At 63.3% G+C, this 57,671-nt stretch carries 49 protein-coding genes (1 of these 49 running past the window's edge); 9 read left to right on the top strand and 40 right to left on the bottom strand.

The features are described from left to right. Together VG320_RS06785 and hemE are read right to left on the bottom strand one after the other, a co-directional pair. Positions 1 to 1,328 carry the 5' portion of a primosomal protein N' gene (locus VG320_RS06785; RefSeq protein WP_327199363.1) on the bottom strand. Its footprint begins 931 nt before the window's first position, so 1,328 of the gene's 2,259 nt are visible here — the first part of the coding sequence; it begins with the start codon at positions 1,326 to 1,328; the stop codon falls past the left edge of the window. Between the two features lie 438 nt (positions 1,329 to 1,766). After that, positions 1,767 to 2,855, bottom strand: coding sequence for a uroporphyrinogen decarboxylase (gene hemE / locus VG320_RS06780; protein ID WP_327199362.1), 1,089 nt, complete (start codon positions 2,853 to 2,855; stop codon positions 1,767 to 1,769). A gap of 232 nt (positions 2,856 to 3,087) precedes the next feature. On the opposite strand from hemE, the gene VG320_RS06775 reads away from it, so the two are divergent. Further along, a complete protein-coding gene (locus tag VG320_RS06775; protein WP_327199361.1) occupies positions 3,088 to 3,888 on the top strand; it encodes a transporter substrate-binding domain-containing protein in 801 nt (266 codons plus the stop codon). An 814-nt stretch (positions 3,889 to 4,702) separates the two neighbouring features. On the opposite strand, the gene VG320_RS06770 is transcribed toward VG320_RS06775, so the two are convergent. From VG320_RS06770 to VG320_RS06640, 27 genes are all read right to left on the bottom strand, one after another. Beyond that, positions 4,703 to 6,454, bottom strand: a complete 1,752-nt coding sequence (locus tag VG320_RS06770) for an AMP-binding protein (protein ID WP_327199360.1) — start codon at positions 6,452 to 6,454, stop codon at positions 4,703 to 4,705. Between the two features lie 306 nt (positions 6,455 to 6,760). Further along, the gene (locus VG320_RS06765) at positions 6,761 to 7,186 is read right to left on the bottom strand and encodes a F0F1 ATP synthase subunit epsilon (protein WP_327199359.1); all 426 of its coding nucleotides are present in this window, start codon (positions 7,184 to 7,186) and stop codon (positions 6,761 to 6,763) included. 79 nt (positions 7,187 to 7,265) lie between these two features. After that, positions 7,266 to 8,660 carry a F0F1 ATP synthase subunit beta gene (atpD, locus tag VG320_RS06760; protein WP_327199358.1) on the bottom strand — a complete coding sequence of 465 codons (1,395 nt, stop codon included), beginning with the start codon at positions 8,658 to 8,660 and terminating at the stop codon, positions 7,266 to 7,268. Positions 8,661 to 8,746: 86 nt separating this feature from the next. Next, complete coding sequence (gene atpG / locus VG320_RS06755; RefSeq protein WP_327199357.1) at positions 8,747 to 9,631, bottom strand: F0F1 ATP synthase subunit gamma; 885 nt, start codon at positions 9,629 to 9,631, stop codon at positions 8,747 to 8,749. A gap of 86 nt (positions 9,632 to 9,717) precedes the next feature. Next, positions 9,718 to 11,259 carry a F0F1 ATP synthase subunit alpha gene (atpA, locus tag VG320_RS06750; protein WP_327199356.1) on the bottom strand — a complete coding sequence of 514 codons (1,542 nt, stop codon included), beginning with the start codon at positions 11,257 to 11,259 and terminating at the stop codon, positions 9,718 to 9,720. A gap of 66 nt (positions 11,260 to 11,325) precedes the next feature. Continuing rightward, positions 11,326 to 11,865, bottom strand: a complete 540-nt coding sequence (locus VG320_RS06745) for a F0F1 ATP synthase subunit delta (RefSeq protein ID WP_327199355.1) — start codon at positions 11,863 to 11,865, stop codon at positions 11,326 to 11,328. A 2-nt stretch (positions 11,866 to 11,867) separates the two neighbouring features. Further along, on the bottom strand, positions 11,868 to 12,338 hold the full coding sequence (locus tag VG320_RS06740; RefSeq protein ID WP_327199354.1) for a F0F1 ATP synthase subunit B: 471 nt from the start codon (positions 12,336 to 12,338) through the stop codon (positions 11,868 to 11,870). Between the two features lie 136 nt (positions 12,339 to 12,474). Continuing rightward, on the bottom strand, positions 12,475 to 12,753 hold the full coding sequence (gene atpE / locus VG320_RS06735; RefSeq protein WP_027815999.1) for a F0F1 ATP synthase subunit C: 279 nt from the start codon (positions 12,751 to 12,753) through the stop codon (positions 12,475 to 12,477). A gap of 74 nt (positions 12,754 to 12,827) precedes the next feature. Continuing rightward, a complete protein-coding gene (atpB, locus tag VG320_RS06730) occupies positions 12,828 to 13,679 on the bottom strand; it encodes a F0F1 ATP synthase subunit A (RefSeq protein ID WP_327199353.1) in 852 nt (283 codons plus the stop codon). Between the two features lie 196 nt (positions 13,680 to 13,875). Further along, positions 13,876 to 14,478 carry an ATP synthase subunit I gene (locus tag VG320_RS06725; RefSeq protein ID WP_414695986.1) on the bottom strand — a complete coding sequence of 201 codons (603 nt, stop codon included), beginning with the start codon at positions 14,476 to 14,478 and terminating at the stop codon, positions 13,876 to 13,878. 297 nt (positions 14,479 to 14,775) lie between these two features. Then, on the bottom strand, positions 14,776 to 15,903 hold the full coding sequence (locus tag VG320_RS06720; protein ID WP_327199351.1) for an SLC13 family permease: 1,128 nt from the start codon (positions 15,901 to 15,903) through the stop codon (positions 14,776 to 14,778). Positions 15,904 to 15,953: 50 nt separating this feature from the next. Then, positions 15,954 to 16,841: a ParB/RepB/Spo0J family partition protein gene (locus VG320_RS06715; RefSeq protein WP_327199350.1), complete on the bottom strand. Its 888-nt coding sequence runs from the start codon at positions 16,839 to 16,841 to the stop codon at positions 15,954 to 15,956. Between the two features lie 19 nt (positions 16,842 to 16,860). Beyond that, positions 16,861 to 17,631, bottom strand: a complete 771-nt coding sequence (locus VG320_RS06710) for a ParA family protein (protein ID WP_327199349.1) — start codon at positions 17,629 to 17,631, stop codon at positions 16,861 to 16,863. Between the two features lie 126 nt (positions 17,632 to 17,757). Beyond that, positions 17,758 to 18,456 carry a 16S rRNA (guanine(527)-N(7))-methyltransferase RsmG gene (rsmG, locus tag VG320_RS06705; protein ID WP_327199348.1) on the bottom strand — a complete coding sequence of 233 codons (699 nt, stop codon included), beginning with the start codon at positions 18,454 to 18,456 and terminating at the stop codon, positions 17,758 to 17,760. Further along, a complete protein-coding gene (gene mnmG, locus VG320_RS06700) occupies positions 18,453 to 20,411 on the bottom strand; it encodes a tRNA uridine-5-carboxymethylaminomethyl(34) synthesis enzyme MnmG (protein WP_327199347.1) in 1,959 nt (652 codons plus the stop codon). The genes rsmG and mnmG overlap by 4 nt, the downstream gene beginning before the upstream one ends. 192 nt (positions 20,412 to 20,603) lie before the next feature. Further along, a complete protein-coding gene (locus VG320_RS06695; protein WP_327199346.1) occupies positions 20,604 to 21,350 on the bottom strand; it encodes an ABC transporter ATP-binding protein in 747 nt (248 codons plus the stop codon). Further along, a complete protein-coding gene (locus tag VG320_RS06690; protein WP_327199345.1) occupies positions 21,350 to 23,137 on the bottom strand; it encodes a branched-chain amino acid ABC transporter ATP-binding protein/permease in 1,788 nt (595 codons plus the stop codon). Before VG320_RS06690 ends, VG320_RS06695 begins: the two co-directional genes overlap by 1 nt. Positions 23,138 to 23,141: 4 nt before the next feature. Then, positions 23,142 to 24,197, bottom strand: a complete 1,056-nt coding sequence (locus VG320_RS06685; protein ID WP_327199344.1) for a branched-chain amino acid ABC transporter permease — start codon at positions 24,195 to 24,197, stop codon at positions 23,142 to 23,144. Positions 24,198 to 24,347: 150 nt separating this feature from the next. After that, positions 24,348 to 25,511 (bottom strand): ABC transporter substrate-binding protein, encoded by a 1,164-nt coding sequence (locus tag VG320_RS06680; RefSeq protein ID WP_327199367.1) that lies wholly within the window; start codon positions 25,509 to 25,511, stop codon positions 24,348 to 24,350. Positions 25,512 to 25,839: 328 nt separating this feature from the next. Continuing rightward, on the bottom strand, positions 25,840 to 26,985 hold the full coding sequence (locus VG320_RS06675) for an ABC transporter substrate-binding protein (protein ID WP_414695985.1): 1,146 nt from the start codon (positions 26,983 to 26,985) through the stop codon (positions 25,840 to 25,842). Between the two features lie 768 nt (positions 26,986 to 27,753). Further along, a complete protein-coding gene (locus tag VG320_RS06670) occupies positions 27,754 to 28,725 on the bottom strand; it encodes a branched-chain amino acid ABC transporter permease (protein ID WP_327199342.1) in 972 nt (323 codons plus the stop codon). Next, on the bottom strand, positions 28,725 to 29,609 hold the full coding sequence (locus tag VG320_RS06665) for a branched-chain amino acid ABC transporter permease (protein WP_327199341.1): 885 nt from the start codon (positions 29,607 to 29,609) through the stop codon (positions 28,725 to 28,727). Before VG320_RS06665 ends, VG320_RS06670 begins: the two co-directional genes overlap by 1 nt. A gap of 109 nt (positions 29,610 to 29,718) precedes the next feature. Continuing rightward, the gene (locus tag VG320_RS06660) at positions 29,719 to 30,936 is read right to left on the bottom strand and encodes an ABC transporter substrate-binding protein (protein ID WP_327199340.1); all 1,218 of its coding nucleotides are present in this window, start codon (positions 30,934 to 30,936) and stop codon (positions 29,719 to 29,721) included. A gap of 107 nt (positions 30,937 to 31,043) precedes the next feature. Then, on the bottom strand, positions 31,044 to 31,817 hold the full coding sequence (locus VG320_RS06655) for an ABC transporter ATP-binding protein (RefSeq protein WP_327199339.1): 774 nt from the start codon (positions 31,815 to 31,817) through the stop codon (positions 31,044 to 31,046). Then, complete coding sequence (locus VG320_RS06650) at positions 31,814 to 32,593, bottom strand: ABC transporter ATP-binding protein (protein WP_327199338.1); 780 nt, start codon at positions 32,591 to 32,593, stop codon at positions 31,814 to 31,816. The genes VG320_RS06655 and VG320_RS06650 overlap by 4 nt, the downstream gene beginning before the upstream one ends. 402 nt (positions 32,594 to 32,995) lie before the next feature. Further along, positions 32,996 to 34,699, bottom strand: coding sequence for a GMC family oxidoreductase (locus VG320_RS06645; RefSeq protein ID WP_327199337.1), 1,704 nt, complete (start codon positions 34,697 to 34,699; stop codon positions 32,996 to 32,998). Positions 34,700 to 34,714: 15 nt separating this feature from the next. After that, a complete protein-coding gene (locus VG320_RS06640; RefSeq protein ID WP_327199336.1) occupies positions 34,715 to 36,238 on the bottom strand; it encodes a CoA-acylating methylmalonate-semialdehyde dehydrogenase in 1,524 nt (507 codons plus the stop codon). 136 nt (positions 36,239 to 36,374) lie between these two features. Between VG320_RS06640 and VG320_RS06635 the strand changes: the two genes are divergently transcribed. Next, positions 36,375 to 37,262, top strand: coding sequence for a LysR family transcriptional regulator (locus VG320_RS06635; RefSeq protein ID WP_327199335.1), 888 nt, complete (start codon positions 36,375 to 36,377; stop codon positions 37,260 to 37,262). A 214-nt stretch (positions 37,263 to 37,476) separates the two neighbouring features. Further along, positions 37,477 to 38,004 (top strand): class IV adenylate cyclase, encoded by a 528-nt coding sequence (locus tag VG320_RS06630; protein WP_327199334.1) that lies wholly within the window; start codon positions 37,477 to 37,479, stop codon positions 38,002 to 38,004. Between the two features lie 32 nt (positions 38,005 to 38,036). Here the strand turns inward: VG320_RS06630 and VG320_RS06625 are convergent, their stop codons facing one another. Further along, positions 38,037 to 38,528 carry an Lrp/AsnC family transcriptional regulator gene (locus tag VG320_RS06625; RefSeq protein ID WP_027815978.1) on the bottom strand — a complete coding sequence of 164 codons (492 nt, stop codon included), beginning with the start codon at positions 38,526 to 38,528 and terminating at the stop codon, positions 38,037 to 38,039. A 139-nt stretch (positions 38,529 to 38,667) separates the two neighbouring features. On the opposite strand from VG320_RS06625, the gene phhA reads away from it, so the two are divergent. Then, on the top strand, positions 38,668 to 39,564 hold the full coding sequence (gene phhA, locus VG320_RS06620) for a phenylalanine 4-monooxygenase (RefSeq protein WP_327199333.1): 897 nt from the start codon (positions 38,668 to 38,670) through the stop codon (positions 39,562 to 39,564). A gap of 143 nt (positions 39,565 to 39,707) precedes the next feature. Next, positions 39,708 to 40,034 (top strand): 4a-hydroxytetrahydrobiopterin dehydratase, encoded by a 327-nt coding sequence (locus tag VG320_RS06615; RefSeq protein WP_414695984.1) that lies wholly within the window; start codon positions 39,708 to 39,710, stop codon positions 40,032 to 40,034. Between the two features lie 165 nt (positions 40,035 to 40,199). On the opposite strand, the gene VG320_RS06610 is transcribed toward VG320_RS06615, so the two are convergent. Further along, positions 40,200 to 40,430 carry a DUF3717 domain-containing protein gene (locus VG320_RS06610; protein WP_167063651.1) on the bottom strand — a complete coding sequence of 77 codons (231 nt, stop codon included), beginning with the start codon at positions 40,428 to 40,430 and terminating at the stop codon, positions 40,200 to 40,202. A gap of 119 nt (positions 40,431 to 40,549) precedes the next feature. Between VG320_RS06610 and VG320_RS06605 the strand changes: the two genes are divergently transcribed. Beyond that, on the top strand, positions 40,550 to 41,236 hold the full coding sequence (locus tag VG320_RS06605; RefSeq protein WP_027815974.1) for a response regulator transcription factor: 687 nt from the start codon (positions 40,550 to 40,552) through the stop codon (positions 41,234 to 41,236). Between the two features lie 204 nt (positions 41,237 to 41,440). Next, on the top strand, positions 41,441 to 42,994 hold the full coding sequence (locus VG320_RS06600) for a sensor histidine kinase (protein ID WP_327199332.1): 1,554 nt from the start codon (positions 41,441 to 41,443) through the stop codon (positions 42,992 to 42,994). 97 nt (positions 42,995 to 43,091) lie between these two features. On the opposite strand, the gene VG320_RS06595 is transcribed toward VG320_RS06600, so the two are convergent. From VG320_RS06595 to mnmC, 7 genes are all read right to left on the bottom strand, one after another. Further along, entirely contained in the window at positions 43,092 to 43,592 is a 501-nt protein-coding gene (locus VG320_RS06595) for an SET domain-containing protein (RefSeq protein ID WP_327199331.1), read from the bottom strand. A 317-nt stretch (positions 43,593 to 43,909) separates the two neighbouring features. Next, positions 43,910 to 45,022: an NADH:flavin oxidoreductase/NADH oxidase gene (locus VG320_RS06590; protein ID WP_327199330.1), complete on the bottom strand. Its 1,113-nt coding sequence runs from the start codon at positions 45,020 to 45,022 to the stop codon at positions 43,910 to 43,912. A gap of 127 nt (positions 45,023 to 45,149) precedes the next feature. Then, positions 45,150 to 45,887, bottom strand: a complete 738-nt coding sequence (locus VG320_RS06585) for a glutamine amidotransferase (protein WP_327199329.1) — start codon at positions 45,885 to 45,887, stop codon at positions 45,150 to 45,152. A gap of 301 nt (positions 45,888 to 46,188) precedes the next feature. Then, the gene (locus tag VG320_RS06580) at positions 46,189 to 46,827 is read right to left on the bottom strand and encodes a MarR family winged helix-turn-helix transcriptional regulator (RefSeq protein ID WP_327199328.1); all 639 of its coding nucleotides are present in this window, start codon (positions 46,825 to 46,827) and stop codon (positions 46,189 to 46,191) included. Between the two features lie 708 nt (positions 46,828 to 47,535). Beyond that, positions 47,536 to 48,651 (bottom strand): YbdK family carboxylate-amine ligase, encoded by a 1,116-nt coding sequence (locus VG320_RS06575; protein ID WP_327199327.1) that lies wholly within the window; start codon positions 48,649 to 48,651, stop codon positions 47,536 to 47,538. Between the two features lie 120 nt (positions 48,652 to 48,771). Continuing rightward, positions 48,772 to 49,977 carry a cation:proton antiporter gene (locus tag VG320_RS06570; RefSeq protein WP_327199326.1) on the bottom strand — a complete coding sequence of 402 codons (1,206 nt, stop codon included), beginning with the start codon at positions 49,975 to 49,977 and terminating at the stop codon, positions 48,772 to 48,774. Positions 49,978 to 50,956: 979 nt separating this feature from the next. Then, positions 50,957 to 52,933, bottom strand: a complete 1,977-nt coding sequence (gene mnmC, locus VG320_RS06565; RefSeq protein ID WP_327199325.1) for a bifunctional tRNA (5-methylaminomethyl-2-thiouridine)(34)-methyltransferase MnmD/FAD-dependent 5-carboxymethylaminomethyl-2-thiouridine(34) oxidoreductase MnmC — start codon at positions 52,931 to 52,933, stop codon at positions 50,957 to 50,959. Positions 52,934 to 53,344: 411 nt separating this feature from the next. Between mnmC and VG320_RS06560 the strand changes: the two genes are divergently transcribed. Further along, positions 53,345 to 53,623 carry an HU family DNA-binding protein gene (locus VG320_RS06560; protein ID WP_027815965.1) on the top strand — a complete coding sequence of 93 codons (279 nt, stop codon included), beginning with the start codon at positions 53,345 to 53,347 and terminating at the stop codon, positions 53,621 to 53,623. 152 nt (positions 53,624 to 53,775) lie between these two features. Here the strand turns inward: VG320_RS06560 and VG320_RS06555 are convergent, their stop codons facing one another. After that, positions 53,776 to 55,146, bottom strand: a complete 1,371-nt coding sequence (locus VG320_RS06555; protein ID WP_327199324.1) for a GTP-binding protein — start codon at positions 55,144 to 55,146, stop codon at positions 53,776 to 53,778. 171 nt (positions 55,147 to 55,317) lie between these two features. After that, positions 55,318 to 55,761 (bottom strand): lytic transglycosylase domain-containing protein, encoded by a 444-nt coding sequence (locus VG320_RS06550; protein WP_327199323.1) that lies wholly within the window; start codon positions 55,759 to 55,761, stop codon positions 55,318 to 55,320. 492 nt (positions 55,762 to 56,253) lie between these two features. Here VG320_RS06550 and gspD point away from each other — a divergent pair. Next, the coding region (gene gspD, locus VG320_RS06545) for a type II secretion system secretin GspD (RefSeq protein WP_327199322.1) at positions 56,254 to 57,671 on the top strand (1,418 nt) is incomplete at its 3' end.

Below are 57,671 nucleotides of genomic sequence, written 5' to 3'. Positions count from 1 at the left end.
TGCTCGCCGCGTTCGAGCCGCGCCTTCATCGCCGCGACCAGCGGTCCAGACAGCCCTTCGAACGACGCGCGCCCGCGTCGGCGCTCCTCTTCCAGATCGATCAGCTTGACGCTCGGCAGCACGGCTTCGGCCACGGCGCGGCGTGACAGCGTGAGGCGCGTATAGCGGCCCTGTTCGGCCTGCCACCAGCTTTCCAGCGAGGGCGTGGCCGATCCCAGCACGACCGGCACTTCAAGCTGTTTGGCGCGCCAGACGGCCAGATCGCGCGCCGAGTAGCGCAGGCCTTCCTGCTGCTTGTAGGCGGGATCGTGTTCCTCGTCGACCACCAGCAGCGCCAGACGCGGCAGCGACGCCATCACGGCCAGACGCGTGCCTAGCACGATGCGCGCGCGCGCCGTATGCGCGGCGAGCCAGTGGCGCGCGCGCTCGCCTTCGGCGAGCCCGCTATGCAGCGTGACGATGGCATCGTCGGGCAGCACGCCCGCGAAGCGCGTGCGGAAGGCCGCCTCGAATTGCGGCGTGAGATTGATTTCGGGGACGAGGACGAGCGCCTGGGCGTCGGGCTGGCGTTCGAGCAGGCCCGCGAGCGCGCGCAGATAGACTTCGGTCTTGCCGCTGCCCGTCACGCCATGCAGAAGAAACGGCGCGAAGCCGCGCGATTCGAGGATTGCCTCTACTGCCTCGGCCTGTTCGTCGCTGAGCTGATGCAGCGCCGCTGGTCCGGTAGTTTTTGCGACCTCGTTCAGGGCCGGTCGCGCCGCGCCGAATTCGACGCGCTCGTACTCGACCCACCCCGCCTCGCGCCATGATTCGAGCGTCGCAGCGGCCTTCGGATGCAGCGCGCGCGCATCGGACAGATCCAGCTCACCCGCCTCCACCAACGCCTGCGCCAGACGCCGCAAGACCTGCGCGCGCGCGGGCAGCGCATCGGGCAAAGCGTCGCGGCCCGCGGGCAGGACGCGATAGCGTTCCTCGGGCGCGAGCAGCCGCTCCCAGCGCGCCGGATCGCGCAGTGCCTGCGGCAGCGCGGGCAGCGCAACTTCACCCAAACCGCGCTGATAGTAATCGGCGGCGAAACCCACCAGATCGAGCCATTGCGCCGACAAGGGCGGACACGACGCGCACACAGCGCTGACATCGCGCAGCTTGTTCGCGGGGACGTCACTGTGAGCGCTCACTTCGAAGATGAGCCCCACCGCTTCGCGTCGGCCGAACGGCACGCGCACCAGCATGCCGGGCTGCGGAGTGGGCGCGTCGGGCGGATAGCGGTAGTCGTAAAGCGCGGTGAGCGGATGGTCGAGCGCCACGCGCACGAAGCATGGCGTCATGCCCCACCCCATTGGAGACCACGCGTACACGGTGCGCTGGCGCACGGACGACCGTACTTAAAGTAGAACGTCACTTTTCGCGCTAAGTTTTGGATTCCGCTGAACAATCACGCTCCGCGTCGCCGCGCCTGTGGATAACTTTGTTAAGAACTCGGCCCGCGCGCCCGGCTGGCCGACTGCCGGGGTCATTATGTGGGACACCGCACAAATGGCCGTGGAGCGGCGAAAGCCTTATCTGTCAAGGGTCTGATTGATTGTTCACAGCCCGGGATATCGCCCTGCGGCAATTTTTCCGTCTTGCGCGCCGCAACGAGACAAGTGTGTATAAGTCAAGTCTTGACAGCGGCGCGATGGCGTCTGGATGGCCTCTTGCGCCGCGTGCGTCCCTGATGCCGAGAGCCCAGCACGCTGCAGCGCAACAAAAAATTCACACTGAATTCAGCCTGCCGCGTGCAGTGCGCGACTGTGACGATGCACCTCATCGACCAGTTCGGCGACGCTCTCCGGCGGCGTGAACTGGTTGATGCCGTGGCCCAGATTGAAGACGTGGCCGGGATGCGCGCCGAAGCTGTCGAGCACCGCGCGCGCCTGTTCGCGGATCGCCGCAGGCGAGGCGAACAGCACATTCGGATCGAGGTTGCCTTGCAGCGCCACGCGATCGCCCACGCGCTCGCGCGCACGGCCAAGGTTGACGGTCCAGTCGAGGCCGACCGCGTCGACACCTGTCTCAGCGATCTCGTCGAGCCACAGGCCGCCGCCCTTCGTGAAGGTGATGACGGGCACGCGCTCGCCGTCGTGCTCGCGCTTGAGCTGCGCCACCACGCGACGGATGTATTCGAGCGAGAAGCGCTGATAGATGCCATCGGCCAGCGCCCCGCCCCACGTGTCGAAAATCATGACGGCCTGGGCGCCCGCTTCGATCTGCGCGTTCAGATAGGCGGCCACGGCCTGCGCGTTCACTTCCAGGATGCGCGTCATCAGGTCCGGGCGCGCGTAGAGCATCGACTTCACGGTGCGGAAATCGTCCGAGCCGCCGCCTTCGACCATGTAGCACGCGAGCGTCCACGGGCTGCCCGAAAAGCCGATCAGCGGCACGCGCTGGCGCCCCTGGCCGTCGGTAAGCGCGCGGCGGATTTCGCGCACGGCGTCGGTCACATAGCCGAGCGTCGCGCCGATGTCCGGCACCGCGAGCTTCGCGACGTCGGCCTCGGTACGCACCGGATGCGCGAACTTCGGACCCTCGCCCGCCTGGAACGACAGGCCCAGACCCATCGCATCGGGAATCGTCAGGATGTCCGAGAACAGGATCGCCGCGTCGAGCGGATAGCGCTCCAGCGGCTGCAGCGTCACCTCGGTGGCGTAATCGGGATTCTTCGCCAGGCCAAGAAAACTGCCCGCGCGGCTGCGCGTGGCGTTGTACTCCGGCAGATAGCGGCCCGCCTGGCGCATCAGCCAGATCGGCGTGTACTCGGTCGGCTGACGCAGCAAAGCGCGCAGGAAGGTGTCGTTCAGAAGGGTGTGGGCCACGTGCGGAGGCGCTTGCGCGCGAGATTCGGAAGCGGGCAGTTATTTTACCGGAGCTACCGCTGCCGCATGGCGCTGATGGCCGGGATAAGCGTGCGCGGGACGCATGGGGCACGCGGCGCGCGCAGGCCAATCGGGAGAGTCCATGGTTATCGCGCGCGCGGGCGCGGACTAAGATCGCGTACCAGTGCGCCCTAAAACATCGACATCAACCCGCGCACGAGGAGACATCCAGATGAAAAAGAACAGGATCGCGGCCGCCTGCACGCTGCTTTGCGCGTGCGTCGCCGCGCTGGCCGTCACGCCGGCGGCATTTGCCGAGGGCGCCGCGACATCTTCGCGACTCGACGAGATCGTCGCGCGCGGCACGTTGCGAGCCTGCACGACTGGCGACTACAAGCCCTATTCGTTCTACCGGCAGGACGGCGCGTTCGAGGGCATCGACATCGACATGACCGAGTCGCTTGCGAAGTCGCTGGGCGTGAAGGCCGAGTTCGTGAAGACGACGTGGTCGAATCTCATGACCGATTTCCTCGCGAAATGCGATGTCGCGGTGGGCGGCGTGTCCACTTCGCTCGAGCGCCAGAAACACGCGTTCTTCACCGAGCCGTATCAGATCGACGGCAAGACGCCCATCGTGCGTTGCGACGACGTGAACAAGTACCAGAGCGTCGCGCAGATCGATCAGCCCACGACCCGTGTGATCGTGAACCCGGGTGGCACCAACGAGCGCTTCGCGAAACAGTTCTTCCCGCACGCGAATCTCACCGTCTATCCCGACAACGTGACGATCTTCAAGCAGATCCTCGCGGGCAAAGCCGACGTGATGGTGACCGACGCTTCAGAAACGCTCCTGCAACAGAAGCTCAATCCGGGCCTATGTTCCGTGCATCCCGACAAGCCATTCCAGTACGGCGAGAAAGCATGGATGGTGCCCCGCGGCGATGTCGTGTTCCAGCAATACGTCGATCAGTGGTTGCATCTGCTGCGCGCGAGCGGCGAGTATCAGACGATCTCCGATAAGTGGCTCAAGTGATTGCGTTGATGTGCGCACTGCATTTTGGGTGATCCGCCCGGCATCGATCATCATGAGCGTCGCATTTCGCGGCGCGTCATGGTTCGTTAATCCATATGACGAGTTGCAACCACTCGTTGCAATTGGATATGACAAATCATTGCATCACACACATGAATGCGAACGTGAATGCCCGCTGCATGTGCGATGCGAAATTACGCTTTCGTGTGGCGGATAACGTGTATCGCCCATACAGCGGGACTTCCTTCATGCACGCGGAATGCGGCAGTGCAATGCGCACTTTTGCGGTCCCAGAGCGCATTAAAATGCAGGTAAAAATGACTTTCGCAAAACGATCAGGATGGCAAAAAATCCCGCGGGGCCTTATACGACGGGCGTTACAACCTGAAACACTTTGTTACCGCCGAGGTTCATTAATTCGCCCACAATGGCTTCAACGGTTTCAACACGGATGTGGCTCGGTGCAAAGTGTGAGCGGACACGATCACCGGCCGGTCGGCATTAGCCGAAGCCCTTTGCTTAGGGGCATCCTTGCTGGAGCCGTGACCGGCGTTTTATACGTTTCTAGCCGGCTCCTCCTTTGGTCTCCTCGCGCTAACCCCGTAGCGTGTGGTTTTTAGCGGGCTCCAGGCCCGCTTTTTTTTCGTCCGCAGTTTCCCTTCAGTTTCTCAATCCACGTTTTGATCGCTATTTGTCGATGCATTTTGCTGCATTGGCGAATCGATTTTTGCGCAATTCAGTGTGAATGGACTGGCTCAATCGCCAGCCCATCCTTTCGTTATCCAGACTAATTTTCAACGTGCTTGCGCTTCGCTCAAGCCGTCTTCTGCTCACTGATCTTCAACTCGTCGATCATCTGTGCGCGCATCACGAACTTCTGCACCTTGCCCGTCACCGTCATCGGCAACTCGTCGACGAAGCGGATGTACTTCGGGATCTTGTAGTGCGCGATCTGCCCCTGGCAGAACGCCTGAATCTCCTCGACGGTTGCGGCCTCGCCGGGACGCAGCACGATCCACGCGCACACTTCCTCGCCGTACTTCGCATCGGGCACGCCGAACACCTGCACCGTCTGCACCTTCGGGTGGCGGAACAGAAACTCCTCGATTTCGCGCGGATAAATATTCTCGCCGCCGCGAATCAGCATGTCCTTGAGACGCCCGACGATGTTGCAGTAACCCTCGGCGTCGAGCGTCGCCAGATCGCCCGTGTGCATCCAGCCATCGACGATCGATTCAGCCGTTTTGGCCTCGTCGCCCCAATAGCCGCGCATCACCGAATAACCCTTGGTGCATAGCTCGCCGGTCTCGCCCACCGGCACGATATTGCCCAACGGATCGACGATCTTCACTTCCAGATGCGGCTGGATGCGGCCCACCGTGGTCGTGCGTTTATCGAGTGGGTCGGTCGTCGCGCTCTGGAACGAGACGGGACTCGTCTCCGTCATGCCGTAGGCGATGGTGATTTCCGCGAGGTGCATCTTCGAGACCACGCGCTTCATGGTTTCGATCGGACACGGCGAGCCGGCCATGATGCCCGTGCGCAGGCGCGAGAGATCGAAGCTCGCGAAATCGGGATGATCGAGTTCGGCGATGAACATCGTCGGCACGCCGTGTAGCGCCGTGCAGCGCTCCTCCGATACGGCCTGCAGCGTCGCGCGCGGGTCGAATGCCTCGCCGGGGAACACCATGTTCGCGCCCACCGAAACGCAGGCCAGCACCGCGAGCACCATGCCGAAGCAGTGATACAGCGGCACCGGAATGCACAGCGAATCTTCCTCGCTCAAGCGCATCGCCATGGCGATGAAGCGCCCGTTATTGAGCACGTTGCGGTGCGTGAGCGTCGCGCCCTTGGGGTTGCCCGTCGTGCCGCTTGTGAACTGGATGTTGATCGGATCGTCGGGCGTGAGCGTCGCGCCGATGGCTTCGAGTTCGCTCTTGCCGTTCTGGGCCAGGCGCACGCGCCCCTGCTCGATCACGTCGCTGAAATTGAGCATGCCGGGCGTGTCCGTGTCGCACATGCGGATCACCGCGCGCAGCTCCGGCAGCTTCACTGCGTGCAGGTCGCCCGGCGTCGCATGCGCGAGTTCCGGCGCGAGCGTCTGCAGCATCTCCAGGTACTTCGAGGTCTTGAAGCTCTGCGCCGCGACGATGGCCTTGCAGCCCACCTTGTTCAGCGCGTATTCGAGTTCGGCAAGACGGTACGCAGGATTGATGTTGACGAGCACCGCGCCGATGCGCGCCGTCGCGAACTGCGTAAGCAGCCATTCCACGCGATTGGGCGACCAGATGCCGACGCGGTCGCCCGGCTCGATGCCCAGCGCGAGAAAGCCTGCGGCCAGCACATCGATTTCGTCGGCGAACTCGCGCCAGGTCCAGCGGATGCCCTGTTCGCGAAACACCACGGCCGGCCGATCTGGAAAGCGCTGCGCGGTGTCGAGCACGAACTCGCCGATGGCCGCGTCGCTCAGCGGCGTGGCGGTGCTGCCGCGCACGTAGGAAAGCCCGTCTTTCGGCGCGATGAGCGCTTCGCGCGGGGCGCTGGCTGCGGCTGCGTCGATTGCCATGATGGCTGTCTCCCCGGGAGTCTGCGTCCCGTTTGAAATGGATTTGAAATCGATTGTGCCACCGCCCTTGAGGCCGGCAGCATCAAGTTTTACCCGCAGCGCATGGGCTGCGAACGCGTTATCCGCGCGTACCGTCGGAAAGCACGAAGGCATGATTTCGCATTACCTTTCCGTAAACGTCAAGTGATTTTCTGATGTCGGCCGATAGCGCACCAGAACCGATGGACGAAAAAAAACGGGCTCCCGTGAGGGAGCCCGTTTCAAGGCGGCCGGTGCGCCCCCGAAAGGACGCGCTACCGCGCTTATTTAGTGCTGATTCATCTTGCGCAGGCGCTGGATCGCCGCGAGTTGCGCCACTGCGTAGGCCAGTTCAGCCTGTGCCGTAGCGTACTCGAGGTTCGAACCGGCGTTCTGCAGCGCCTCTTCGGCGCGCTTGCGCGCTTCGCCAGCCTTCGCTTCGTCGAGATCCTTACCGCGGATCGCGGTGTCGGCGAGGACCGTCACGGCGCCCGGCTGCACTTCGAGAATGCCGCCTGCGACGAACACGAACTCTTCCTTGCCGTCTTCCGCCTCGATGCGCACGGCGCCCGGACGGATACGCGTGATCAGCGGCGTGTGGCCCGGCAGAATGCCCAGTTCGCCCGCTTCACCCGGAAGCGCGATGAACTTCGCCTGGCCTTCGAAGATGCTCTCTTCGGCGCTGACGACGTCTACCTTGATGGTTGCTGCCATATGTTCGACTCCTAGGGATTAAGTGGCTACGGAGGCGGCCAGGTAACGCGTTATCTGGCCGCTCGTTGGCAACTAACCCTTACTGGATCTTCTTGGCCTTTTCGAAGGCTTCGTCGATCGTGCCGACCATGTAGAACGCCTGCTCCGGCAGGTGATCGCATTCGCCTTCAACGATCATCTTGAAGCCGCGGATGGTTTCCTTCAGCGGCACGTACTTGCCCGGCGAGCCCGTGAAGACTTCCGCGACGTGGAACGGCTGCGACAGGAAACGCTGGATCTTACGTGCGCGGGCGACCGACAGCTTGTCTTCCGGCGACAGTTCGTCCATGCCCAGAATCGCGATAATGTCGCGCAGTTCCTTGTAGCGCTGGAGCGTCTGCTGCACGCGGCGCGTGATCGAGTAGTGCTCTTCACCGATCACGTTCGGGTCGATCTGGCGCGAGGTCGAGTCGAGCGGATCGACTGCCGGGTAGATACCCAGCGAGGCGATGTCACGCGACAGAACGACGGTTGCGTCCAGGTGGCCGAAGGTCGTAGCCGGCGACGGGTCGGTCAAGTCGTCTGCAGGGACGTACACGGCCTGAACCGACGTAATCGAGCCCTTCTTGGTCGACGTGATGCGCTCTTGCAGCTTGCCCATCTCTTCAGCCAGCGTCGGCTGATAGCCCACTGCCGACGGCATACGGCCGAGCAGTGCCGACACTTCCGTGCCAGCCAGCGTGAAACGGTAGATGTTGTCGACGAAGAACAGAACGTCGAGGCCTTCGTCACGGAAGTGCTCAGCCATCGTCAGACCGGTCAGCGCGACGCGCAGACGGTTGCCCGGCGGCTCGTTCATCTGGCCGTAGACCAGCGCGACCTTGTCGAGAACGTTCGAGTCCTTCATTTCGTGATAGAAGTCGTTCCCTTCGCGGGTACGCTCGCCAACACCGGCGAACACGGAGAAACCACCGTGTTCCTTAGCGATGTTGTTGATCAGTTCCATCATGTTGACGGTCTTGCCCACGCCAGCGCCGCCGAACAGACCGACCTTGCCGCCCTTTGCGAACGGGCAGATCAGGTCGATAACCTTGATGCCGGTTTCGAGCAGCTCAGCCGACGGCGACAGCTCGTCGAATGCCGGAGCCTTCTGGTGGATCGAACGCGTCGTTTCGCTGACGATCGGACCTGCTTCGTCGATCGGGCGGCCCAGCACGTCCATGATACGGCCGAGCGTCGGCTTGCCGACCGGCACGCTGATGGGCTTGCCCGTGTTCTTCACCACGGTGCCGCGGCGCAGGCCGTCCGACGCACCCAGACAGATCGTGCGGACAACGCCGTCGCCGAGCTGCTGCTGCACTTCCAGGGTCAGTTCCGACCCGTCGAGAATCAGCGCGTCGTAGATCTTCGGCATGGTTTCACGCGGGAATTCCACGTCGATCACCGCGCCGATGCACTGTACGATCTTGCCTTCTACCAAAGCAGTTGTACTCATCGATTTTCCTTTAGATACCTGAATTCTTCACTCGCCCACCGGTCACACCGGCGCGGTTTCGCAATCGGCTCGCGCTTATTGAACGATCAGACGGCTGCTGCGCCGCCGACGATTTCCGAAAGTTCCTTCGTAATCGCGGCCTGGCGGCTCTTGTTATACGAGAGCTGCAGTTCGTTGATGACCGTCTTCGCGTTGTCCGACGCTGCCTTCATCGCGACCATACGTGCGGACTGCTCCGACGCCATGTTTTCCGCCACGGCCTGATAGACCAGTGCTTCGACATAGCGGACCAGCAGTTCGTCCACGACGGTTTGCGCGTCCGGCTCGTAGATGTAGTCCCATTGCGACTTCGGCGTCGCACCGTCGTCCTCGCCACCGTTCAGGCGCTCGTTCGACAGCGGCAGCAGCTGCTCGATCACCGGCTCCTGCTTCATCGTGTTGACGAAGCGGGTGTACGCCAGGTAGACCGCCGAGATCTTGCCTTCCGAGTACTGGTCGAGTTGCACCTTGATGGCGCCGATCAGCTTTTCGAGGTGAGGCGTGTCGCCGAGCTGCACGACGTTCGAGACGACCTTCGCGCGCAGACGGTTCAGGAAACCGAGGCCCTTGGTGCCGATCGCAGTTGCCTCGATCGACTTGCCGGACGCTTCCAGTTCCTTGAACTTTTGCAGCGTGGCGCGCAGCACGTTGGTGTTCATCCCGCCGCACAGACCCTTGTCGGTCGTGACGAGAATCACGCCTGCGACCTTCGCATCGTTGTTTTCCACCATGAACGGGTGGCGATACTCGGGGTTCGCACGGCTCATGTGCGCAGCGATGTCGCGGACCTTATCGGCATACGGGCGAGCAGCGCGCATGCGCTCCTGGGCGCGGCGCATCTTCGATGCCGCGACCATTTCCATCGCCTTGGTGATCTTGCGCGTGTTTTGCACGCTCTTGATCTTGCCGCGAATTTCCTTCATTCCAGCCATTGCTTGCTCCTTTGTCGACCCGGGTCAGTGCCTCGCGGCGCTCACCCGGGTCCCAGTCCGTTTATCTAGATTGATTCCCGGACGGATCAGTATGCGCCGGACTTCTTGAAGTCCTTCAGAGCCGCGTGGAGCGCGTTCTCGTCGTCCTTCGAAAGGTCCTTCTTGTCCTCGATGCGCGCGACGAGGTCGGCGTGCTTCGACTTCAGGTATTCGCGCAGGCCCTTTTCGAACGGCAGGACTTCAGCAACGTCGATGTCGTCGAGGTAGCCGTTGTTTGCCGAGAACAGCGCCACAGCCAGTTCCCAGACTTGCAGCGGCTGGTACTGGGGCTGCTTGAGCAGTTCCGTCACACGGCGGCCGCGCTCGAGCTGCTTGCGGGTCGCTTCGTCGAGGTCCGATGCGAACTGGGCGAATGCCGCCAGTTCACGGTACTGCGCGAGGTCGGTACGGATACCGCCCGACAGCTTTTTCACAACCTTGGTCTGAGCCGCACCGCCAACACGCGACACCGACACGCCGGCGTTGATTGCCGGGCGGATGCCTGCGTTGAACAGGTCGGTTTCCAGGAAGATCTGGCCGTCGGTAATCGAGATCACGTTCGTCGGAACGAATGCGGTCACGTCGCCTGCCTGCGTTTCGATGATCGGCAGTGCCGTCAGCGAACCCGTCTTGCCCTTGACTTCGCCGTTCGTGAACTTCTCGACGTAGTCGGCCGACACGCGTGCTGCGCGCTCGAGCAGACGCGAGTGGAGATAGAACACGTCGCCGGGGTAAGCTTCGCGGCCCGGCGGACGGCGCAGCAGCAGCGAGATTTGACGGTATGCCCAGGCTTGCTTGGTCAGATCGTCATAAATGATCAGGGCGTCTTGACCGCGATCGCGGAAGTATTCGCCCATCGTGCAGCCGGCGTACGGTGCGAGGTACTGCAGCGCAGCCGATTCCGAAGCCGAAGCCGCGACGACGATCGTGTACTCGATCGCGCCGGTTTCTTCGAGCTTGCGCAGCACGTTCTGGATCGACGACGCCTTCTGGCCGATGGCGACGTAGATACAGATGAGATCCTTGCCCTTCTGGTTGATGATCGTGTCGACGGCCACTGCGGTCTTGCCGCACTGACGGTCGCCGATGATCAGCTCACGCTGGCCACGGCCGATCGGCACCATTGCGTCGATCGACTTCAGACCGGTTTGCACCGGCTGCGACACGCCTTCACGCCAGATCACGCCCGGAGCGATCTTTTCGATCGCGTCGGTCATCTTGGCGTTAACCGGGCCCTTGCCGTCAATCGGGTTGCCGAGCGGATCGACCACGCGGCCGATCAGTTCCGGACCAACCGGGACTTCCAGAATGCGGCCCGTCGTCTTGACGATGTCGCCTTCCGAAATGTGTTCGTATTCACCGAGAATCACGGCGCCGACCGAGTCACGCTCGAGGTTCAGCGCGAGACCGAAGGTGTTGCCCGGGAATTCGAGCATTTCGCCCTGCATCACGTCCGACAGGCCGTGGATGCGCACGATGCCGTCGGTCACGGAGATCACGGTGCCCTGGTTGCGAACGTCTGCGCTCGCTTCAAGGCCCTGGATCCGGCTCTTGATCAGCTCGCTGATCTCAGAGGGATTGAGTTGCATATTCGCTCCTGATGTTCAATTCTGTTGCGTGCCAGCCGCCACGCCCGACCGTTAGGATCGAGGCGTTCAGGCGGTCAGAGCCGCCTGCATGCTGGCGAGCCGCGCGCGGACCGAGGTATCGAGCACTTCGTCGCCGACCGTGACGCGCACGCCGCCGATGAGCGACTTGTCGATCTCGACGGTCGGCTTCAGCTTGCATTTGAACTTGCGTTCGAGGCTGGCGACGAGTTCGTCCAGTTGCGTGCCTTCAAGCGGGAACGCGCTGACGATCAGCGCGTCTGCTGCACCGGCCTTGGCGTTCTTGAGCGCTTCGAACTGTGCGTGGATTTCCGGCAGCAGTTCCAGGCGGTGATTCGCGACCAGCATCTGAACGAGGTTCTTCGCCTCGGCCGAATCCTTGAGCGGGGACTTCACCGCCGCGAGCAGCAGCTCGACGACCTGGGCAGGGCTCACTTTCGGGCTCGACGCGACCGACAGTACGTCGGGCACGGCCGCAACCTGTGCCAGCTCCGTTACGAGCGTGGACCAGGCGGCGAGGTCACCAGCTTCGGCCACGCCAAACAGGGCTTCTGCGTACGGGCGGGCGATGGTTGCAAGTTCGGCCATGATCAGAGCTCGGCTTTCAGTTGATTCAGCAGTTCGGCATGTGCCGACTGATCGACTTCGCGCTTCAGGATCTGTTCAGCGCCTTGCACAGCGAGGGCGGCGACTTCGACGCGCAGTGCTTCGCGAGCCTTGACCACCTGCTGATCGGCATCCGCCTTCGCCGCAGCGATGATGCGGGCGGCTTCCGCCTGTGCCTGGGCCTTGATTTCTTCTGCGACTGCCAGCGCGCGCTTTTCAGCGTCGGCGATGCGGTTCTGGCCTTCGTTGCGGGCCGTGGCGAGTTCTTCGCCCACGCGCTTGTGCGCCGCTTCGAGTTCCGCCTTGCCCTTTTCAGCGGCCGCGAGGCCGTCAGCGATCTTCTTCGAGCGCTCGTCGAGGGCGTTGATCAACGGCGGCCACACGAACTTCATCGTGAACCACGCGAGGATCAGGAACACGACCATTTGCGCAAACAGGGTTGCGTTGAGATTCACGGTGTTTCCTTAATCAGCTATTCCGGGGAATTGAAACGGCAAGGCGCTCATCGGTTGTGAAACTCGATCAGCGCCTCGTCACCCGTTCCGCTCTGCGCCCATTCCGTTATAGATCAGGCGCAACCTTCCAGGGAACTTAGCCCGCGACCGCGGCGAGCTTCGACAGCAGCGGATTCGCGAACGCGAACAGCATTGCAACACCAACACCGATCAGGAACGCTGCATCGATCAGACCAGCCAGCAGGAACATCTTCGTCTGCAGCGGGTTCATCAGTTCAGGCTGACGTGCGCAGGCTTCGATGTACTTGCCGCCCATCAGGCCGATACCGATACAGGCGCCGATTGCACCCAGGCCGATGATGATGCCGATACCGATGGCCGTGAAACCCTGGATGTTGGCGATGAAAGCTTGCATGATCACTCCTTTGTGAGATTTTCTGGAACTGGGGATTTGAAACTTAAAACTGCAATTCTGGGTACGACCGCCGCTTAGTGGCTGTCGTGTGCCTGGCCGATGTACACCAGCGTCAGCATCATGAAAATGAACGCCTGCAGCAGAACGATCAGGATGTGGAAGATCGCCCACACGCTGCCCGCAATCACGTGGCCGATGAAGCCAAGCACCGTCGTGTCCGCACCGAAGGTCCAGAGACTGCCCAGCAGGGCGATCAGCAGGAACAGCAGTTCGCCTGCATACATGTTGCCGAACAACCGCAGGGCGAGCGAAACCGTCTTGGCGACGAACTCGATGATGTTGAGTGCAAGGTTCGGGATCCACAGCAGCGGATGCGAACCGAAAGGCGCCGACAGCAGTTCGTGCACGAAGCCGCCAGGACCCTTGATCTTGAGGTTGTAATAGATCATCAGCACGAACACGCCGAGCGCGATGCCGAACGTGCCGTTAAGGTCGGCGGTCGGAACGATACGCTGGTGCGGCAGTGCTTCGGACAGACCCAGCCAGCCGATCACGCGGCCCGGCAGGTCGACGGGGATGAAGTCGAGACAGTTCATCAGCGCAACCCAGACGAACACGGTCAGGGCCAGCGGCGCGATGAACTTGCGATTGCCATGGATGATGGACTTCGACTGGTCTTCGACCATTTCCACCAGCATCTCGATGGCGCACTGGAAGCGGCCCGGAACGCCCGGCGTCGCATTGCGCGCTGCGAGACGCAGCAGGAAGATGGTCACGAGGCCGCAGAGAATCGACCAGAACAGCGTGTCGAGATTCCAGACGTGAAAATCGACGATCGACGTCTGATGCGAGGTGGAAAAGTTCTGCAAGTGGTGCGCAATGTACTCTGAGGGATCCAGAGCGCGCGTGCCTTCGCTAGCTGCCATATCGTTAAAAGCCACCCAAATTGTCGAAACTCGGTTCCGGCCGCGCCCGCAATGCTGTATTGCGGGAACACGCCGCTGCGGAGTGAGTCTTATCTCCGCATGTGTCGCCTACGCGCAGTCCAACCGTGCACCGCTTCGATCGCCTCGACGCCTTCTACGTTGGCTACGTAGCGGGCGGCGCGATGTCGGCAGTGGGTCAGCGCAACGCGAGCGCGATCCAGTATGTCTTTAGTGCGATCAGGTACGTCACGAGCAAGGGAATCCACTGCACGTCGCGGTACCAGAACGCGATGGCGACGAACATCGCTATCGTCGCCCCCATCTTGAATGCTTCGCCGAGCACCCAGTTGAACACGGTGGCTGCACGGCTCAACTGCTTCAGGCGCGCTGCGAACAACGCACCGGGGATCCAGCAGATCGCTCCGCCCAGGAACGCCGATAGTGCAACCGCATTCGGCGCAGCCAAACCCGGCGGCTTATAAAACAGCCACCAGACCAGCGTAGCAACCAGGGACAAAACTACTTGCGCCGCCACGACACGAAAAGGTGTGACGCGGGAGGGGCGGCTCACCTGTGCGCCGAAGATCTGCTCGGCTTCGGCCCGGGTGAGCGGAACGATGTCGTTGTTATCTTGCTGGTCGGCGTCCCACTCTGCGTTGTGGTCAGTACCCACTGGCAGAGCGGCTTCTGCTGCATCCGGTCTCACATCCTGCCCCCGGCGGGATGCTTCGTTCGTGCGTTGCGGACCTTCGGGCCCACCATGCGCCTGCGGCGCTTCGTCTGGCCTCTGACCCACCATCGTTGATTCCGGATATTTGCCTTGCACGCGCTTTCTTGCAACGTGCTTACAGCATCGCCAACCAAATAAATCCGGGCGATTGTAAGCGATAGTTGCAGCCAATTCAAGACTTTAGCCCGCTCAATAACACCCGTGAAATGCTACTTCATCATGCGGGAAACACGCCATTACTCCGGGGGTAACGGAAACTGTAAGGGAGTGTCCTACACGCGGTCTGCACTCAGGAGAGCCAGGCAAAACGGGGCGCGATTTTACCGTGGAACGGCGCTTGTGTCGCGCCGACTTGTCGTATTTCCGTCAGAAAAAATATAACAAGAGTCCGCCGCCCAATACCGCGATTAACCAGAACGGCATGGAGATCAGGTGAAATGAAAGCCATACGCCACGCTCGCCCGACAATCGCACGGCAATCAGGTTCGCCAGCGAGCCGATGGCCACGCCAAAGCCCCCCACACTCACGCCGAATGCGAGCGCGCGCCAGTCGTGCGTAAAGCCTGCCAGCACAATCGCGGCGGGAACATTACTGATGGCTTGCGACAAAACGGCCCCTGCGGCATAAGCGCGCAGTGGCGTCTGCAGCGCGAGCCCGGCGAGTGCGTGATGGATCCACGGCTGCGCCGCGGCGCTACGCAAAACGATGAACATCAGCACGAAGATCAACAAAAGCAGCCAGTCGATCTTCAAAACGATGCGCGCGCGCCACAGCAAAAAGCCCCCCCCTACCCCGGCCAGCGCAATGCCCGCGCGATGCGCATCGGCAAGCAGGACGAAGCCGACGAACAGCACGACAGCGACACCGGCCAATGCTCGATCGACGGGATGCTCATCCGCGTCTTTCGTGAGGTCGAGTTGCTGCGGCTTGAACAGAAACGCGGCGAGCGCGAACAGCAGCGCCATCAGTAAGGCACAAAGCGGCGCGAGCGCAGCGACGAAACGGCCAAACGACACGCCACTCACTTGCCAGAGAAACAGGTTCTGCGGATTGCCAAGCGGCGTGAGCACCGAGCCCGCGTTCACGGCCAGCGCGATCATGATGATGAGCCGCTTGAGCGGCAGCGGCGTGAGCTTGTGCAGCGAAAGCACCAGCGGCACCACAACGAAAAGCGCGACGTCGTTGGTCACCACCGTTGAAAGCGCCGCCGCGAGCGCGATCAGCAAAAATGCCAGCGCCCGCTCAGAGCGAATCCGATGAACCAGGCGATGCGCTGTCCAGGTGAGGAATCCTGAATATTCCAACGCCTTGGTCAGAATCAGCAAACCAGCGAGCGTCATCACCGTTTGCCAGTCGACCAGCGCGGGCAGTTTCGAAAGCGGCTGCGGTGCGAGGATCTGCAGCAAGACCAGCGCGACAACAAGAATCGTCAGCACTGGTTCGCCGCGCACGAACGCACCGACCCGCTGCAGCAGGTTCGGCGTTGCGTTCATGGAGCCGCGCTTCGCGGCATCAGACTCTCGCACCGGGCCCGCGTGGCGCGTCAGACTTCGGTTTCGCCGCGCAGGCGCAGCAGAATGCCCTCGAGCGAATCGAGGTCGCCGAAATCGACTGTCAGTTGCCCGCGACCACGACGGCCAACCTTGATCTTGACCGTGGCGGCCAGCAGGTCGGACAACTCTTCTTCCAGGCGGCGCGTATCGCGGCCGCCGTCCTGCGCGGCCTTCGCCTTGACCGTGGGCACCGCCTTGGTTGTGGCCGCAACGAGTTTTTCCGTTTCACGCACCGACAGCCGGCGATTGACCACCTGATGCGCAAGCTGGATCTGCGTGGCGGCATCTACGGCGAGCAACGCGCGCGCATGACCCATGTCGAGATCGCCGGCGAGCAACATCGTTTGCACCGGCGTCGCCAGGTTCAGCAAACGCAGCAGGTTCGACACCGCGCTGCGCGAACGTCCTACCGACTCCGCCGCCTGTTCGTGCGTGAAATTGAATTCGTCGAGCAGACGCTGGATGCCCTGCGCCTCTTCCAGCGGATTCAGATCTTCGCGCTGGATGTTCTCGATCAGCGCCATCGCGGCGGCGGCCTGATCGGGCACATCCTTCACGAGCACCGGCACTTCCGTCAGACCCGCGATATTCGCGGCGCGGAAACGCCGTTCGCCTGCAATGATCTCGTAACGATCGGCGCCGATCGGACGCACGAGGATCGGCTGCATCAGGCCCTGCGCGCGAATGCTCGCCGCGAGTTCCTGAAGTGCGCCTTCGTCCATGCGCGTGCGCGGCTGGTACTTGCCAGCCTGCATCTGCGTGAGCGGGAGCGTGTTGGGTGCGCCTTCGATCTTCACCGCTTCGGTGATATCCGCGCTGCCGCCGAGCAATGCCTCGAGTCCCCGGCCCAATCCTTTCTTACGTGCTACTGCGTTCATCGTGCTTCCCCAGTCTGCGTCAGAGCGCGCGCACGCGCTCGATCATTTCCGCGCCGAACTGCACGTAGGCCTGCGCACCGCGCGATGCGCGATCGAACACCACGCCCGGCAAGCCGTAGCTGGGTGCCTCCGCAAGACGCACGTTGCGCGGAATCACCGCATCGAACACCTTGTCGCCAAAGTGCTCCTTGAGTTGCTCCGACACCTGCTGCTGCAGCGTAATGCGCGGATCGAACATCACGCGCAACAGGCCAATGACCTTCAGGTCGCGATTCATGTTCGCGTGCACCTGCTTGATCGTGTTGACGAGATCCGACAGACCTTCGAGCGCGAAGTACTCGCACTGCATCGGGATCACAACGCCGTGCGCCGCGCACAGTCCGTTGAGCGTGAGCAGCGACAGCGCGGGCGGGCAATCGATCAAAACGAAGTCGTACTGGTCGTCCACCTGGGCCAGCGCGTTCTTCAAACGCCGTTCGCGCTGATCGACCGACACCAGTTCCACTTCGGCGCCGGCAAGTTCGCGGTTGGCGGGCAGCACGTCGTAGCCGACATGCTCCGGGCTCGTGCGCGCGTCGGGCACCGAAACGCCATCGACGAGCACTTCATACACGGTGTACTCGCAGGCGGCCTTGTCGATGCCGCTGCCCATCGTGGCATTGCCCTGCGGGTCGAGATCGATGAGAAGGACACGCTGTCCCTGCGATGCGAGGCTCGCGGCTAGATTGACCGTTGTCGTCGTCTTGCCGACGCCGCCCTTCTGGTTCGCAACGCAGAAGATTTTTGCCATCTTGTGTGTGTCCCTTTACTGCCTGAAGAGTTTGCTTACGTTAGCGCAGTCAAAACGGCCGCGCTATTCGGCCTTTCGGCCAATGTTGCTAGTTGCTTGTTACTGCGATGTTTCTGTTTACCGCAATCAGTCCTGCGGCAACGGTTCGACCAGCACTTCGCTCAGATGCCGTTCGGCATCGAGCATCGGCACCGTGAGACGGATCGTATTCACCGCGCGCGCGCCCTCAGGCAAGCGCTCGATTTCGCCGTCGGGGCGTACGCCCTTCATGGCCCAGATCGCGCCGCCGTCCGCAACGAGGTGACGGGCCAGTGTAACGAAATCGGACAGTTCCGCGAATGCCCGCGAGACGATCAAGTCGAATTTTTTCGGTACTTCGACGCCGGGGCGCAGCGATTCCACCCTCCCCGTCACCACCGCCAGATTCGCCAGCCCCAGTTCGGCTTTGGCCTGCGACTGGAACGCCGACTTCTTGTGCACGATGTCGTTCAACGTCACCTGCCAGTCCGGGCGCGCAATCGCCAGCACGATGCCGGGCAAGCCGCCGCCCGAACCCACGTCGAGCACGTTCGCGTTTTCACGTGAAGGCAGATGCGGCAGGATCGAAAGCGAATCGAGGATGTGCTGGATCATCATCTGGCGCGGGTCGCGGATCGCCGTCAGGTTGTAGACGGCGTTCCACTTCGCGAGCAGCGCGACGTAGTCCAGCAGTTGTTCGTGTTGACGCTCGTTCAGGTCGAGGGAAAGCGCGTCGGCGCCTTCCTTCAGCATGCGTGCGAGACCGTCGCGGTCCGCGACGCCAGGTTGTCGTGCGCGCCCCGTCATTGAGCCACCGGCTTGTTGTCGGCAGCAGCGTCGGCCGGGTTCTGACGACGACGGCCAAGGCCGCGCTTGAGGTGCACCATCAGCAGCGAGATCGCAGCGGGCGTGATGCCCGAGATGCGCGACGCCTGCCCGATCGTTTCCGGACGGAACTGGCTGAGCTTCTGGCACGCTTCGAACGAGAGGCCGCGCACTTCCGCATAGTCGATGCCTTCCGGCAGACGCGTATTCTCATGCGCGCCGTTGCGTTCGATTTCGTCGGCCTGACGGTCGATGTAGCCCTGATATTTGATGCCGATTTCGATCTGCTCCTTGATTTGCTCAAGGAGGACCGCGTCGTCGGCGAGCGGCGCTTCGGGCGAGCATGCGCCTTCGCGCAGGCCCACAACACCGTCGTAGCTCACACCCGGACGACGCAGCAGATCGGCAAGGTTGTACTCGCGATCGATCGGCTTACCGAGCAATGCCGTCGCCTCTTCCGCACCCAGCGTCTTCGGATTCACCCACGTCGATTTCAGACGTTCGGTTTCACGTGAAACAGCGTCGCGTTTGCGGCTGAACGCATCCCAGCGCTCATCGTCCACAACGCCAAGTTCGCGGCCAATTTCCGTCAGACGCATGTCGGCGTTGTCTTCGCGCAGACTCAGACGGTATTCGGCGCGGCTCGTGAACATACGATACGGCTCGGAAACGCCACGCGTGACGAGATCGTCGACCAGCACGCCAAGGTAAGCCTGGTCGCGGCGCGGGCACCATGCGTCCTTGCCCTGCACTTGCAGACCCGCGTTGATACCTGCAAGCAGGCCTTGCGCAGCGGCCTCTTCGTAGCCCGTGGTGCCGTTGATCTGGCCCGCAAAAAACAGACCGCTGATCACCTTGGTTTCCAGCGAAGCCTTCAATCCGCGCGGATCGAAGTAGTCATATTCGATCGCGTAGCCAGGGCGCAGGATGTGCGCGTGCTCCAGGCCGCGCATCGAGTGCACGAGTTCCAGTTGCACGTCGAACGGCAGGCTCGTTGAGATCCCGTTCGGATAGAACTCGTTGGTCGTCAGGCCTTCCGGTTCCAGGAAAATCTGGTGCGATTCCTTCGAAGCGAAGCGATGAATCTTGTCCTCGATCGACGGGCAGTAGCGCGGCCCTACCCCTTCGATCACGCCCGTGTACATCGGCGAGCGATCCAGACCGCCGCGGATGATGTCGTGCGTGCGCTCGTTGGTGTGCGTGACCCAGCACGGGATCTGCTGCGGATGCTGCTCGGCACGGCCAAGGAACGAGAAAACCGGCACCGGATCGAGATCGCCCGGCTGCTCTTCGAGCACCGAGAAGTCGATCGTACGGCCGTCGATACGCGGCGGCGTACCGGTCTTGAGGCGGCCTTGCGGCAGCTTCAGTTCCTTCAGGCGCGCCGAAAGCGTGACCGCAGCCGGGTCGCCTGCGCGACCGCCGGTGTAGTTGTTCAGGCCCACGTGGATCTTCCCGTCGAGGAACGTCCCCGCCGTCAGCACCACGGCGCGCGCACGGAAGCGCAGGCCAATCTGCGTCACCGCGCCAACTACCCGATCGCCCTCGACCATCAGATCTTCGACGGCCTGCTGGAACAGCCAGAGATTCGGCTGATTTTCGAGGCGACGACGGATCGCGGCCTTATAAAGAATACGGTCGGCCTGAGCGCGCGTCGCGCGAACAGCGGGGCCCTTGGACGAATTGAGGATACGGAACTGGATGCCGCCCTCGTCCGTCGCTGCGGCCATGGCGCCGCCGAGCGCATCGACTTCTTTGACCAGATGGCCTTTGCCAATACCGCCAATCGACGGATTGCAGCTCATCTGACCGAGCGTTTCGATGTTGTGCGTGAGCAGGAGCGTTTTCACGCCCATGCGGGCTGCGGCAAGCGCGGCCTCGGTGCCGGCGTGACCGCCGCCGACGACGATTACGTCAAACTCTGTGGGAAAAAGCATGGCGGGGACCTCACGCACGGACGAATGGACCGCGTGAGCCTTCTCAGAAAAAGTGGTATGGGCGGATTATAACGGTTTAAGGTTTTCGACCGTTCACGCCCGATTAAGGTTTAGCTTCGCAAAAGAAAAAAGCGGCGTGTTTCACGTGAAACACGCCGCTGATTTCTGCAGAGCCTGACGAGGATGAAGTGACTAAACCGGTTTTTTGGCCAGCCCGAGGTAAGTCTCGATCACGCGTGGGTTCTGCGCCAATTCACTCGCCGGACCTTCCAGCGCGAGATCGCCCGTTTCCAGCACATAGCCGTAGTCGGAAATCTGCAGTGCAGCGCGTGCGTTTTGTTCGATCAGCAACGTTGCCACGCCCGTCTGCCGCAGCGCACTAATGATGTGGAAGATCTCCTTCACGATCAGTGGCGCCAAGCCAAGGCTGGGCTCGTCCAGCATCAGCAGGTCTGGCTTACCCATCAGCGCCCGTCCGACTGCGAGCATCTGACGCTCGCCGCCCGAGAGCGTGCCCGCCGCCTGCGCACGCCTTTCCTTCAGGCGGGGGAACAGGTCGAACACATGATCGAGTTGGTCGAGGAAGTTGCGCTCCCCTGCCCGCTTGCGCCGGTACGCGCCAAGCACGAGATTGTCTTCGACCGTCATCGACGCGAACAACTCGCGCTTCTCCGGTACGAGGCACATCCCGCGCGCCACCCGGCGCTCGATCGGCAACGCGCCGATTTCATCACCGAGATAAGCGATACGGCCGCTCGCGTGTCCCGTCACGGGCAGCGCGCCCATGATCGCATTGAGCAGCGTCGATTTGCCCGCGCCGTTCGGGCCGATCACGGAGACGATCTGCCCGGCGCCGACCTTGATCGATGCCTTATGGAGCGCCTCGATCTTGCCGTAGCGAACTGCAAGACCGGCCACTTCAAGGATAGGTGTCGCCATCACTCCACCCCGCCCAGATAAGCTTCCAGCACCGCAGGATCCTGCTGCACCTCTTGCGGCAGTCCTTCGGCGATGCGCGTGCCGAACTCCATCACGACCAGACGATCGGTGAGATTCATCACGAAATCCATATCGTGTTCGACCAGCAGCACGCTCATCCCCTCTTCTCTCAGCCTGCGCAGCAGGTCAGCCAGTTGCTGCTTCTCCTGATACCGCAGGCCGGCAGCCGGTTCGTCGAGCAGCAGCAGGGTCGGATCGCAACACAGCGCGCGGGCGATTTCCAGAATCCGCTGCTGGCCAAGCGCAAGACTGCCCGCCTCTTCGTACATATATTTCTCAAGACCAACACGCCGCAGTTGCCGGGCCGCTTCGGCCATCAACCGCCCCTCCTCCGCCGAGTTGAGCTTGACGACGCTGCGCAGCACGCCCGAATGGCCACGCAGATGCGCGCCGATCGCCACGTTCTCCAGCACTGTCATCGTCGGCAGCAGCTTGACGTGCTGGAAGGTGCGGCCGATCCCGCGCGCGACGATTTCACGTGAAGTCAGCTTGTCGATGCGCTCGCCGCGGAACGTGATCGCACCGCTAGTCGGCTGGAGCACGCCAGTAACCAGATTGAACGTGGTCGATTTGCCCGCGCCATTGGGCCCGATCAGGCCGATGATCTGCCCGGCCTTCACCTCGAAGCTCACATCGTTCACGGCGACCAGTCCGCCGAACTGCTTGCGCGCCTTGTCGACGTTCAGCAGCAACTCACCCGTCGCCGGCTTGCTGCGCTGCGGCAACGGTTCGGCGTGCTCGGGCACATGCGCTTGCGGCCCACGCGGGAAGAAGCGCGCCACGAACGGCCAGACGCCGCGCCGCGCGTACTGGAGCAGGAGCACCATCAAGATGCCGAAGACGATGATCTCGAAGTTGCCGTTCTCGCCGAGCAGCTTGGGCAGCAAGGTTTGCAGCCAGTCCTGCAGCACGGTGAGAATCGCCGCGCCCAGCACCGCGCCCCAGACGTGCGCCACGCCGCCCACGACGGCCATGAACAGATACTCGATGCCGTGATTCAGGCCGAACGGCGTCGGGTTCACGGCACGCTGCAAATGCGCGTACAGGAAGCCCGACACCGCCGCCAGAACCGCGGCATAGACGAAGATCACCACGCGCATCCAGGCCGTGTTGACGCCCATCGCCTCGGCCATCAGCCCGCCGCCACGCAGCGCACGGATCGCGCGGCCGGTGCGACTATTGAGCAGGTTCTGCACGGAGATCACCGACGCCAGCACCACCACCCAGATCAGGTAATAGATGTGCCGTCCCGACTCCAGCTCGATGCCCAGCACGTTGAGCACCGGGATGCCGTTGATGCCGTCGTACTTGCCGAGCATGTCCAGATTGCCGAACAGGAAGAACAGCGCGAGCCCCCACGCGATCGTCCCGAGCGGCAGGAAGTGACCGGATAGCCGCATGGTCACAAGCCCCAGCACGAGCGCGACGAGCGCAGTAATCACCACGCCGACGATCAGCGCGAGCCACGGCGAGACGCCGTATTGCGTCGTCAGATACGCCGTCGCGTAGGCGCCCAGACCGACGAAGGCGGCCTGCCCGAAGCTCGTCATCCCGCCGATACCGGTGAGCAGCACGAGGCCGATGGCGACGATCGAATACAGCCCGATGTAGTTGAGCAGCGTGATCCAGTACTCGGGCACGCGCACGACGCCGGGCAACACCGGCAGCGCGAACATCACCACGAGGAACAGCCAGAAAAAGCGGTTATGCAAGACGAGTCGTTTCATCGCGTCACTCCTCTTCCTCTTCGGCGTGCGGGGTGGAGAGACTGCGCCACAGCAGCACCGGGATGATCAGCGTGAAGACGATCACTTCCTTGTATGAACTGGCCCAGAACGACGAGTACGACTCCAGCAGGCCCACGAGCACGGAGCCCGCCGCGGCCAGCGGATAGCTCACCAGCCCGCCGATAATCGCGCCCACGAAGCCCTTCAAGCCGATCAGGAAACCCGAGTCGTAGTAGATGGTCGTGAGCGGCGCGACCAGCACGCCGCACAGCGCGCCCAGCCCCGCCGCAAGCGTGAACGCCAGCCGCCCGGCCTGCGTGGTGCCGATGCCGACAAGCCGCGCGCCCAGCCGGTTCACCGAAGTCGCGCGCAGCGCCTTGCCGGAAATCGTGCGGTCGAAATAGAAGTACAGCGCGACGATCAGCACGACGGCCGTACCGATGACCCAGAGGCTCTGCCCCGAGATCGACAGCGCGCCAATGTTGAAGCTGGCGTCCGAGAACGCCGTCGTGCGCGAGCCTTCCGCGCCGAACATCACAAGGCCAAGGCCGACCATCGCGAAGTGCACCGCCACCGCCACGATCAGCAGCAGCAGCGTGGTCGCCTCGGCGATCGGCTCATAGGCGAGCCGGTAGATGAACGGCCCCATCGGCACGACGATGGCGAGCGTGAGCGCGATCTGAGCGAGCATCGGCAGCGGCTGGGCGGCCACGCCGCGCGTGAGCGCGTAGAGCGCGATGGGAAAAAGCAGATACTTGCCCGCGAGCGTAACGAGCGTACGGGCCGCGTGACGCCGCCGTTCGGCATGACGCACGAGCCCGGCCGTCTCGACGACAAAGCACGCAATGCCCAGCGCGACGAGCAGCCAGCAGGTGGCGGGAAACTTCTGCGATTGCAGCGCGGCGAGCGTCAAAGCGCCGTACGAGACGAATTCGCCCTGCGGAATAAAGATCACGCGCGTGACGGAAAACACCAGCACCAGGGCGAGCGCGAGCAGCGCGTAGATCGCTCCAGTGGTGATGCCGTCCTGCGCGAGGATCGCGGCGATCGATAAATCCATAACCCCTCTTTCCTGAAACACGTGAAACCGGCAACGTCAGAACGACGTTGGAAGCGATGCGGGAAGTTGCGGTACAGCCGGAAAGCGCGCGGCGCAGCCAAGGCAGGCTGCGCCGCGTCAGAGACAAACAACGAGGAATAGTGCCGCGGCTCAGTCGCCCTGCAGCTTCCACTTGCCGTTGACGACTTCAACGATCACGCGCGCGCGGTCGTCCAGGCCGTTATGATCGGTCGGCGAGGTATTCATGATGCCGTGCGAGACCGGCAGATCCTTGATGCTTTCAAGCGCGTCGCGCAGCGCCAAGCGGAACGCCTCGGTGCCGGGTTGCGCCGTCTTGAGCGCGGCCGGAATCGCACGCTGCAGCATCTGCCCAGCGTCCCAGGCGTGGCCGCCGAAGGTCGCGACCGTACCCGCGCCATAAGCCTTCTCGTAGGCCGCCTTATAGGCCAGCGCCGACTTCTTCACCGGGTTCGAATCGGGCAGTTGATCGGCGACGAGAATCGGGCCGGCAGGCAGCAGTTCGCCCTCGCAGTCCTTGCCGCACACACGCAGGAAATCGTTGTTCGCCACGCCGTGCGTCTGGTAGATCTTGCCCTTGTAGCCACGATCCTTGAGCGTGGTCGCAGGCAGCGCGGATGGCGTGCCCGAACCAGCGATCAGCACCGCATCCGGGTTCGCCGCCATCAGCTTGAGCGCCTGCCCCGTCACCGACGAATCCGTGCGGTTATAGCGCTCGCTCGCGACGATCTTGACGTTATGCTTCGCCGCCGCCGCGGTGAACTCGCGCAGCCAGCTATCGCCATAGGCATCCGTGAAACCGATGAAGCCCACGGTCTTCACGCCGTGCTTCTCCATATAGCTGGCGATCGCATCGGCCATCAGGCTGTCGTTCTGCGGCGGCTTGAACGCCCATTTGCGCTTGTCGTCCACCGGTTGCACGATCGCCGCCGACGCGGCCAGCGAGATCATCGGCGTCTTGCCCTGCGCGACGACGTCGAGCATCGCCAGCGAGTTCGGCGTCACCGACGAGCCGATGATCGCATCGACGTGATCCTCGTCGATCAGCTTGTGGGTGTTCTGCACGGCCTTGCTGGTGTCCGACGCATCGTCGAGCACGATGTATTGCACGCTCTTGCCGCCGATCTCCTTGGGCAGCAACGCGATCGTGTTCTTCTCCGGAATGCCGAGCGACGCCGCCGGCCCCGTCGCCGAAAGCGTCACGCCGATCTTCACCTGCGCCGCGGCCACGCCCGCCATGCTCATCAATGCCGTTGCGAGTGCGGCATTGACGGCGTTCACTGACCACTTCTTCATCGCCAACTTTGTTTTCATTGCGCGTCTCCAAACGCTTCGTCTGCGTGTCGATTTGTTGTGTCGGCATGTGCTGCGGCAGGCAACAAGCTGCTCGCCGCCGCGCCGGCCTTTGAGTGTAGTAAGGGGGATCGCGCGTGTGACGCATGGTTTTCCCTGCCTGCGGCACTGCACAAGCCGCCGCGCGATCCGCCTGCCCTGGTGCTGCCTTACCGCCCTGCCCTGCCTCCCAGATCGCTCGCCACATCGTTGCGACAGCAACAAAAAAGGCACGTCCGAGGGAGCGTGCCTTTGTATGTCGAGTGAGATGCGTGTGCGTTCCTCGTGAAACTCAATCGCCGGCCAGCTTCCACTTGCCGCCGACGATCTGCACCATCACGCGCGCCCGCTGATCGAGGCCCGCATGATCGGTCGCGCTCATGTTGAAGATGCCATGCGCGCCAGCCACATCGTGCGTAGCTTCGAGCGCCTTGCGCAGCGCCTCGCGAAACGCCGGGGTGCCCGGCTGTCCCGCCTTGAGAGCGACGGGAATCGCATGCTGGAGCAACAGCCCCGCGTCCCACGCATGACCGCCGAAAGTCGAGATGGACCCCGCGCCATACGCCTTCTCATACGCGGCTTTGTAGGCGAGCGCCGATTGCTTCACGGGATTCGCGTCCGGCAGTTGATCGGCGACAAGCAGCGGCCCGGCGGGCAGATACGTGCCGTCGCAATCCTTGCCGCACACGCGCAGGAAATCGTTGTTGGCGACGCCGTGCGTCTGATAATACTTGCCGGCGTAGCCGCGCTCCTTGAGCGTCTTTTGCGGCAGCGCGGCGGGCGTGCCGGCGCCCGCGATCAGCACGGCGTCCGGATGCTGCGAGATCATCTTGAGCACCTGGCCGGTGACCGAGGCATCGTTGCGCGCGAAACGTTCGTTGGCCACCACCTTGATGCCCTGCTTCGCCGCCGCTGCGCTGAACTCCTTGTACCAGCTCTCGCCGTAGGCGTCCGCGAAGCCAATGAAGGCCACCGTTTTCACGCCATGCGCGGCCATGTGCTGCGAGATCGCGCCCGCCATCAACTGATCGTTCTGTGGCGTCTTGAAAACCCACGCGCGCCTGGCGTCCATCGGCTCGACGATCGAGGCGGCGGCCGCCATCGAAATCATCGGCGTGGAGGTTTCTGCGGCGACGTCGATCATCGCCAGCGAATTCGGCACGACCGTCGAGCCGAGCAGCGCATCGACGTGATCCTCGCTCGTGAGCTTGCGCGCGTTTTTCACGGCCTGGGTGGAATCCGTGGCATCGTCCAGAACGACGTAATCGACCTTCTGACCCGCAATTTCCTTCGGCAGCAGCGCAACCGTATTCTTTTCCGGAATGCCCAGCGACGCCGCCGGTCCCGTGGCAGACAGCGTCACGCCGATCTTCACGTCCGCGAACGCCACGCCTGCCGTAGCGGCAAGCATCCCCGTCGCGGCACAGGCCGCACCCATCCAACGCCAAACCAACTGCATCTCCACTCCTTCGATCGTCGTTTTCTTATTGCGCCGCAGAATGTGCGTTTTCCACGTCTGCGGGTTCGAATCAGGCAGGGTTCGCGCGCCGATGCGCCAGAAGCGCAGGTCGATAATGCTGACCGCATGGTCGGCGAATGGCGAGTGTAACGGAGCGATGTTTCGCGCGGCAAGCGCTTTCCGGCACCTTACAGCGTGGATGCAACGGCGGGTAAATACGGCTTGGCGTGAGGCTGACGCAGTGGGTTGTGCCACGCATTGCGACGCAATATAAACCGGTCGAACGACGGGAAAATGACGCGAGAATGCCGATTGGCGGCGAACGCCAGCTGGAACAACGAGGGGGAAAAACGAAGGGAAGGCGGGGATGGAGAACGAGGCGCGCTTCAGCGATATAAGCCAAAGCAGAATATTAAAAGCGCAGTTGGATTCTCATCCAACTGCGCTTCCTTGTCCGGGCACTTTGTGCCTCAGTTGTCTCCTCGTTCTCCACCTGCAAATTCGGTGCATCAGAACTAGGTGAAACTTTAACTTTCGCACCCCTGGCGGGCAACTAGCATTTACCCTAGTGGTGCAGTGCGGCACCGAAATGGGGCGCGCCGACACGGAATTGTCGCAATCCGCACACGTATCCGGGGTCGTGCGCTTTGCACGTTGCATCGCACACGAAGGCAGCCATTTTCACGTGAATTTCCACGTGAAGCAAGCCAGAATCAAAACTCGCAGCACGCGCCGATCAGGCTCAAATCACGCCCGCAGCGGCCGCACCCGCGCGACGATCTCCCCGACGATTCCGCGCCGGAACGCCAGCACGCAGGCAATGAAAATCAGCCCCGTGACGATGGTTGCGGACTCGCCCAGCGAGCGGAACCACTCCACCCCCGTGACCGATGCCAGCGCGCTGCCAATATCGCCCAGCCGGTCTTCCAGCGCGACGATCAGCGCCGCGCCGAGCAGCGGCCCGAACAGCGTGCCCATGCCGCCCACCAGCGTCATCAGGATCACGAGGCCGGACATGGTCCAGTAGGCATCGCCAAGCGTCTCGAAGCCCAGCACCAGCACCTTGAGCGACCCAGCCAGCCCCGCAAGCCCAGCCGACAGCACGAAGGCAAGCAGCTTGAAGCGGTCCGTGTCGTAGCCCAGCGAAATCGCGCGCGGCTCATTCTCCTTGATCGCCACCAGCACCTGGCCGAACGGTGAATGCACGATGCGCACGATTAGCGCGAACGCCAGCACCATCACCACCAGAACGACGTAGTAGAGCGACAGATCGGAGTCGAGCGACAAAAGTCCAAACAGCTTGCCGCGCGGCACGCCCTGCAAACCGTCCTCGCCGTGCGTAAACGGCGCCTGCAGGAACACGAAGTAGACCATCTGCGCGAGCGCGAGCGTGACCATCGCGAAGTAAATGCCCTGACGCCGGATCGCGAAGATGCCGACGATCACGCCAAGCAACGTCGCCACCACGGTGCCGGCCAGCACGCCCAGCTCGGGCGTAAAGCCGAGCGACTGGATCGCGTAGCCGGTGGTGTAGCCCGCGCTCGCGAGGAACATCGCGTGCCCGAACGACAGCAAACCCGTGTAACCGATCAGCAGATTGAACGCGGCCGCAAACAGCGCAAAGCACAGCACCTTCATCACGAAGAGCGGATAGCCGCCCGCGAACGGCGCCACGATCAGCGCGACCAGCAGCAGCGCGTACAGCACTTTTCTTTGCATCACCGTTCCTTGCCGAAGAGGCCAGCGGGGCGAATCAGCAGCACGATCGCCATGATGACGAACACCACGGTCGCAGACGCCTCCGGCCAGAACACGCGCGTGAAGCCCTCGATCACGCCGAGCAGCAGGCCCGTAAGAATCGAGCCCATGATCGAACCCATGCCGCCGATCACGACCACGGCGAACACCGTGATGATCATCGGCTGCCCCATCAGCGGCGAAACCTGGATGACGGGCGCGGCCAGCACGCCCGCAAACGCAGCGAGCGCCACGCCGAAGCCATAGGTCAGCGTGACCATCAGCGGCACGTTGATGCCGAATGCCTCGACGAGCTTGGGGTTTTCGGTGCCGGCGCGCAGATACGCGCCCAGCCGCGTCTTCTCGATCACGAACCACGTCGCGAAGCACACGGCCAACGACGCCACCACCACCCACGCGCGGTAGTTGGGCAGATACATGAAGCCCAGGTTAGTTGCGCCCGCAAGCGCATCGGGCACGTCATAGGGCTGCCCGGAGGCGCCATAGATCGAGCGGAATACCCCTTCCACCACCAGCGTCAGACCGAAAGTCAGCAGGAGTCCATACAAATGGTCGAGCCGATACAGCCAGCGCAGCATCGAACGCTCGATCAATATGCCAAAGAGTCCCACCACCACCGGCGCGATGACGATCATCGCCCAGTACGGCAGGTTGAAATACGCGAGCCCCATCCACGTGAGCATCGCGCCCAGCATGAACAACGCGCCATGCGCGAAATTGATCACGTTGAGCATGCCGAAGATCACCGCGAGCCCCAGGCTCAGGATCGCGTAGAACGAACCGTTCACGAGCCCGAGCAATAGCTGGCTGAGCAAGGCCGGCAGCGGAATGCCAAAAATCATCATGAAAGCCGCCTATAACGGCACGATTAGCGGAAACAACGCTCAAGCGCTTATGGACGCGACGCGGCGCGCTCACGGCGCCGCGCGCGTTCTCATCAGACCAGCGTTGCGATTACTTCCACAGCGCGCATTTCGAATCCGCCTTCGCCGTGTAGGCCTGCTCCCCGGGGATCGTCTGCAGCACCTTGTAGTAGTCCCACTGACGCTTCGATTCCGACGGCTTCTTCACCTCGACCAGATACATGTCGTGGATCAGCACGCCGTCCTGGCGGATGTAGCCGCCCTTCGTGTAGAAGTCGTCGATCTTCGTCTTCTTGAGCTGCGCCATCACCTTGTCGGCGTCGGTCGTGCCGGCCGTCTGGACCGCCTTCAGGTAGTTGGTCACCGCCGAATAATCCGCCGCCTGGAGTTCGGACGGCATCTTCTTCGTCTGGTCGTAATAGCGCTGCGCCCACTTGCGCGTCGCGTCGTTCTGATCCCAGTACCAGCCGGTCGTGAGCACGAGGCCCTGCGTCGTTTCAAGCCCAAGGCTGTTCACGTCCGGCAGGAACATCAGCAGCGCCGCGGTCTTCATGGTCTTGTTGATGCCGAATTCCTTGGCTGCCTTGATTGCGTTGACGGTGTCGCCGCCCGCGTTCGCGAGGCCCAGGATCTGCGCCTTCGAGGCCTGCGCCTGCAGCAGGAACGACGAGAAGTCCGACGCCGAAAGCGGATGCCGCACTTCGCCCAGCACCTGGCCGCCATTGGCCTTCACCACGTCCGCCGTGTTCTTTTCGAGCGACTTGCCGAACGCGTAGTCGGCGGTCAGGAAGAACCACGTCTTGCCGCCCTGCTTGAGCACGGCCAGACCCGTGCCCTTGGCAAGCGCCACCGTGTCGTAGCCGTAGTGCACCGTATAGGGCGTGCACTGTTCGTTGGTGAGCGCATCGGTGCCCGCGCCCGTGTTGAAGTAGACGCGCTTCTTCTCCTGCGCGACCTGATTCATCGCCAGCGCCGTCGCCGAATTCGTGCCGCCGAGCAGCATGTCCAGACCGTCGCGGTCCATCCATTCACGCGCCTTCGAGGCAGCGATATCGGCCTTGTTCTGGTGATCGGCGTACATGATCTCGATCGGCTTGCCGAGCACCTTGCCGCCGAAGTCCGCGATCGCCATCTTGATCGCCGTGAGGCCGCCCTGGCCGTCATCGTCCGCGTAAAGCCCAGACATATCCGTGATGAAGCCGATCTTCACCGCGTCGTTCGCGGCCTGCGCATTCCCCGCGCAAAGCGCCGTAGCCGCCGCCGTGGCGGCAACATAGGCCGCGAGCCGCGCGAACGTGGTTTTCTTCATTGCTGTCTCCTTCACTGGTTACGTTGTTATGCAGCGTTGTTATTCAGGCGAGGCAAAACAATCCGGCGCAGGGAATACAACGCCCGCGCGCCATACGGAAACAGAAACTAGACCCCAAGCAGATCGTGCAGCACCGGCATCTTCCCTTCGAGTTCGGCGATGCCGAAACGCTCGACGATGCGGCCGTGCTCCATCACATAAAAACGGTCGGCCAGCGGCGCGGCGAAGCGGAAGTTCTGCTCGACCATCACGATGGTGTAGCCGCGCGACTTCAGCGTGACGATCATGCGCGCAAGCGTCTGCACGATGACGGGCGCGAGGCCCTCGGAAATCTCGTCGAGCAGCAGCAGATTCGCGCCCGTGCGCAGGATGCGCGCAACAGCCAGCATTTGCTGCTCGCCGCCCGAAAGGCGTGTGCCCTGGCTGTGACGCCGCTCCGCGAGATTGGGGAACATCGAATAGATCTCGTCGAGCGACATGCCTTGCGCGCCCTTCGCGCCGCTTTTTGCACCGATGGCAGGAGGCAAAAGCAGATTTTCTTCGCACGACAGGCTCGAAAAAATGCCGCGTTCTTCGGGGCAATAGCCCACGCCGCAATGCGCGATGCGATACGTCGGCATCTGGATCGTTTCGCGCGCACCGATGCGGATCGATCCAGTGCGGCGGCCCGTGAGGCCCATGATCGCGCGCAGCGTGGTGGTGCGGCCCGCGCCGTTACGGCCGAGCAGCGTCACCACCTCGCCGCGTTTCACGGACAGATCGACGCCATGCAGAATGTGCGATTCGCCGTACCACGCCTGCAGGCCCGCGATCTCCAGCGCGCTTTCACCCTCGCCCGCCGCGGCATCCTGTTCGCCATGCTGCTCCGTCACCGTGCTCATGCGTGCGCCCCTGCGAGCGCCGCATCCGCGCTGCCCATGTAGGCTTCGGCGACAAGCGGATTCTTCGAGACTTCGGCGTAGCTGCCTTCGGCCAGCACCTCGCCGCGTTGCAGAACCGTGATGGTGTCGGAGATGCCCGCGATCACGTTCATGTTGTGCTCGACCATCAGGATCGTGCGTCCCGTCGACACCTTCTTGATGAGCGCCGTGACGCGATCCACATCCTCGTGGCCCATGCCCTGGGTCGGCTCGTCGAGCAGCATCAGCTCCGGCTCCATCGCAAGCGTGGTGGCGATTTCGAGCGCGCGCTTGCGTCCGTAGGCCAGCTCGACGGTGGGCACATCGGCGAAATCGGTCAGGCCCACCTGTGTGAGCAGATCCATCGCGCGGTCGTTGAGTTCGGCCAGCGTGCGCTCGCTCTTCCAGAAGTGATACGCGGTACCCAGTTGCCGTTGCAGGCCGATACGCACGTTCTGCAAGGCCGTGAGATGCGGAAACACCGCGGAAATCTGGAACGAGCGGATGATGCCGCGCCGCGCGATCTGCGCGGGCCGCTCATTCGTGATGTCGATGCCGTTGAAGACGATGCGCCCCGCGCTCGGCACGAGGAATTTAGTCAGGAGATTGAAGCAAGTGGTCTTGCCCGCGCCGTTCGGTCCAATGAGCGCGTGGATCGAACCGCGGCACACGCGCAGGTTCACGCCGTTCACGGCCGTGAAGCCTTTGAACTGCTTCGTGAGGCCGCGCGTCTCCAGAATCGTGTCGCCGAAAATCATGTTCCCTTCCACGCGAAGTAAAGGCTGATGCTTCGACTGGCTTCGATGGGTTCGTGCAGGCCTGCGCACGACGATGCATGACACGCCATGTTCCGGCGCATGCCTCCCCCGCTTTTGTCATTCCGCGCCATTGTCTCGCCATTGATGCAGCGCAATCATTGGGATTTGCACTTACGGGTGAGCGGCAGGAAGCAGGGAATTCGACAAGGAGATTTAAGCGACGATAATCGCGCGATAACAGCACAATGAACGCATGTTAAAGACATTGCATCTGCACCACCGGCGTGCAAACGCGCACGCGCCGCTGATGCGGCGCATGTCCTGGATAGTGGTCCGAAACACTCGCTTTGCTGCGCGCCGCTCACCGTTGCCGATGTCGCCGCGCGCAGTTAAGCACGCGCTTCACCCTATATGAGCGGGAGCGACTGCGTCGGCGTGCGCGGGCGTAGCCGCCTTTGCACGCCGATCCTCGCGCATCATCTGCGCGGCGCGTTCGGCGATCATCAGCGTCGGCGAATTGGTGTTGCCCGAGGTGATCAACGGCATCACCGACGCATCCACCACGCGCAAGCCCTCCACGCCGCGCACGCGCAAACGCGCATCGACAACGGCGTCTGCATCGTCGGCGCGGCCCATGCGGCAGGTGCCCACCGGATGGAAAATCGTCGTGCCGATATTGCCCGCCGCCTCGCGCAATTCGCTTTCGCTCTGGAACGCCAGGCCCGGCAGGATCTCGTGCGGCTGATAGCGCGCCAGCGCCGCCGAAGCGGCAATGCGGCGCGTCAGGCGCAGCGCGTTGGCGGCCACGCGCAGATCGTGTTCGGTCGAGAGATAGTTGGGCGCGATCACAGGCGCGTCCTCCGCGCGCGCGGAAACCGCGTGGATGCTGCCGCGCGAGGTGGGCCGCAGATTGCACACCGACGCCGTGAACGCATTGAAGCGATGCAGCGGCTCACCAAAGCGATCGAGCGACAGCGGCTGAACGTGATACTGCAGATCGGGACGCGTGAGGCCCGGGTCGTTCGTATCCGACTTCGCGAACGCACCCAGTTGCGAGGGCGCCATCGACATCGGCCCGCTCTGCATCAGCGCGTATTCCATGCCGATCATCAGCTTGCCCCACCAGTGCGCCGACGCTGTGTTGAGCGTGCGCACGCCGTTCACGCGAAACGCCATGCGCAGTTGCAGATGGTCCTGCAGGTTCTCGCCCACGCCGCGCAGATCCTGCACGACATCGACGCCAATCTGCGCGAGCCGCGCCGCATCGCCGATGCCGGAGCGCTCCAGCAATTGCGGCGAATTCACCGCGCCCGCGCTCAAAATCACCTCGCAGCGAGCGCGCGCGCGATAAGGCACGTCGCCGCGATAATCAACGCCCACGCAGCGCTTGCCCTCGAAAACCACACGCTCGGTGAGCGCGCCCGTGACGACGGTGAGATTGGGCCGCTTCATCGCCGCGCGCAAAAACGCCTTCGACGCATTCCAGCGCACACCGCGCTTCTGGTTCACGTCGAAGTAGCCCACGCCTTCGTTATTGCCGCGATTGAAGTCGCTGGTCGCGGGAATGCCCTGCTCCTGCGCCGCCCGCGCAAAGGTTTCGAGAATCGTCCATTTGAGGCGCTGTTTTTCGACGCGCCATTCGCCGCCCGCGCCGTGAAACTCGTTCGCGCCGCCGTGATGGTCCTCGCTGCGCTTGAACACCGGCAGCACCGATTCCCACGCCCAGCCCGAATCGCCCGTCACGCGCGCCCACTTGTCGTAATCCTCGCGCTGGCCGCGCATATAGATCATGCCGTTGATCGACGACGATCCGCCCAGCACGCGCCCGCGCGGATACGCGAGCGAGCGTCCGTTGAGGCCTTTTTCGGCGGCGGTTTTATAGAGCCAATCCGTGCGCGGATTGCCGATGCAGTGGAGATAGCCAACCGGAATATGAATCCAGTGATAGTCGTCCTTGCCACCCGCCTCGATGAGCAGGACGGTCACATCCGGGTCCTGCGTGAGGCGATTGGCGAGCACGCAGCCCGCCGTGCCCGCGCCAACGATCACATAATCGAATTCACCTTCGGCGCGGCGCCCGCTTGCGGAATCATGAGTTGCTGACATGGTGGCGCGCCTCGCTTACTTCGCCACCGGCATGGTGAATTCGGCGCCCTTGGCGATGCTGTCCGGCCAGCGCTGCATGATGCTCTTGTAGCGCGTGTAGAAGCGCACGCCCTCTTCGCCATACGCGTGATGATCGCCAAACAGCGAGCGCTTCCAGCCGCCGAACGAATGCCACGCCATCGGCACGGGAATCGGCACGTTGATGCCGACCATGCCTACCTTGATCTGCCGCGAGAACGCGCGCGCCACACCGCCATCGGAGGTGAAACACGACACGCCGTTGGCAAACTCATGCGCGTTGATCAACTCGACCGCGCTCGCGAAATCCGGCACGCGCACCACCGAAAGGACCGGCCCGAAGATCTCCTCGCGATAGATCGACATATCGGTTTTCACCTCGTCGAACAGCGTGCCGCCGAGGAAGAACCCGTTCTCGCGCCCCGCGACCGTATGGCCGCGCCCATCCACCACGAGTTTCGCGCCCGCACCGACGCCCGCATCGATATAGCCCTGCACCTTGGCGCGATGCGCCGCCGTCACGAGCGGCCCCATCTCCGAAGCCTCGTTCATGCCGTCGCCGATATTGAGCGCCTTCACGCGCGGCGTGAGGCGCTCGATCAGCTCATCCGCGATATGACCCACGGCCACCGCCACCGAGATCGCCATGCAGCGTTCGCCCGCCGATCCGTACGCCGCGCCGATCAACGCATCGACGGCCTGATCGAGATCCGCGTCGGGCATCACGACCAGATGATTCTTCGCGCCGCCCAGCGCCTGCACGCGCTTGCCGTGTTTTGTGCCTTCCGTGTAGATGTATTCGGCAATCGGCGTGGAGCCGACAAACGAGAGCGCGGCGATATCCGGATGCGCGATCAGCGCGTCCACCGCCACTTTGTCGCCGTGCACGACGTTGAACACGCCATCGGGCAGACCGGCTTCCTTGAGCAGTTCCGCAAGCCGCAGTGACGCCGACGGATCGCGCTCCGAAGGCTTCAGCACGAAGGTATTGCCGCACGCCAGCGCCACCGGAAACATCCAGCACGGCACCATCATCGGGAAATTGAACGGCGTCACGCCCGCCACCACGCCCAGCGGCTGGCGCAGATTCCAGTTGTCGATGCCGCCGCCGATCTGATCGGTGAAATCGGTCTTGAGCAGATTGGGAATGCCGCACGCGAATTCGACGATTTCGATGCCGCGCATCACCTCGCCTTTGGCGTCGGAGAACACCTTGCCGTGTTCGCGCGTGACGAGCGCGGCCAGTTCGTCGTGATGGCGGTCGAGCAGTTCCTTGAACTTGAAGAGGATGCGGGCTCGCTTGATGGGCGGCGTCTCGCTCCAGGCGGGAAAGGCGGCAAGCGCTGCGGCGACGGCCGCATCGACTTCGGCCACGCTCGCGAGCGGCACGCGCGCGCTCACGGCGCCGGTGGCGGGATTGAAGACGTCGGCATAACGGCCGCTGGTGGCGGCGAGCGCCTGGCCGTTGACGAAATGCGTGAGGTCGCGCGCAGGCGCCTCGCTACGATGTGTCTCGCTCATGTTTCCCTCTTCGATGGAGGTTTATCGTCGGAGCCCGCACGCGGTGTGCGGATCGGCCCTTAGCGTAATCTCACGGCGCCGCGCCAATCCAATGATTAATCCTCAAATGCGATATAAGGCGCGTTAATATCAGCGCATGGACCTGACCTTGTTGCGGGCGTTCGTGACGGTCGCGCGCGAGGGCAATCTCACGCGCGCGGCCACCCATCTGCATCTCACGCAGCCCGCCGTGAGCCTGCAGATCAAGCATCTGCAGGAGACGCTGGGCGTCACGCTTTTCACGCGCGCCTCGCACGGCCTCACGCTCACGCGCGACGGCCAGGCGCTGCTGCCGCATGCCGAGCGTGCGATCGCGGCCGCCGCCGACGTGCAGCGCGCCGCTGCTGCTCTGCGGCACGAGGTACGCGGCAAGCTGCGCATTGGCACCATTCTCGATCCGGCGTTTCTGCGTCTGGGCGGTTTTCTGCGCCAGCTTGTTGAAACCTGGCCGCAGATCGAAACGGCGCTGCGTCACGGCATGTCGGGCTGGGTGCTCGACCAGATACGCGCGGGCGAGCTGGACGTGGGCTACTACATCGGCCAGCCAGGCCCCGATCCCGATACCTTTCACACGATCACGCTCACGCGCTTCCAGTACCGCGTGCTCGCGCCTGCGGGCTGGAAAGATCGCGTGAAAGGCGCGCGCGACTGGCGCGCGCTCGCGGCGTTGCCGTGGATCTGGACGCCGCCGGCGTCGGCGCATAACCGGCTGCTGTCGGGGCTGTTCGAGGCGGCGGGGGTCAAGCCGAACAAGGTCGCGGAAGTGGATCAGGAGCCCTCGATGCTCGACCTCGTGAAATCGGGCGTGGGGCTCACGCTCGCGCGCGACGCAACGGCGATTGCGGAGGCGCACGCGCACGCGCTCACCATCGTCGAAGGCGTGACGGTGCCGACCGAACTCACCTTCATCGTGCTCGCGGCACGGCGCGACGAGCCGACAATCGCGGCGGCGCTCAAGTCGATCGAGACGCAGTGGGCGATATGAGCCGCGCTCATGAACCTGCGGTGCGGCGCGCTGACGTCTGACCCTATCTGTCAGACATTGAAAACATAAAGAACCGTCATCGATGTAACAGCGCGGTCACGCAAGTTTTGCTAGATTCGGAATTCGCGCCGCGTTTTTCGATGCTCCCTGCGGGAGTTCGCTGCGGCGCGTTTCGAGCCTCGCCGGTTGTTCCCTCGTACCAACAGGAGCTTGCATGGCCCGCAACATCGAAATCAAAGCCCGCGCCCGTCACTTCGACGCCCTGCGCGAGCGCGCCGCCCAGCTCGCATCCGATGCGCCGCTGATCTTTCGCCAGCAGGACTTCTTCTACGACGTGCCGCGCGGCCGCCTGAAACTGCGTCAATTCGACGACGGCACGCCGCCCGAACTGATTTTCTACCAGCGCGACGACCGCGACGGCCCCAAGGCCTCGTACTACACGCGCAGCCCCGTGACCAACGCCGAAGCGATGCACTCGCTGCTGGCCACCGCCCTCACCACGCGCGGCATCGTCACGAAGGAACGTCACGTGTACCTGGCGGGCCGCACGCGCATCCATCTGGACCGCGTAGACGGCCTGGGCGACTTCGTCGAACTGGAAGTGGTGCTCGCCCCGGACGACGACGAGCAAGGCGGCGAAGCGGAAGCGGCCGCCGTGTTCAAGAAGCTGGGCGTGGACGAGAGCGATCTCGTGGCCGTGGCGTACGTCGATCTGCTCAATGCGCCGGCTCAGGCCGCGTAAATCGCTTAGGCCTTACTCAAGCGCGGCACGCCTCAAAGCGGCGCCGCGCCCGGCTCCAGATGCCCCAGCGGCAGCGGGCCGTTGCGTTTGAAGGTCGTGAGCACGATATTCGAGCGCACGCTGTCCACGCCGGGCACGCGCATCAGCTTCTTCATCACGAACGACGACAGTGCGTTCAGATCCGGCGCCACGATGCGCAGCAGATAATCGGCGTCCCCCACCACCGCATGGCATTCGAGCACTTCCGGCAGCACGTCGATCTGCTGCTGGAACTGCTCGATGATCGAATCGCCGTGATGCTTCAACTTCAGGCTCGTGAACGCCGTCACGCCCAGACCCAGCTTCTCGGGCCGCAACACCACGCGATAACCGTCGATCACGCCCGAGGCTTCCAGCCGCTGCAAACGCCTGCCGATCTGCGAGGGCGAGAGCGGCACCTGTTCGCCAAGCTGCTGATGGGTGGCGCGGCCAAAGCGCTGCAGTACGTCGAGCAGCGCCAGATCGAAGTGATCGAGTTCGAGCATGAAAATATCCTGCATTGAATAGCTGATTAATGCACGATTATCGCATGCAATGCCGATACATCATCTGAAACGCGCACCTCCCGCACGCACTCCGCTCTAAACTTGCTTTTCAGCAAATGCTTTAGTGGAGCGCAAGAACATGGCCATCGCCGCCACCGCCAAACTGCAGGAACAATTCGACGCGGGCCTGGAAACCCGCGCGGATTTCACCATCGGCCAGCCGCGCGAGCGCTACGGCGCGGTCGATCACGCAGTCTGGGATCAGCTCTACCGGCGGCAGATGGCGCTGCTCGACGGCCGCGCCTGCGAAGCCTTCATTGAGGGGGCGCAGCGCATCGGCCTGAACGTCGCGCACGTGCCCGACTTCGAGGCCGTGAGCGAGCGCCTGATGGCCGCCACCGGCTGGCGTATTGTGGCCGTGCCGGGCCTCGTGCCCGATCGCATCTTCTTCGAGCACCTGGCCAATCGCCGCTTTCCGGTCACCTGGTGGATGCGCCGCCCGGACCAGCTCGATTACCTGCAGGAACCGGACTGCTTTCACGATCTGTTTGGCCACGTGCCGCTGCTCACGGACCCGGTTTTCGCCGATGCGATCCACGCCTACGGCCGCGCCGCGCTCGCCGTGGAGGACCGCGCGCTGCCACTGCTCGCGCGGCTCTACTGGTACACGGTGGAATTCGGCCTGATGCGCGATGCAGACGCCAAAGACGGCGTGAAAATCTACGGCGCAGGCATCGTGTCGAGCAAGGGCGAATCGCTCTACAGCGTAGAAAGCGCGGCGCCCAACCGGCTCGCCTTCGACCTCGATCGCGTGCTGCGCACGCGCTATCGCATCGACACGTTCCAGAAGACCTACTTCGTGATCGACTCGTTCGCGCAGCTGTTCGACGCGCTGGGCGCGGGCATTGCGGCACGTCTGGCCGACCCCGCGCCGCTGATCGCGGTAGAACCGCACGCCGCTGGCGACGTGCTGGCGAGCGACACGGTGTACACGCGCGGCACACGCGAAGGCTGGCTCACCGACGGCGACGTCTGAAGAACGCCGCGCTTGCGGCAACGCAAAACCGCGGGCGGCCTGAGTGCGCCCATTGCCGCAGTTCGCCCGGCGTGCGCTCGCACGCCCAGGCCATCCGTGGAAGAATCGATTATCGGCCCGGCGCGTTGCCGGGCCCGAAACGCATAACGCATACAGGTGCCATCATGATCAACCGCCTCACCTCCGAAGAGCGCGCCTCGCAACTCGCCGGCCTGCATGGCTGGCAATCCGTCGCGGGCCGCGACGCCATCCAGCGTCATTTCCGTTTCGCCGATTTCAACGAAGCCTTCGGCTTCATGACGCGCGTAGCGATCAAGGCGCAGGAAATGAATCACCATCCCGAATGGTTCAACGTCTATAACCGCGTGGAAATCACCCTCTCGACGCATGAAGCCGACGGCCTCACCAAGCGTGACGTGGAGCTTGCGAGCTTCATCGACTCGATCGCGCCGGGGCCGCTGGCGACCTGATCAGCGGCTTCGCAACGAAGCGCCTGGATCGATATCGGGAAAACGCGAGTAAGCGCATTGCGTGCGTCGCGCGTTAGGCAAAGGTAACGCACGGCGCGCACCGCGCAACAACGAGCAAATGCGCTGCAATGAAAGCATAATGCAGGGTATCGGACGTCGAAACCTTCAGCTTTGAAGGCCTTTCTTGAGGGACACGTAAGACTCCCAGGCAATGCGTGCCTGAGGGTCCAAACGATCCGGTGAGAAGACGTTCTGACGCTGTACAATCAGCAGCGCATATGGCCTGGAGAGCGCACTTGCCTCCTGGCACAACGCGAGTTCGTCGCCGCTCGAAGGCGAGCGGTCGCGCCAGAAGTTGATCGCGGCTTCGAGTTCGGTGATCGAAATATCGGACATGTTGGTCGTGATCGTGCAACTGTTGCACGCGGCGCCACTCAGCTAGCGTCGCCGTTTCAATCGCGGCGCCCGCGAACTGCGTGCCTGAACGCTAAACCCATTGTACTTGAGCGAATTCCATGCGACTCCTTCTGATCGAAGACGACCGCCCCATCGCACGCGGCATCCAGTCCAGCCTCGAACAAGCCGGCTTCACGGTCGACATGGTCCACGACGGCATCTTCGCCGAACAGGCTCTCACGCAGAACCGTCACGAGCTCGTGATCCTCGACCTCGGCCTGCCGGGCATCGACGGCATGACGCTGCTCTCGCGCTTCCGTCAAAGCAACCGTCATACGCCCGTGATCGTGCTGACCGCGCGCGACGAGCTCAATGACCGCGTGCAAGGCCTCAATTCGGGCGCCGACGACTACATGCTCAAGCCGTTCGAACCGGCCGAACTCGAAGCGCGCATCCGCGCCGTGATGCGCCGCAGCGGCCCGCATGGCGACGTGCCGCGTCCTGAAGTCTCGCTGGGCGGTGTGCGCCTGTCGGGCGTCGATCGCCGCATCTTCAACGACGACAAGCCGCTCGAACTTTCGCCGCGCGAATTTGCCGTGCTCGAAATGCTGCTGCTGCGTCATGGCCGCGTCGTGAGCAAGGCGCAACTGCAGGACCACCTCACGCATTTCGGCGGCGATCTCGGCGACACCGCAATCGAAGTCTATGTGCACCGCGTGCGCAAAAAGCTCGAAAACTGCCGTGTCGAAATCGTCACGGTGCGTGGCTTCGGCTACCTGCTGCAGGAAATCCGCCAGGCGGCTTAAGCCTTCGGCGTGTCCCTCAAGGCGTCTCGCATCCCCGCGAGGCGCCGGCTTTCTCTCCCTGCGTTTCCCCTTCTGCCCTACGCTGTCCCGCGCCCTGACACCTTCGTCTGTGCCGCACGGGCGTCCACCCGCGTAAAATGATTCAGGCCCGCGTGGACCGCCTCCCGGCCCCGCGCCCACGTCTACCCTAAGCCTGAACCGATCATGTCCCTCCCGGCCGCAACGAGCCTGCGCCGTACGCTGCTGCGCCGCCTCGCCGCTCCACTATCGCTGCTCGCGCTGATGAGCGGCCTGATCGCCTATTGGCTCGCGTGGCAGTACACGCAGCACGTGGTCGATCGATCGCTCGCCGACCTCGCCACCGCGATCTCGAAACAGATCCAGATCGCCGGTCCCGATGCGCCCGTCACCGTACCGCCGCTCGCCCAGGCGATGTTCTCCGACCCCGTCGAGCATCTCGTCTACCGCATCAGCAACGGCGAGACCGAAATCGCCGGCGACCACGATCTCCCGCTGCAAGGCACCAACGTGCGCCGCATGCATTACGCGTATGTGTTCGAGACCGTTTATCAGGGCGTGAGCGTGCGCGTCGCGCAGGTGCGCGTGCCGCAGCCGCACGGCAATCCGATCGTCGTCGAAGTCGGCCAGCCCGTGCATCATCGCTTTCGCATCGCCGCCGAATTCCTCGTGGCGATCATGATGCCGCTGCTGCTGTTGCTGCTCGCGGGCTGGGTGATCGTGTGGCGCGTGGTGAACCAGCAGCTCAATCCGCTGACCGATCTCGCCGATTCGCTCAACCGGCAGACTCACACCTCGCTGGAGCCGGTCGACGAAACCTATGTGCCCGTCGAGATCCGCCCGCTCACGGGCGCGCTCAACGCCCTGCTCGGGCGTCTGAAGACCGCTCTCGAAGGCCAGCGCAAATTCATCGCCGACGCCGCGCATCAGTTGCGCACGCCGCTCACTGCCGTGAAGCTGCACGCCGAACAGGCCGTCAACGCGCGCGAGCCGCAGAAGGTCAGCGACGCCGTGCGCGAACTGCGCGCCGCCGCCGACCGCGCCGTGCGTCTGTCGAACCAGTTGCTGTCGCTCGCGCGCGCGGAGCCTGGCGAACAGGCCGCGCGCTTCGTCGATATCGACATGTCCGCACTGGCCTTCGAGACCGGCGCGGAATGGGTGCCGCGCGCGCTCGCATGGCACGTCGATCTGGGCTTCCAGCGCCTGGACGATCCCGAGAACGACACGCCGCTGATGGTGCGCGGCAATCCCGTGCTGTTGCACGAGGTGATCGCGAACCTGCTCGACAATGCGCTCAAATACCTGCCGCCCGCGCGCGCCGATGGTGGACGCATCACAGTGACGGTTTCGCAAACCATCGCCGAAGGCGTGCCGATGGCGGAGATCATCGTCGAGGACAATGGCCGCGGTGTGCCGCACGGCCAGCAGGCGGACCTCTTCAAGCGCTTCTTCCGCGGCGACGGCCAGAGCGAAAGCGGCGTCGATAGCGGCGCGGGCCTGGGTCTCGCTATCGTCCACGACATCATGACGCTGCATCGCGGCAGCGTGCATTACGAAGACGCGCCCGAAGGCGGCGCGCGTTTCATCGTGCGCGTACCGCTCAATGTGCGGCACTCGGGCGACCGGATGATGCGCAAGAGCATCTCTGCAGACAGCGTCAACGCCGACGATCGCGAAGCAGCCCAGGTGGCTCCGACCACATCGAAAAAACCTTCGCATCAGGCGCCGATCGATCTCTGATCGCAGCCGCACAAAGTTGATCGACAAAAAACATGGGCCGCAATCTGCATTGCGGCCCATGTGCTTTTCAACGCCCCGGCGCGCAAGCGTCAGCGCATCATTTTTTCTTCTTGCCCTTCGACTTTGCGGGCTTTTCCTTGCCTTCGCTCTTCTCGGGCGGAGCGAGCATCGTGCCGCGGCACTTGCGCGCGCCGCAGCGGCATTCGTATTCGCGCTTGAGCTTCTTGGTCTGCTTCGCGTCGATCACGAGGCCGTAGTCGTAGAACAGCTCCTCGCCTTCTGCGATGTCGCGCAGCGCGTGAATGTAGACGTGCCCTTCGATCTCTTCGGCTTCGCAGTTCGGCGCGCACGAGTGGTTGATCCAGCGCGCGCTATTGCCCTTGATCTTGCCGTCGATCACGTCGCCGTCGTCGAGCGCGAAGTAGAAGGTGTGATTCGGTTCGTCGGGATTGTGCGGATGACGCCGCAACGCTTCCTTCCACGAGATGCGCTCGCCCTTGTATTCGATCAGCCGTTCGCCGGCCTCGATCGCATCGGCCGCAAATACGCCCTTGCCGTGTACGCCCGATTGGCGCACGACGATCCTGCGTACACTCATTGATGGAATCCTTGTGAAGTACTGGGACTGGGGAGACGTTCCCACTCACGGCCCACGCATGCCGCGATCTGTTGCGCGTGCCGCGCCATGCAGAAAAAGCCGCGCTTCACGCAAACGCGGCGCCTTGTCGGCGCCGCATTCGTGAGCGTGCATGCATTGCATGAGACATGCGAGGCGCGCCACAACCGGCATCGTACACGCTCGCGTGTCTTTCGTTCAACCTGCGGCGTGCAATGCACAACACCAGTCAACACCACGAAACACCGGGCGCGCATCGCGTATGCGCTCTGCACACGCGCCGCACGCACTTCGCGCGCTCAACGTTGCCCGAGCGTCGTATCGCCGAACAGTTTTTTCAGCTCACGCGGTTGCGAGCGCCAGTATTGCGGCGGCGCGCTCACGGTCGCGCCGAGTTGCGCGGCGGCATGCCACGGCCAACGCGGATCGTAGAGCATCGCGCGCGCCATCGCGATCATGTCGGCTTCGCCGTCTTCGATAATCTGGTTGGCCTGCAACGCGTCGGTGATGAGACCCACGGCAATCGTGGTCATGCCGGTTTCCTGCTTCACCTTGCGCGCGAACGGCACCTGATAGCCGGGCTCAAGCGGAATCTTCTGCAACGGCGACACGCCGCCGGACGAGACGTCGATCCAGTCCGCGCCGCGCGCCTTGAGCGCCTGCGCGAAGACTACGGTGTCCTCGGGCGTCCAGCCGCCTTCCACCCAGTCGCTCGCCGATACACGCACGCCAACAGGTCGGTCGTCGGGAAACTGCGCGCGCACGATGTCGTAAATCTCCAGCGGAAAACGCATGCGGTTTTCGAGCGAGCCGCCGTATTCGTCGGTGCGCTGGTTGGCAATCGGCGAGAGGAACTGATGCAGCAGGTAGCCGTGCGCGCAGTGAATTTCGAGCGCGTCGATACCGAGGCGGGCCGCGCGCCGCGCCGTCGCCGCGAACGCATTGCGCACACGATTCAGGCCAGCGGTGTCGAGCGCGAGCGGCGGCGTTTCATCCTCCTTGTGCGGCAGCGCCGAGGGCGCATGCGGCAGCCATCCGCCATCGGCAACGCTGATCAGCTGGCCGCCTTCCCAGGGCACATGGCTCGACGCCTTGCGGCCCGCGTGCGAGATCTGCATGGCGATGCGGATCGGCGAGTGACGGCGAATCGCGGCGATCACCGGTTCGAGTGCGGCTTCGGTGGCGTCGTCCCACAGGCCCAGATCGCCGGGCGTGATGCGGCCGTCCGGCTCGACGGCCGTGGCCTCGATGCACAGCATCGCCGCGCCCGACAGCGCGAGATGACCGAGGTGAATCATGTGCCAGTCGTTGGCTTCGCCGCGCTCGGCCGAATACTGGCACATCGGCGAAACGACAATGCGATTGGCGAGCGTCACGCCACGCAGCGCGAGCGGAGTGAAAAGCTTGCTCATGGGGAGAGAATGCGGACGGTGGTGAGAAGCGTCCGAGAATAGCACGCGCTTTTGACAGGCGCTTTCAAGGCCGGCGGCCCTGATCTACCGATCAAAGCCCCATCTGGCACTCATGAAAACAAACGACTCAGGGCTGCTTGAGCGATGCGCCCGCGGCCTGGTTGTCGAGTGCCTCGAGCCACTCGTGAAGCATCAGGCTCGCCTGGGTTTCCAGACGCGGCGCATGCTGGGCCGTTTCGGCGCGCAGCGCGTTGATGTCGATGCCTGCGGCGTCGAGTTCGCCCGCGTTGCCGATCAGCCAGGGCTCGAAGCGGTCGGCGCGCACTTCGGGATGGCATTGCAGCCCGAGCACATGATTGCCCCACGCAAAAGCCTGGTTCTCGCACAGCGGGGTCGAAGCCAGACGCGTGGCGCCCGCCGGCAGGTCGAAGGTGTCGCCGTGCCAGTGCAGCATCGAAGTCGACGCGCCATCGAGATGACACAATGGCGACGCGCGGCCCGCATCGGTGAGCGTGAGCGGCGTCCAGCCGATTTCCTTGTGGGCCGCCGCGTAGACGCGCGCGCCGAGCACGCGCGCAATCAGCTGCGCGCCCAGGCAAATGCCGAGCGTGGGCAGCCCCGCCGCGATGCGCTTTTCGATCAGCGCGGCAATCGGTGCAAGTGTGGGATAGCGTGCGTCATCGCAGGCATTGATGGGACCGCCCAGGATCACCATCAGCGACGCAGAAGTGGGATTGAGTGCGCCGACGCGCGCGAAGCCGACATCGACATAGCGAACCGGCCGCCCGCGATCGCCGAGCACGCGCTCGAAACTGCCGAGGTCCTCGAAATATACGTGGCGAACGGCCAATACTTCGCGATTCATCGGCAAATCCCTGGGTCAGCTACACAATTCGACGCGCGGCGCCCGCGTCATGCGGCACGCGCGTGGGGTACTTGGTCAAGAGTTTTCGACACGCTGGCGACACGCCTGTGACAGCGTGGCGCAGGCTCGCTGCGTCGTATCGACGCTTCGTCTGCCTGCCGTCCCACGAAACCGTTCAGACCGCCCCACCGCGCGAGGCGCGGCCGTCCGCCAGGGGACGACGCGCCGCGGCGCGAGGGCGACGTGCAAGTGACATGCAAACAGCAGGCTTCGTGGGCGCTGCGCGGGTCGCCAGGCGATATCAGGCTGCGAAGATCTTCCAGTTTTTCTTCTGGGTCGTCGCGTCAGCCTGTTCGTACACCGAGCAATCGAGACGCAGATCGTTGTCGGTCATCTGGATGCCGAGCAGCGCGCACTTGTGCGGCGTCTTCTTCGGGGTCTTGCTCGGCTCGAAGTGCGAGCACGAGAGGCACATGCGGTGCTGCGGCATGGCTTCCTGCGACTCGAGCACATAGACCGTCTTGAGCAGCGTGCGGTAGAACGCCGACTGCTCGTCTGCGCGCAGCGTGCCGACTGCCTTCGAGAGGAAGTCAGGCCATTGCGCGGCCTTCTTCGCAGCCGTACGGCCACGCGCGGTCAAACGCACCGCGAGCGCGCGGCCATCGTCGAGCGCGCGGCGCTTTTCGACGAGACCCTTGGTTTCGAGCGTGCTCACCGCATCGCTGGTGGTGGCGGCAGTCAGTGCCGTCTCACGGGCGATCTCGCCGAGGCGCATCGGCCCCTTGCGCTGCATCAGCAGCACGAGAATTTCGCCCTGGGTCGGCGTAAGGCCTGCCCCTTCGGCCCAGTCCCACGCCTGGCTCCGCATTGCCGTGCTAAGTCGCAGCAGGCTATGGGTCACCCGCCCGGCTGCCTGCTCTCCGTATACGCCTTCGCTCATAGTCTTTCGCTGGTTATTTGGCAGCTTGCGCTGCATCGTCCGCCGCCGCATGTGCCGACGGCATTGTGGGAAACCTCGCGGACGATTTAGTGAATCGCCCACACCATCTCAAAAAATTCCTGCTTCGCGCGCGCCGAAAACCGCCACAAACGCGTACTGCAAACAGTCATTTCTTCTCGCCTGGCAGGCCCGGCGCTTCCTTCGTAACCCCGTGCCTGCGCAGCAAACCGACATTCTATGCGAGAGTAGCAAATCGCACAGCTAACTTATCAAGCGGTAATTGTGGATAACCCGTTGGTAAGTACACTAACGATATGTGGACAGCTTCTTGACGCTGCACAATCTTCGCCGAATCCGTCTGCCACTTATCGCGCATTTGGGCCTGCCAGGCAAGTGCGAACGATCTTTCCACGCGTGTCGCAGGCCCTTGAGTTTTCAGGCATTTCAGCGGTTACCCACAGACACGCGCAGGCCCTGCTGCACACTATTGCCCATAATGGCGCAAAGATCAAAAAAATAAGAACACCCTGGTATCTTGCCCGGGACAAAAAATTCTTTGAATGACCCGCGCAAAACTGCATTGTGGGCAACGGCCGGGGTCCGGGAGCCCAGTAAGAGCGCGTAACAAACAATAAGGGCAGCCGCCTGGCTGCCCTCTCGCACTGCTTACGCATCACGATTACTGGCGCTCCGGTTGCGCCCTGACCGTCATGCGCGCCAGCGCAGACACTGCTGCCGCACTGCTTCGTGCAGCGATTTTTCGTCGGCGACCACGCTGCGCAGCCAGCTCGCGTCGTTGTTCTGCGAGCGCGCAATCGTGCCGATTTCAGCTAGCGCGCGCGTCGAGCCCAGCGCCTCGCCATGCGGTGCGATCTTGTCGAGCGTGGCAAGAATGTCCTCGGAAATGGTGCGGCGCTCGCTTGTCTGCGGATCGACCACCGTGCCCGCAAGCCCGAAACGGCAAGCCTGGAAGCGGTTGAAGGTGTAGACGAGGTAATCGTCCTCGAGCGGCTGGATCGGCCGGTCGATGAGCAGATGGCGCGCGAGCGTCTGGATATAGCAGGCGATTGCCGCCGCCCGTTCGACCGACAGCGGCGTGTCCATCACCCGCACTTCGATCGTGCCAAAACCGGGCTTCGGGCGAATGTCCCAGTAAAAGTCTTTCATGCTGTTGACAACGCCCGTGTGGACCATCTTCGAGAAGTACTCCTTGAACTCCTCCCAGCTCAGCACGAACGGCGCGCGGCCCGATAGCGGAAACGCAAACACGGAATTCAGTCGTGCCGAATGAAATCCGGTGTCCACGCCCTGCACATAGGGCGACGACGCGGACAACGCAATGAAATGAGGAATGAAGCGCGACAGCGAATGCAGCAAAAAGAGCGCGCTATCCGCATCCGGGCAGCCGATGTGAACGTGCTGGCCGAACACCGTGAACTGCTTGGCGAGATAGCCGTACAGCTCCGAAAGGTACTGAAAGCGCGGTGTATCGACGATACGACGGTCGCTCCACTGCTGGAACGCATGTGTGCCGCCGCCGCACAGGCCGACGTTCAGACGGTCGGCCGCCGTCACCAGCACATCGCGGATCTTGCGCAGATCCGCCACGGCCTGCTCGTGATGCGTGCAGATGCCGGTGGACAGCTCAATCATGCTTTCGGTGATTTCAGGCGTGATGTTGCCGGGAATCTCCTGATCCTTGATGAGGCGCATGAGATCGCTGCCCGCCTTGGTCAGATCGTAATCGTGCGTGTTGACGATCTGCATTTCGAGTTCGACGCCGAAGGTGAACGGCTTCGAATCGACAAAAGTTTCCAGTGACATGACGTCCTCTCATTCGGCCGCGCCACGCGCCGCCGCCCGCTTGTGCAAGCGGCGGCGTGGGTGGCGGGCGGTGTATCTGACGGTGCTTCTAGCCGTGTTTGCGGCGGCAATCTGCCGCATTCATTGTTCGTCGCGCTCGCCCACCAGCGCCAGCGCGCGATAGACGAGCCACGGTCCGATCAGCTGCAACACCACGATTGCGCACATCATGATCGCGCGCAGGCTGGGATCGAAGTTCGGGTACAGATCGTAGGTGTCCTCCATGAGCAGCAGCGCCAGCGCCGACATCGGCGTGAGCGCTACGCCTAGCGCCACGCCCTGCTTCCATTCAAGCCCGCTTGGCTTCGCGAAGATCAGCACGCCCACAAGCTTGCCGACCAGCCGCGCCACGATCAGCCCCGCCGCGGCCAGGCCGCCCACCAGGATGTAGTGCCACTGGAAGGTGGTCATGGTCAGCACGAACAGGATCACGGTGAGCAGCCACCCGGCCGTGCCGAAGTGTTGCGGCCAGAGCTGCGGGCGCACCTCCAGATTCTTCACGATGATGCCGGCGGCCAGCAGGCTCAGGATCGTCGAGAGCTTGAGCAGATGCGCCACGGCGATCGCCAGCAGCACAAGGCCGAATAGCGCGACGAAGGAGTGCTCATCCTGCGGGCTCAGGCGGCGGTAGAACAAGGTGCAGGCGCGCGCGAGCACGTACGCGACCACGATCGAGCCAACCAGCAGATAGAGCGGCTGCAGGATGGTGGCGAACACGTTGCCGTAGATCTCCTGATGCAGCCAGCTCGACGCGAGCTTTTCGACCACCACGGCGTACATGCTGTTGAGCGCCGAGAGCGTCAGAAGCCGCTGCGTGACCTGGCCTTCGGCGCGCAATTCGGTCTTGAGCTGGATCACCATCGCGGGCGACGTGGCCATCGCGATCGAAGCCACGACGGTAGCGACCATCGCCGGCACCGACAGGAACAGCAGGACCACGAGCACCAGCACGAAGGTGAGCGACGACTCCGCGAGGCTCGACAGGATCAGCCAGGAATTGCGGCGGATCCAGCGCAGATCGAGCCGGCTGCCGAGTTCGAACAGCAACAGGCCGAGCGCGACATCGAGCACCGGCCGCGCGGCATTGGCCGTATCGATGTCGATCACGCCAAAGCCCGCCGACCCGGCGATCAGGCCGATGATCGCGTAGCCGGAAATGCGAGGCAGGCGCCAGGCGCGATAACAGAGTTCACCGCACAGACCGGCGGCCAGCAACGCGAGCCCGGCCCAGAAAATGCCGTCTGGATGCAACGGCCACGCGGGAAAGAACGAAAACGCCGACTTCATCGTGAAGGCTTCTCCTTGGCAACACCTTCATGCAGGGGACCGGATCAGGCATCGAGGCCCGCGCCGGCCGGCACAGAAGACAAGTCCAGCTGTCCGACGTACGAGTAACGCTACGGCCCGGCTCATGGGCAAGCCGCGTGCCTCGCAGACATAACACATGCGTGGCGAATGCGCGGCGAGCCGGGCGAGAGGATGTCAGCCTGTCAGACCGCCCTACGCCGACGACGCGCAAGCCCGCAGCCCGGGCCTGCACGGCTGGCATCGGCTGGATGGCGGGACGACAGGGAGACCTCGCACCGGTGCCGCTTGTGCGGCAAACAGCCGGTCCAGGCGCGTTCTTATGGATTGTCAGCGCCCGGGTTGGATGAACGAACGCTGCCGCTTTCCTGAGCCATGAGAGTCAGTTCAGGCGGCATCCGTTCCGTGGACGCGTCGGCCAGTTGATGCAGCCTGTCTGGCGGATGACGCGGAAAAGAACGGCGATTGTGCCATAGCTTTTTTGCAATTGTCCCACTTGCAGCGATGAAGCCCGTCGATGCCGGTAATTGCGCCCGTTTTAGCTGACGATACGGAAAAAATGACCGTCCTTTAGACGATGCCCTAAATGTATCGGTCACACAGCGCGACAGCGCACCTTGAAGAGAGTCTTGCCGATGCCGGTGGCGCCAGCTTCAGGTTTACGGTTTACCGTATGTATACGTAGTAGAAGTTAACAAGGGTGGCACTTTCCTGTGGATAACCCCTGTATACCTATGTGAATCATCGGCTTGGCGTTCGCACAACCCATCGCACAGTGTGTGGCATGTTGCCTGGCAATCAAGAATAACTTTTTGAGGGCGCAAAGCGGGGCGCGAGTTATCCCGTTTACGCCCACAACGCGCCCACACGAAACTTGTCCACAACTCGCGCAGTTATCCACATGTCCGGCGGGATAACTGTATTGGTGGTGTTGTAAGGTTGCTTGTAACGTTTGTTGTCGTCAGAGGCTGCGCTGACGAAGAGCGCGCTGCAAAAAGCGCGCGGGATCGATCTGTTCGGCGAGTTCCCGCTCGATTGGCCAGGGTTCGCCTTCGAGTTGCGAGGCAATCAGCTCCGCGCCCAGCGACGCCCAGACCAGCCCGCGCGAGCCGAACGCAAAGGCGCCAAATAGTCCCGGTGCGCGCGGCAGATCCTGCGGCCACGCGCCCGAGAGACGCTGGGCGTCGCGGCGGGCAGCCTCTTCGTCGCCGAGCTGGCCGAGCATCGGCAGTCGGTCGCTCGTCACGCAGCGCAGCGCCACGCGGCCACGCCAGCCGCCTGGCGGTTCGGTGGCGCTGGCTAGTGCCGGCAGCATCAGCGAGACGCGTTCGAGGTTCTCCAGGTGGCCTGGCGCGCGCAGATCGAGATTCGTATCGTCCACCTCGTAGGTCGCGCCTGCGAGCGTCACGCCGCCATCTAGCGGCACCGCGTAGCCGTCGCCGATCACGGGCACGCGCAGCGCCGCGAGCGGGCTGTGGTCGACCAGCGTGAGCTGGCCGCGCACGCTGCGCGTCGGCGCGAAATCGCGGGCCGATGCGCGCGCCGCATCGTGCGCATTGGCAAAGATCACCGCGCCCGCCTGGGCGATCAACACGCCGGCATCGTCGAATACCTGCCATGACTCGCCCGAGCGGGCGAGGCGGCCGACCTGCACGCCGTAGCGCACGTCCACCTGTGCGCCGCTAAACGCGCTGGCCGCGGCGATCTGCGCACGGCACAGGGAAGCCGGATCGATCGCGCCGCCGCGTGGATAGAACCAGCCGCCCTGCGTGAGCGCAACGCCTGCGATTTTCTGGGCTTCGTCGCGATCGACGCCATGCACGAATTCGTCGGGATAACCAAATGATGCGAGCGCCTGCGCCACGGCGCGCGATTCGTCGTCGGTGGCCAGATGCAGGAGTCCTGCATGACTGCGCTTCGGCGCATGGCCCAGCGCATCGAGCGCGGCCCAGCGTTGTAACGCGTAGAGAAAACCTGCACGCGTGATACGCGACGCGTTGCTGTCGTCGCGCGAAATCAGCGGATGAAACACGCCGGCCGGATTGCCCGAAGCCTCGCACGCGGGCGCCGGGTGGCGCTCCAGCAGCGTGACGCGCCAGCCGCGCGCGGCGAGCCGTTCTACCAGCGCAGTGCCCGCGAGCCCTGCGCCGATCACGACGGCATGGCGCTCGGCAAGCGGTATCGGCAACGGCGGCTCGTAGCGGCGCACGCGCCAGCGCGGCGCGAAGCGGCCGGTCAGCATCGCCCATTTGTCGCCGAAGCCGGATGTCTTGCGAAACTCGAAACCGTTCTGTTCGAGCGCGCGTTTCACGTCGCCGGCGCTGCTCCAGGTGGCGAAGCTGGCGTCCTCGCCCGCAACACGCGCCAGCGCCTTGAAGATAGCCGGCGACCAGAGTTCGGGATTTTTCGCGGGCGCGAAACCATCGAGATAGATCGCGTCGGCGCGTAACCACATTTTGGGAAGCGACTCGGCGGCGTCGCCGAACACGAGCGTGAGCGTCACTCGCCCGCCCTCGAATTCGAGCCGGTGTGTGCCCGGCACGAGCATCGGCCAGGCGTCGATCAGCTCACGCGCGAGCGCCGCGAGGTCGCGATCCAGCGCCTGGGCAACGACGGCATCGAGCACGGCGCGCAGATCTTCGCGCGCAAACGGATGCTTTTCCACCGAAACAAAATGCAGGCGCTCGCAACGAACGGGGTCGGCGCGCCAGGCCGCCCAGGTGGTGAGAAAGTTCACGCCCATGCCGAAACCCGTTTCCAGCACGGTAAAAATGCGCCGGTTTTGCCAGCGTTCAGGCAGACCGTTGCCCTTCAGAAAGACAAAATCGGCCTGTGCAAAGGCGCCCGAAGGGCTGTGATAGACGTCGCCGAAGCGTGGCGAAAACGGCGTGCCGTCCTCGCGGAACGCGAGCGTGGCGGGGATCAGGGTGGCGGTCATGACTAACGGATGCGCACGGAAAGTGGGAAATGCCCGTGGGGACTGGGTTTGCGGCCGCAAAACGTTGGCGCGGCGCAACGCGCGAAGGTCGATTTGATGCATGCCGGCTGCGTTTTGCGCGCGGCGCGGATCAAAAACGCAAGGACATGCAGAAAAACCGGCGCGGACCCCTCGAAATCTTCGAAACCCTTGTCGTTATTGGGTTTGCGCTGCGCTATCATAGCAAGCGCCGCCCAGGGAAGCGGCAGCACGGACGTCACGGGAAGGCGCAGGCTCTTGCAGGCGCTTCAAGCCGCGACGCAAATCCCCGGGGTGCTCCGGGTCCGCGCTGCTCGACGGCGCGGCACGCGTCCGTATAATCGGCGCGTTCGCGCTGTTCGTGTCAACCTAAACACAGAAAGGAATATCTCAATGAATAAACAGGAACTGATCGACGCCGTCGCAGCACAGACGGGCGCTAGCAAGGCTCAAACCGGTGAAACGCTGGATACGCTCCTCGAAGTGGTCAAGAAGGCCGTGTCGAAAGGCGACGCTGTCCAGCTGATCGGCTTCGGCAGCTTCGGCTCGGGCAAGCGTGCGGCACGTACGGGCCGCAACCCGAAGACCGGCGAGACCATCAAGATTCCGGCAGCCAAGACCGTCAAGTTCACGGCTGGCAAGGCGTTCAAGGACGCCGTCAACAAGCGTTAAAGCAAGTTAAAGCAATACCGCTTTAAGTTGACACCCGCCCCTGGCGGGTTTTTTTTCGCCCGTTTTTGCCAGACGGCGCCGCATTGCACGGCGCCGTTTTGTATTTAAGCCGCCCTTTCAGGCGGCTTTTTCATGGGCGATCTGTGATGAAGTCAGTCATGACGATGGACGATTTCGCCTTCGCCATCGTGGTCATGATCGTCTTCGTCGTCGAAATCCCACTGCGGGAACGGGTCGGCGTAAGTTTGCCAGGCGTCGGGGCCGGCGGCGAATTCGGCATCCGTGACGAGGCATGCGTCGAGCTTCGCGCGCCACGCCGCATGGTCCAGATTCACGCCGATCATCACCAGTTCCTGGCGACGGTCGCCGATGCGCGTATCGTTCGCGTCGCCGAACCAGTCGCGCGCGATCTCCTGTTCCAGCTCGACATCCTGCGGCCATTCCTCGCGTGGCTGCGCGGCCCACCAGGTGCCTGCCGGACCATGACGGCACACGCCGCCCGCCTGCGAAAGCTGACCGGCCACGTCGTTGCGCGTGGCGAGCCAGAAGAAGCCCTTCGAGCGCAGCACGCCAGTCCATTCCTGGTTGAGCAGTGCCCACAGACGCTCCGGATGGAACGGCTTGCGCGCACGATAGACGAAGTTGCCGATGCCGTAGGTATCCGCTTCGCTGCGATGCTGGTGATCGGGATGGTCGCAGTGCGTGCCGCAATCGCCGTGGTCGTGCGCGTGATCATGATCGTGCGCATGGTCGTGATCGTGCGAATGTGCGTCCTCGTGCAGCGACGCGAGCCAGCCCGGCGCGCTCGCGGCCGCGTCGAAATCGAAGCGACCCGTGTTGAGCACCGCGTCGAGCGGCACCTCGCCGAAGCGGCTCACCACCTGCACCGCGCGCGGGTTGATGCGTGCGAGGATGTGCTGCAGGCGCGCGAGATCGTCGGCGCTCACCAGATCGGCCTTGTTGAGCACGAGCACGTCGCAGAATTCCACCTGCTCGATCAGCAATTCGACGATGGTGCGGTCGTCGCCCTCGCCCACCGTCATGCCGCGCTCGGCGAGCGGGTCGGCGCTGGCGTAGTCGCGCAGGAAATTGAAGGCGTCCACCACGGTGACCATCGTGTCCAGCCGCGCGATATCGGCCAGCGATCCGCCGTCTTCGTCGGTGAACGTGAAGGTTTCGGCTACCGGCATCGGTTCGGCCACGCCGGTCGATTCGATCAGGATGGCGTCGAAACGCTGGCCTGCCTGGGCCGGATCGGCCAGACGGCGGATTTCGGTGAGCAGATCGTCGCGCAGCGTGCAGCAGATGCAGCCGTTGGACAGCTCGACGAGACGCTCCTCGACGCGCGCGAGCGTGGAGGCGTCACGCACGAGCGCCGCGTCGATATTGACGGCGGCCAGGTCGTTGACGATCACGGCCACGCGCAAACCGGCGCGGTTCGCGAGGACGTGACTGAGCAATGTGGTCTTGCCCGCGCCCAGAAAGCCGGAGAGCACGGTGACGGGCAGTGGCGTCGGGTTCATCGCAGTGTGCAGTAAGGAAGGAAAAAACGGCAGGAAAATCGGGCCGCACGGGCCACGGAGGGCAATCTGACGGCGCAAGCCTGCATTTTGCACCATGCGGACTCCGCGCGCTGACGGCGCTGGCCGCTTTGGCGTTGTTGGAACTTTCGGGAAGAGGTCAGCGCGGCCCGTTCAGGGCATCAGCTTCCATTTGCGCAGGATCGCGGCGATCTGCTGGGCGTAGGTGTCGCGCAACGCGGGCGTTTCGGAATGATAGGCACCCACCGCCGCCCAGGTGTTGCCATATTTGTTCATCTTCTGGCGCAGATGCCAGGCGGCAATGTAGACGTTCTTGCACGGCTCCATGAGCGTGCTTTGCGAGATGCCATACTGCGCGAGCGCGGGAAGATGAATCGAGTTGATCTGCATCACGCCGTAGTCGGTAGAACCGTTCGCATTCCTGTGCAGTGCGTCGGGCGTGTTGTGCGATTCCTGCCAGGCGATGGCGCGCAGGATCAGCGGATTGACCTTCTGGTAGCGGGCCGCCTCGTCGAAGCAATCGGCGCGCGCCGGCGCGCTGGCCGCAGCGGCAAGCGTGACTAGAACGGCGATCGTGGCGGACGCAACCTTTTTCATTGCAACGTCGAGTGGAGTGCTGGAGACAAAAGCGTCGTGCAGTAAGGGCCCGATATCGGGAAAACCCGCGTCTTGCGGGCGCAACCCGTGGGTGCACAGGCGCCGCGCCGCCCGTATGATACCGGCAGACCATGACGCGTCAAACTGGCCGAACGGCTTATGCGCCGATGCGGGCAGTCACGACGACAAGGCTTGACGCGGCTCAATCCTTACAAATGCCTTTGTGCGGGATCGCAGGCTTTAGAAGAAATCCCCAGACGTTTGGTCTTTGTGACAAATTCGACATGAAAAACTGCTACTGTTGCTCGTTTTGGTGAGCATCGGTTGCCGGGGAGGAGCGTCGGCAGTCTGCGGCGGTTGGAGCCAGGCGGGTGCGTCGCATCCATCCCGTCGGCCGATTGCACGGGCACGATGTGCACTGAGCACGATAAGTACGACTAGCCGGCGGTGTCCGCTGCCGGCTTCGATATGACACCCATGAGAAGAAATCGTATGGCTTTGCGTCGCGTCGCCACGGCGCTGCTCGTGAGCGGACTGATGACGGCGCAACTCGCGCATGCCCAGGTCACCCTCAACTTCGTCAATGCCGATATCGATCAGGTAGCGAGGGCCATCGGCGCGGCCACCGGCAAAACGATCATTGTCGATCCGCGCGTGAAGGGGCAGCTCAATCTGGTTTCCGAGAATCCCGTGCCCGAGGATCAGGCGCTCAAGACGCTGCAATCGGCGCTGCGCATGCAGGGTTTCTCGCTGGTGCAGGATCACGGCGTACTGAAGGTCGTGCCTGAGGCCGACGCCAAGCTCCAGGGCGTGCCCACCTACGTTGGCAACGCGCCGGCCGCGCGCGGCGACCAGGTCATCACCCAGGTCTTCCAGCTGCGCAACGAGTCGGCCAATAACCTGCTGCCGGTGCTGCGCCCGCTCATCTCGCCGAACAACACCATCGCGGCCTATCCGGGCAACAACGCGCTCGTCGTGACCGATTACGCCGACAACGTGCGGCGTATCGCGGCGATCATCGCGGGCGTCGACACGGCCGCTGGCCAGCAGGTGCAGGTCGTGCCGCTGCGCAACGCCAACGCGCTCGACATCGCGCCCACGCTGCAGAAGATGCTCGATCCGGGCGCGATCGGCGGCTCCGATCCCACGCTCAAGGTCACGGTGCTGGCCGATTCGCGCACCAATTCGATCATGTTGCGCGCGTCCAATCCGCAGCGCCTGGCGGCCGCGAAGGCGCTCGCCAGGGAACTCGACGCGCCCACCAGCATGCCGGGCAACATGCACGTCGTGTCGCTGCGCAACGCCGACGCCGTGCAACTGGCCAAGACCCTGCGCGGCATGATGGGCAAGGGCGGCAACGATTCGTCGTCGTCCGGTGGCAGCGCGAATTCATTCAACCAGAACGGCAACAGCGGCGGCGCGGGTGGTGGCGGCAGCTCGACCGGTCTGTCGGGCACCCCGCCCTTGCCCAGTTCGCTGGGCGGCAGCAGCGGCGCGTCGAACAATCCGATGGGCGGCGGCGGGTCCTCAAGCGGCAACAGCGACTTTCTCGGCGACAACGGCAAGGACAAGGGCGACGACAACTCGTCCGGCGGCGGCATGATCCAGGCCGATGCGGCCACCAATTCGCTGATCATCACCGCGCCCGACGCGCTCTATCGCAACCTGCGCACCGTGATCGACCAGCTCGACGCGCGCCGCGCCCAGGTCTATATCGAAGCGCTGATCGTCGAGCTGAACTCGAATACCAACGCCAACCTGGGCATCCAGTGGCAGATCGGCAGCGGCAACGTGCTGGCCGGCACCAATCTGTCCACCGGCAGCAGCAACAGCATCATCAACCTGACGGCGGGCGCCGTGCAGAGCGGCAGCCTGGTCAGCTCGCTGGGCAATCTCCAGCAGGGCCTGAA

Source organism: Paraburkholderia sp., from assembly GCF_035948235.1.
Classification (GTDB): domain Bacteria; phylum Pseudomonadota; class Gammaproteobacteria; order Burkholderiales; family Burkholderiaceae; genus Paraburkholderia.
The sequence above is the reverse complement of the archived record's forward strand: the minus strand, read 5'-3'. Positions and strand labels throughout refer to the sequence as shown.

Excerpts from the sequence above, each read along its gene's own strand:
- atpB (WP_327199353.1), bottom strand. The coding sequence starts at position 13,679 with ATGGCAGCTAGCGAAGGCACGCGCGCTCTGGATCCCTCAGAGTACATT.
- VG320_RS06765 (WP_327199359.1), bottom strand. The coding sequence starts at position 7,186 with ATGGCAGCAACCATCAAGGTAGACGTCGTCAGCGCCGAAGAGAGCATC.
- VG320_RS06690 (WP_327199345.1), bottom strand. The coding sequence starts at position 23,137 with ATGAAACGACTCGTCTTGCATAACCGCTTTTTCTGGCTGTTCCTCGTG.
- VG320_RS06595 (WP_327199331.1), bottom strand. The coding sequence starts at position 43,592 with ATGAGTGTACGCAGGATCGTCGTGCGCCAATCGGGCGTACACGGCAAG.
- VG320_RS06775 (WP_327199361.1), top strand. The coding sequence starts at position 3,088 with ATGAAAAAGAACAGGATCGCGGCCGCCTGCACGCTGCTTTGCGCGTGC.
- VG320_RS06570 (WP_327199326.1), bottom strand. The coding sequence starts at position 49,977 with ATGAAGTCGGCGTTTTCGTTCTTTCCCGCGTGGCCGTTGCATCCAGAC.
- VG320_RS06710 (WP_327199349.1), bottom strand. The coding sequence starts at position 17,631 with ATGGCAAAAATCTTCTGCGTTGCGAACCAGAAGGGCGGCGTCGGCAAG.
- VG320_RS06715 (WP_327199350.1), bottom strand. The coding sequence starts at position 16,841 with ATGAACGCAGTAGCACGTAAGAAAGGATTGGGCCGGGGACTCGAGGCA.
- VG320_RS06640 (WP_327199336.1), bottom strand. The coding sequence starts at position 36,238 with ATGAGCGAGACACATCGTAGCGAGGCGCCTGCGCGCGACCTCACGCAT.
- VG320_RS06655 (WP_327199339.1), bottom strand. The coding sequence starts at position 31,817 with ATGAGCACGGTGACGGAGCAGCATGGCGAACAGGATGCCGCGGCGGGC.
- VG320_RS06605 (WP_027815974.1), top strand. The coding sequence starts at position 40,550 with ATGCGACTCCTTCTGATCGAAGACGACCGCCCCATCGCACGCGGCATC.
- VG320_RS06630 (WP_327199334.1), top strand. The coding sequence starts at position 37,477 with ATGGCCCGCAACATCGAAATCAAAGCCCGCGCCCGTCACTTCGACGCC.
- VG320_RS06695 (WP_327199346.1), bottom strand. The coding sequence starts at position 21,350 with ATGGCGACACCTATCCTTGAAGTGGCCGGTCTTGCAGTTCGCTACGGC.
- atpG (WP_327199357.1), bottom strand. The coding sequence starts at position 9,631 with ATGGCTGGAATGAAGGAAATTCGCGGCAAGATCAAGAGCGTGCAAAAC.
- VG320_RS06590 (WP_327199330.1), bottom strand. The coding sequence starts at position 45,022 with ATGAGCAAGCTTTTCACTCCGCTCGCGCTGCGTGGCGTGACGCTCGCC.
- VG320_RS06665 (WP_327199341.1), bottom strand. The coding sequence starts at position 29,609 with ATGATGATTTTTGGCATTCCGCTGCCGGCCTTGCTCAGCCAGCTATTG.
- phhA (WP_327199333.1), top strand. The coding sequence starts at position 38,668 with ATGGCCATCGCCGCCACCGCCAAACTGCAGGAACAATTCGACGCGGGC.
- VG320_RS06625 (WP_027815978.1), bottom strand. The coding sequence starts at position 38,528 with ATGCTCGAACTCGATCACTTCGATCTGGCGCTGCTCGACGTACTGCAG.
- atpD (WP_327199358.1), bottom strand. The coding sequence starts at position 8,660 with ATGAGTACAACTGCTTTGGTAGAAGGCAAGATCGTACAGTGCATCGGC.
- mnmC (WP_327199325.1), bottom strand. The coding sequence starts at position 52,933 with ATGACCGCCACCCTGATCCCCGCCACGCTCGCGTTCCGCGAGGACGGC.
- atpE (WP_027815999.1), bottom strand. The coding sequence starts at position 12,753 with ATGCAAGCTTTCATCGCCAACATCCAGGGTTTCACGGCCATCGGTATC.
- VG320_RS06600 (WP_327199332.1), top strand. The coding sequence starts at position 41,441 with ATGTCCCTCCCGGCCGCAACGAGCCTGCGCCGTACGCTGCTGCGCCGC.
- mnmG (WP_327199347.1), bottom strand. The coding sequence starts at position 20,411 with ATGCTTTTTCCCACAGAGTTTGACGTAATCGTCGTCGGCGGCGGTCAC.
- VG320_RS06610 (WP_167063651.1), bottom strand. The coding sequence starts at position 40,430 with ATGTCCGATATTTCGATCACCGAACTCGAAGCCGCGATCAACTTCTGG.
- VG320_RS06645 (WP_327199337.1), bottom strand. The coding sequence starts at position 34,699 with ATGTCAGCAACTCATGATTCCGCAAGCGGGCGCCGCGCCGAAGGTGAA.
- VG320_RS06675 (WP_414695985.1), bottom strand. The coding sequence starts at position 26,985 with ATGGGTGCGGCCTGTGCCGCGACGGGGATGCTTGCCGCTACGGCAGGC.
- rsmG (WP_327199348.1), bottom strand. The coding sequence starts at position 18,456 with ATGACGGGGCGCGCACGACAACCTGGCGTCGCGGACCGCGACGGTCTC.
- VG320_RS06770 (WP_327199360.1), bottom strand. The coding sequence starts at position 6,454 with ATGGCAATCGACGCAGCCGCAGCCAGCGCCCCGCGCGAAGCGCTCATC.
- VG320_RS06660 (WP_327199340.1), bottom strand. The coding sequence starts at position 30,936 with ATGAAGAAAACCACGTTCGCGCGGCTCGCGGCCTATGTTGCCGCCACG.
- VG320_RS06680 (WP_327199367.1), bottom strand. The coding sequence starts at position 25,511 with ATGAAGAAGTGGTCAGTGAACGCCGTCAATGCCGCACTCGCAACGGCA.
- VG320_RS06580 (WP_327199328.1), bottom strand. The coding sequence starts at position 46,827 with ATGAGCGAAGGCGTATACGGAGAGCAGGCAGCCGGGCGGGTGACCCAT.
- VG320_RS06555 (WP_327199324.1), bottom strand. The coding sequence starts at position 55,146 with ATGAACCCGACGCCACTGCCCGTCACCGTGCTCTCCGGCTTTCTGGGC.
- atpA (WP_327199356.1), bottom strand. The coding sequence starts at position 11,259 with ATGCAACTCAATCCCTCTGAGATCAGCGAGCTGATCAAGAGCCGGATC.
- VG320_RS06550 (WP_327199323.1), bottom strand. The coding sequence starts at position 55,761 with ATGAAAAAGGTTGCGTCCGCCACGATCGCCGTTCTAGTCACGCTTGCC.
- VG320_RS06650 (WP_327199338.1), bottom strand. The coding sequence starts at position 32,593 with ATGATTTTCGGCGACACGATTCTGGAGACGCGCGGCCTCACGAAGCAG.
- VG320_RS06585 (WP_327199329.1), bottom strand. The coding sequence starts at position 45,887 with ATGAATCGCGAAGTATTGGCCGTTCGCCACGTATATTTCGAGGACCTC.
- VG320_RS06745 (WP_327199355.1), bottom strand. The coding sequence starts at position 11,865 with ATGGCCGAACTTGCAACCATCGCCCGCCCGTACGCAGAAGCCCTGTTT.
- VG320_RS06670 (WP_327199342.1), bottom strand. The coding sequence starts at position 28,725 with ATGCAAAGAAAAGTGCTGTACGCGCTGCTGCTGGTCGCGCTGATCGTG.
- VG320_RS06720 (WP_327199351.1), bottom strand. The coding sequence starts at position 15,903 with ATGAACGCAACGCCGAACCTGCTGCAGCGGGTCGGTGCGTTCGTGCGC.
- VG320_RS06685 (WP_327199344.1), bottom strand. The coding sequence starts at position 24,197 with ATGGATTTATCGATCGCCGCGATCCTCGCGCAGGACGGCATCACCACT.
- VG320_RS06560 (WP_027815965.1), top strand. The coding sequence starts at position 53,345 with ATGAATAAACAGGAACTGATCGACGCCGTCGCAGCACAGACGGGCGCT.
- VG320_RS06635 (WP_327199335.1), top strand. The coding sequence starts at position 36,375 with ATGGACCTGACCTTGTTGCGGGCGTTCGTGACGGTCGCGCGCGAGGGC.
- VG320_RS06575 (WP_327199327.1), bottom strand. The coding sequence starts at position 48,651 with ATGTCACTGGAAACTTTTGTCGATTCGAAGCCGTTCACCTTCGGCGTC.
- VG320_RS06725 (WP_414695986.1), bottom strand. The coding sequence starts at position 14,478 with ATGGTGGGTCAGAGGCCAGACGAAGCGCCGCAGGCGCATGGTGGGCCC.